Source organism: Dyadobacter sp., from assembly GCF_039919315.1.
Lineage (GTDB): Bacteria > Bacteroidota > Bacteroidia > Cytophagales > Spirosomataceae > Dyadobacter.
The window spans coordinates 1-57,671 of the sequence record NZ_JBDSFX010000097.1 but is presented as its reverse complement, the minus strand read 5'-3'; the positions used below and the strand labels follow the sequence as shown (position 1 = coordinate 57,671).

The window sequence follows — 57,671 nt, the reverse complement described above, 5'->3', positions numbered from 1 at the left end:
GCATTTGATGCTAAAAAAGCAGAGCGTCACGCCGTTCTTTCCTGGAATACCAGCACTGAAATCAATAGCAATTTCTTCGAAATCCAGCACAGTCGGGACGGCAAGGAATGGACTTTTATTGGCCGGGTTCTTGCAAACGGTGAAAGCAGCACATTAAAAAATTACACTTTCAAAGACATGTTCCCTGCCCCAGGCGAAAATCTCTACCGGCTCCGAATGGTCGATAAAGACGATACTTTCGCTTTTAGCAAAATCATCAGCCTCCATTTTGCAGCCCTTCCGACGATCAGCGTTTACCCTAATCCGGTAGCCGATCATGTAAATATTGAGATGGAAGACTGGACGAAGGTCACGGGTATCGCTTTTTATAACGCGTCAGGGGAGCTCGCGTTGCCGGAGAGCATCCCCTCAAAAAATCCATCATTCAGGATTTACAACTTAAAGACCCTTCAAAGTGGTATCTATTTCGTTAAAACTACCTATACCGACGGCGCAGCTAAAACCTTAAAAATCATTAAAGAGTAGACTGTAACGACCGGTCATTGTCTGACAAACTTTCTAATCTCCGCTTTCCCGCCAGCGACGCTAATGTGTATGTTATACAAGCCCGCTGGCAACTGTGCGGTGTCCAGCTTGTGGGTGGTCGCAACAGAATTTCCTTTTGAAAACTTTTTAGAAATAACCAGCTGACCCAAAATATTGTAAACCTGAATCGTGCCCGGCTCATCCGTATCATTCATTCGGATGAGCAAATTTTCAACAACCGGATTAGGATAAATTTCAAAGCCCTCCAAATCCGTAAACGTTACATTCTGAACACGGCTGTATGCATAACTTCCATCCTCATCCACCATTTTGAGACGGTACAAATTGTCGCCATTCACCGGAAAACAATGTGTGAAACGATAGTTGACAACTGAGCTGCTCTCGCCGCGTGCAGCTACTTTACCAGCCGTTTGCCAGTTTGCTCCCGCATTGAAACTATGTTGGACTTCGAAATAAGAACTCTTCATCTCACTGCTCGTTGACCATGAAAGTAGTGTACCCTGGCCCTCTTTCGTTGCTGAAAAACTAACCAGCGTCACCGGTAGCGTCACACAGGCCTGTACCACTTCTTCCCGCGTTTCGCAGCCCGTTTTATTCCCCGTAATCTCAACCATATCCGGGCCCGCATTATTAACAATCGTACAAATCGGGCTAATCGCGCAGGTTTCCAATTCAAGATTGTCCACGATCGTCAGCGTTCCACCTATTGAACTTAACCCGCTCATGCCCGCCAGTGATACGAGTGCAGCATTTTCCCAGATCATCAAACCACCGCCGATCGTACCTAAACTACTCAACCCGTCCAGATCCGGGAGTATCAGGTTATGCGTGATCGCCACGGTATCGGTGACGGCCGTGAGATTAGTAAGTCCGTTCAGGCTTTCCAGCGCATCATTGCCCTCGATAAAAAGACCTGCAACGGTCTGTATTTTAGTCAAACCATTGAGGTTAACCAGAGATGGATTGATGACGATTACCAAATATCCTTCGGTACCGATTGCTTCGAGATTTTCTAACCCTGACAAACTGGTCAACAACGGGTTATATGAGATTTGCAAATCTCCATCAATGCTTTCGAGGGCGGACAACGCGGTAATGTCCGTTAAAGCGAAGTTTGCAGAAATTAGTAGACCCAGGTCCCCAACGAATGTGACGTTGTTCATTCCTTCCAGGTTTTCCAGCGAAGAATTGAATGAAATGATTACCTCGTTGCCATAAGAAGTAACACCCTGGAGACCGTCGAGATTAGGAAGTACGTTGTTAAAAAAAACATTAAGCCCTCCTCCAACGGATGTCAGACTGCTCAATGCCGATATGCTGAGAAGATTATCATGCTCCGCAATCGTGACATAGTCCCCTACCGATGTCAGTTTCTCTAATCCAGCCAGGCTCAGCAAATTTTCATTCAAATCAAGATACAGCTCGTCTCCTATCGTTTCCAGATTATCCAGCCCGGTCAGATCAGCCAGATTATCATTGACATCAATGAATACTGACCTGCCCACAGCCGTGACACCTTCCAGGCCTACCAAGTTTAAAAGCGCCAGATTCGCCGATATTTCGAGATCACCAGGAACGCTTGTGATATTAGCCAGCCCTGTTAAGTCTGTGAGCAAATCATTGTTTACGACGCTGAGTGATCCCCCGACGCTGTTAACCGTCAATGCACTCAGGCTCGTCAAAAAATTATTTCCGGCTATATCGAGGCTTTTTCCAACGGTCGTTATCTGATGAAGACCATTCAAATTGGGCAGCCGGTTGTTGTTACGGATAATCAGGTTTCCTCCAACTGTGGTAAGATTTGTAAACTCAACGAGGCTGAGCAATTTTTTATTCCTGGTTATTTTCAGGTTCCCATTAACGGTCAGGAGATTATGAAGACCATTCAAACTTACAAGAAGTGCATTGTCATTAATAAATACATGGCCGAGTGCAGTGATGCTCCCGAGCTTTTGCAAATTGGCCAGTTTCGGATTCGAAATAAGGTTCAAATGGCCAATGCTCGTAATACTTTCCAATCCGGTCAAACTAAGCAATTCGCTATTGTCCGCTATCTCCAGTGAATCGGTGACGGTATCCAGATTTTGAAGTCCCGTTAAATCAACCAGCAACGGGTTACTGTAAATAAATACACTGGCACTGACGGATGTAATATTATCCAGACCCGTTAAAACTGGCAGTAATGCGTTGTTTGTGACCGAAAGACTTCCGTCTATGGTCACAAGAGCGCTCAGGGATGTCAAGTCCACTATATCCGGGCCGTCAATAGTCAAGCTTACCGGAAGATTCGGACACCCTGCATAATCTGTTGGAAAGGCGGTTACTTGCGCTTGACTGGATAGTACCAGGTCGGTTGCAGGACATTGGGCATGAGAAACAAAAGGCAAAAGAAATGCCACAAAGCAGTAAAGTTTTTTCACGAAGAGTAGGGTTTAAATTGTTCAGGAACAGCAAATATAGTCCTAAAAATTCCTGTTAAATGTCAAACTCTAATCTTCGTAGTATTAGTTCCGCTGTTTTTCAGTCCCCTACCCAAAAATTGGAACCGAAAAGGATATATCTACTACTTCTTTTTCTCAGAAATCACTGCCTTGATGGCCTCACACATGCTTTTCACTCGCAGGTAAGAAGCCTGATTGTGGCCGTTTTTATCCATTTTGATCATCACATTACCTGGCGACGATTCAATGTCCAGCTCAGTTCGGTCGTCCAGCGTGGTCGTAAAATCCAGCCCATTGTCCGATTCCACGTGCGTTGGGGCGATAAATTTGTTGATTACGCGTTCCACATAAGGAGTCCTGTTCCGGTTGAAGCTGGCGGAAAATTTGTAGATATCCTTACTATCCTCGACTTTGATATGTATATCGTGTGAGTTCCAGCAGGATGTCAATACCGACATCAGCATTGCAGTGATCATTAATTTTAGTTTCATGGCTGTATATGTTTTGCAAGGTACTATGCAATATACAGTACTCAATCAGTTTCGGTCAACTCAATTACATGAACGGATCTAAAAAAGGATAAGCGAAATGTGCTCTGATGCAACTTTGCAAGCGGAATATGTGTCTGCCTTTGTAAAAGTAATTCTTTTACCAACCCCTTCACTTTATGATTTCGTTAGTGCTCCGTGAGATCCGGATTTATCAATGGATTAAAAATCTGCTCATTTTTGCCCCGTTAATTTTTTCCCGCAAACTGTTTGATCAAACAGCTTTTGTGGATGCGTCGCTTGCCTTCTTTGCTTATTGCATGGCGGCGTCGGCCATTTATGTGATCAACGACCTGAAAGACGTTGAATCTGACCGCCTTCACCCGGTCAAAAAACATCGCCCACTAGCATCCGGGCGGCTCTCCCGACCGGTAGGGATAGCACTCGTAGTGGCTTGCACAGCATTATGCAGCGTTTTGCTCGCCGTACTGAATGATGGTATCCTGATGATGATATTGCTGGCATATTGTGTCATCAATGTTCTGTATTCCCTCTATTTCAAAAACATTAGCATTATCGATTGCTTCTTTATTGCATTCGGTTTTGAGCTTCGCATTATTGCCGGTTGCAAGGCAATCAATGTACTTCCGTCAGATTTTATTCTGGTAGTAACTTTTTTTCTGGCGCTAATGCTGGGCTTTGTGAAAAGAAAAGGCGAGCTGAAAGTATTGTCTCAGAATGCCGAAAGTCATCGCAAAGTGCTGGCAGACTACTCGATTGGCATGATGGACAAATTCATTTATTCCTGCTCCACGATGACATTGATCAGCTATATGTTTTATACGATCGATAAAAACGTGATCAATCTCGTAGGACATGACTACCTCAAATATTCGCTGATCTTCGTGGTATATGGACTGTTCCGGTTTGTGCAGCTCGCTGACATTGACAAATTCCAGGGTGAAGGCGACCCTACCACACTGATATACAAGGACAAACCAGTGCAACTGACACTAGCGCTGTACCTGGTATTCGTATTATTCTGCTTTTACGGACACTGGATTTGATTACCAGGATTAAGTAAAAATCCGTTTGTCGTGATTCGGGTGGGTAGCGATCTGCATCATTTCCAGATCGCCCCGCGAATCACCGTAGACGTATATATTACGATATTCGGAAGGATCGAGATACGCTTTGATGCGGTTGAGCTTTTCAATGCCATAACAATTTTTACTGCCAAAATTCCCTGTCAGTAACCCGGATTCTACTTCTACACCGGTGGCAATGAGTTCGATGTTTTCTTTTTTACACCAATGGATCAAAATGTTGTCGAAGCCAGCGGAGACTACCAGCACCCGGTGGCCTTGCTGCCGGTGCCAGTTGATCTTTTCCAGGGCTTTGCTTTTAACAAATGACTCGATCTGGTTTACAAAACTGCCGGCCTGCGCATTGAAATGATCGGCAGCCATTCCTTTGTAAAAAGAACTAAAAAGATGCCTTTTAGCTGTCTCATTGGAAATGAGGCCCAAACCGTAGGCGACCAGGTGCGGCGTCACGCGAAGGATGTTGACCACTCCCTGTAACCCGGGATGTGTGTATTTGAGAAAATAAAGGAAGGTATCTTTGGAAGTAATGGTCCCGTCGAAATCAAATATTGCCAGATCTTTGTCCATTCAGGTAAGATTTTTCAATTTCGTATAGGACTACCGGTAGCATAGCCAGCGAAAAAGGTACTAAAAAATAACGCGATTCGAGGACTGCAAATGACCAGTAATGAACAGCAAACCAGATCGGTATGATTGCCAGCCAGATCGTTCTCAAAATGATATCGGTCCGTTTTAAAAACATCATGCTTAGGAACGGAAAGATCAGCATAATGGCAAACTCTCCGCTGATCACCGAATAGTTGGTAAAGTTCTCAACCACCCTGAACCATCCCGACGGTACAATGTAAGGCTCATAGCCGAAATATTGCCGCAGACCGAAAAATATCCCGACGGCCAGCATACCTAGCCCTGCCGTCCATGAAGTCATTTGAATGTTGAGCCTGTTCCCGTTTCTGACAAAGTTGATGACCAGATACAACATTGGAATGAGTATGGCCGTTTCCCGGTTCAACATCCCGATAGCGACGATAGGAACCAGAAAAGCCGGGGAATATCGCTTGATAATGATGACGATCGCCGTCAGAAAAAGCAGAAGATCAACGTAGGTATCAAACCCAAATGCCGTATCCCTAAATGCATTGTTCATCCCATTGTCCAGAAAAACCAGTCCTAGCAGGATCATCCATTGATTTGAAATAAAGATCCGGAAGAAACAGAACGCCGCCGCCAGTATGAGCAAGCCTATCACAGATCTGACTAGAATAAAAACAACGAAGTACCTATGGAATTCTTTTGTTACCTCCCACGAGGATGCGCCAGCGCTGGCTTTTCGCACAAAATATTCCGGTGTTGTGATCGCCTGACCATTTTCACTGAAACGCTTCAAATCCGCAGTAACAGCAAAATGTTTGCTACTATTCACATCCAGGATTCTTATGATGCCATCGATCGGGATCACCTTATCGACTGTGTGCAGATAAACCTGATAAGATTGCTCTACCATCCAGGTAGAAAAAATCCGGTACTTCCAGGGATTAGGGAACCAAAAGTCGCCCGCCAGCGCGGCCTTGTGTGATGCGTATTGGTGCAGGCCAAGTCCGGTATCGATGGAGCGCACGACCGGCATCGTGGTCATTAAAAAAACCATGATCACCCAAAGAGCCCTTTTTACTAAAAACTTCAAACTAAACTCTGTTTATTTTTTCAGGTATTTCAGCCCAACCGAAAGACCGATCTGATAGGGCTGAACACGGAATTGGTTCTTCTCGTTACGCAATTTCATCAAACTGTATTCAACGTATGGCCCAAAGGTAATCCGCATATTTCTATCTACAAACAGCTCTCGTCCGAAACCGGCATTGATCCAAACCATGTTGGTGCGCGATGTGAGGTCGCGGTTCACTTCCAGGCCCAAGTCCCCGAAATAGTTTTTCAGAAAGGTACTTTTCCTTACCAGATGTTTTTTCAAGCTCATCCCTACCAGATCGGAAACCGAGTTTTCTTCCACCGGCGTCCCCTTACGGACTACCTTATACTCTCCCGATTTATCAGGCTGCAACAGATATTCATCCCGTGCGATCTCGTATCTGAATGATTGTCTGAACTTTCCGTAGTTCAGCAGTAACTGAAAGCCATTTTTTTCGATCCCGGCGCTGAACTTGTACCCCAATGTTTGAGCGGAAATGCTGGTAGGGAATTGGAAATTCTGGTAAATAACGCCATTGGTATGGCCGATCGTCAATGTCTGAAACGTGCGCAATGGTGCTGCACTCACAATGAAAGCCCAGTCATTTTTGTTTTCATCGACAATTCGTTCTTTCGACTCGGAAACTGAGATAATGCTGTCTGTATTCCAGGCGTGTTGCGGCAAGTTCAGCGGCTGGTTTGCAAGCAGGTCAACGTCCATTTTGGCGGGACTATCAGCGGTACTACTCACAAAATCTTCTACATTACTACCTGTCACATCACTGCCAGCATTTTCAATCTGGCGAATTTCGGCTGTATTAATTTCGATTAATTTTGGGGTTATCAATGTATGGGTAGCCTGTGCTTTCCATTCTTTTTCAAAAGATACTTTTGGTTTACGAATGATATGATTTTTTGCCAGAATCACCTGAGCGGTTTTACGTTTCGCCGCTGGGACTGATACCCCTTCTTGCATGTCATCTGGTTCGTCAACCTCAGCCGGATACTCGTTTGTTTTAGCTAAAAACGAGTTGTTTGGTTTGGCTCCAATTGATCTGTTCGTTTTTCCTGCAAATACTTTGTTTTTCTTCGCAAAACTGTCGTGCTCATTCCCGGCAACAGAGCTGAATAGCAATGTACCGGTGACCATGATCAGAAACAAAAGCCCCAGAATAATGGATTGCTGAATGATCCCCGGGTTGTCCGAAATGTTGAGCGCACGCCATACCTTCTCCGACAATGAGGGGTCGGGGACGCTTTCAAAGTTATCAAACTTGCGTTTCAGGGCTTCTCGCAATGCCTCGTCGATTTTCTCTTCAGGAGATTTCATATTGCGTAATACCTTTTTCCTGTAATTTCTTCATCAGTAAATTTCTCCCTCTTAAATACTGCGATCGCGACGTACCATCCGAAATGGACAGCATTTGCGCGATCTCACTATGTGTATAGCCATCAATGAGATGTAAATTGATGATCATCCGGTACCCATCCGGTAACTGGCTGATCAAATCCAGCAAAACCGCTACGTTCAGCTGGTCAATTATCCTTCCGTAATCGTCTGATTCTTGTTCATACTGCATATTATCCAGGGACGAATGCAGCTGTTGTTCCTTAGTTGTGCGGTTATAGTAATTGATCGCAGTCCTGATCACCACTGATTTTACCCAGCTATCGATCGCACCCGGGTCCCGCACTTCGTTGAGGCTTTTGAAAACTTTGATAAAACCTTCCTGAAAAATATCCTCCGCCTCTGCCTTGGTCTTCGCGTAGCGCACGCATACCCCCAGCAGTTTTGATTTGTACCGGTCATAAAAAGCAGTTTGCGCACTGGGTTCCTGCCTTTGACAAGCCAGGACCAGATCGGGTAGCGAACTGTATTTTTTACTGCGGAAAAGGTTCATTAACAGGGGCTGAGTATTGTATCGTACTGAATACTAATTTAATATATATCCAATCATTAATCGTATGCTAAGCAAAAAAGCCATTTAAAACCGCCGTCCTTATCAAATATGACCCTGTAAAAGGTCGAAAAACGGGCTGGGTCTGCTGACATGACGGACAGGTCGAGACTATATGCGACTTTGCCGTCCTGCTCATATTTTGAGGCTGCCTGAAAAAACCCTCGTTGCAAAAATATAGGCGATGTATTAACGAAATTTTGAATTGCGACGGGCAGTTCGGCAAGACTCATATATCTGGTCCTGTTTGTAAAATCACTGTACTCTAGTGTGCCGTCCGTATCGAAGCTAAAAAAATACAAAGACGTCCCATCGCTGGCGTGTAAATCGTATCGGGCAGTGTTATCGTCCTTCACGTATACCCATGCCTGGGAAAAAGTCAGCTTGTTCTGTTGAAGAAACTGAATGATCTTATCGGGCATTCTGTTCACGTCGGCAGCATTCAGCTGATAGTGTAACTTGAACTGAAATGCCAGGTCGAGCCTTAACTTTACGCCCGGTGCTCCCCGCCAGTTTGCCGTATAATCCTTGCCATCCAGCTTGTATCTTGAAACCATCACTGTGTCTTCTGTTCCATTGAGCGGCACCCTGAAATCCGACATCACCCCACCCGGAGGAGGCAATTCGGCTACTTTTTTTCTTAAAGAATCGGGAACATCATCGAGCAGCCTGAATGATTTCAGAATGTTCCTGGTGTTCAGTACGGAATAAAATTTGTCCGGGCCAATATGATAATTTACCTCATAGAACTTCTCTTTCTCGAATTCAAGTTTTTTAAAAACAGCGTCCGTAGCAGTTGGATACGCTTGCTTGAACACTGTAATAATCGAATCCGGGAGGTCACTTTTCACAATGGGTTCATCCTTTACATTACTGCACCCATTGAGATACACCATACACAACCCTATCCCAAAAATCAAAAATGATGTAAATCTCGAGGTCATCTGCCTAGTCTTCATGTCGTTAATAAAAATCCACTCAAATTACGTGACGAAAGAAGCAAAATACCAGGGCATTTCATACTACGAAAAAATTCTTTTCATGGCTAATAGTTTTCCCCAACGTCGCATGGTTACTGCCATAACAAAATGGCATTCACCAACCCATTCATCAGGTAAGACACCCTACCGCCGAAAAACGCTGCACCGAATCGAAAAAAAAATTACTTTACATACCGGGAAGCTTTAAGCCGGACATTTTCAGGCCCTGCATCATTTTCTCCTGGATCTCCATTTTGGTGTCCACATATCCATGCGAATCCAGCCACACATTCACCATTACCTTATAGCCGTCGGGCTCGATACTAGAAATACCAATACGCCTTTCGGGCAATTTAAGGGCATTTTGGGCATGATCCAGTACATTGTCGATCGTTTTCTTCACGGTATCAAATTCAATGGCATTACTGAATTTCAGCTCCACATCCAGCCGCCGGTTGCCCGATCCGCTGATGTTAATGATGACTTCATTGGAGAGTTTACTATTGGGGATAACCACCGTGCGATTATCATAGGTCGTTACAATCGTATAAAAAATCTTGATCGCCGTCACGGTACCTTCCTGTCCCTGCGCAATAATGTTGTCGCCAACGTGGAATGGTTTGAGGATCAGAATCAGGATTCCGCTGGTGAAATTCTGCAATGTACCCGACAACGCCAGGCCGGCTGCTACACCAATAGCGCCGATCAAAGCGGCAAAAACGGTCATTTGTATACCGATGATCTGCATCGCCGACACGATCAGCAATACACGCAGCGTGGTAACGCTCAGACTCAGCAGGAAGGGTGTTAATGAAGGATCAATGTTGTTTTTGTGCATGTGGGTGTTGAGCCACCGCGACAGTATTTTGATGAGCCAGAAGCCCACCACCAGTACCGCAATTCCGAACAATAAAGAGGGTCCGGTGTTCAGGATCCATGCATATGCTTTGTTATAAAATTGATTAAGTCTCATTCTTTTAAACGTATTTGAAAAAAATAGGAGCAAAAAAATCTGTTCCAGCGATTAGGACTACACCTCGCCCCAAGCTTCGCAAAAGCCGTTATGGCATATTTTTTGTTGACGTTTATGGAAATAAAAAATCAACTACACCGGACACACCGGGGTCAAACTTATTTACAATGGAAACCACATACGTGAAAAAGCGCGGTATAGGCAAGTACGTCGTATACGTACTACTGGCAGCAGTAGCAGCAGGCATCGCCTTTTATTTTTACGCTCCCAAGCCTGTTAATAATGCTGCGATTGATAGCATGAACATGTTTATTCAGAACAAAATAACCGACATTGACCAGAACCTGGCACAGGGAAACAGCAAGGCCGACATTGCTACCCGCCTTTCGTGGCATAAGTCCAACACTGCCCTGTATGAGGAAGTCAAAACGAGTAAGGACGACAAGGTAAAAGCACAACGAGCGGTTTTGAAAACCAAAATGATCCAAATCCAGTCGCGCGAATTTCCAGTGTTAAGAACTGCCTACGTTGAATCCAAGAAAGAAGTACTAGGACCCCAGAATATTAAAATAGCGGTTTCAGGACAGAAAAAGGATATTTTGACATTTACAGGCGCTATTTTCCAGCCTGAGAAAACACAAAAAGGCTTCATGAAAAACATTCATGAAATCATTACTGATCTGCGTTTCAAGCAAGTGGTTTACAAATGGTCAGATCATGTGGAGGATGTTGCTGACTACAAGATTGATTCCAAAACCGACGATGAAATTTAAGCGCGTATTACTTGTCGATAAATTCGCTTTTGTAAATTTTGATCAGTAAGAGCAGATAGCTGATCAACAGCGGGCCGAATATGAAGCCCCAGAAACCAAATAGTTTCAACCCGGCGATCAAGCCGAGAATGGTGATCACTGGATGCACATTACCTACTTTTTTGAGGAAACTAATGCGAACCAAATAGTCAATGTTGCCAATTACGACAGCGCTATAAATGATCAGTCCAATGGCTTTGCCGTTCTCGCCGGAAGAAAACAGGTAAATGACCAATGGTATCCATATCAATGCCGTCCCGATCACCGGGAAAAACGCACATATACCGGTGATCAGGCCGAGCAGCACAAAGTCGTCGATACCAAACACCCAGTAACCCAGCATGGCAACCAGTCCCTGAGTGAGCGAAATGAGCGGTATGCCCAGCGCATTGGCACGAACCATCCCCATGGTTTCGTCAGCCAGCGAATCCAGGTTTTTTGGTTGCAGCGGTACGAATTGTCTGATCTTCTTCTCGGCAGCCAACCCACCGGTAAACATAAAAAATGACAGAAAAAGGATCATCAGCAGATTGCCTATCATGGTTGCCGAGCTGTTGAGGACAGCAGGAATGAGACCGGCTGCTTTTTTCCGAATATCCATCGTTGCCTCCTTGGTCAGCAGGTCCTGCCCGGTCCAATCCTTGATTTTGGCCGATATCTTGGCAATGGCGTCATTGACCTGGTGGGGTTCTTTTAAAATGTTGTCGATTTTGGAATAAACCATTTCCAGCGAAAGATATATCGGTGCCACGATACAGCACAGAAAGAGTACCATGAACAGTAAAGCAGTGGCACTTTTATTCCACTTTCGCTTGATCGTGAGATAGAAATAGTATTTGCGGGATAAAATATAGAGGGTGAGAGCGCCCAGAAATCCAGGAAAAAATGAATATAGCTGCCTGAAAATCAGGATCGCCAGCGCAGCGACGATCAGCAGAAAACATATCTGTCTTATACGATTGTTATAATCTGTGGTCATTTTGGATAGTTTAATAACCCATGCTGTGCAATTACTATACCAAAACCCGCCCCGGTTAAAAAATCTCTATACGCCAGGCAGAAATTTTTCTACAAATGGTGTTGCAGAGGGATTGTACATTTGGCCATGCCCCAACTAAGACGGCAATTTAACACACTGACTTTGAGAAAAATATTACATGTTGAAAACCATGGGATCGTCCGGCTGGCGACCCGCTACCTGATCAGCGAACTTGAAAGTTCTTTTGAATTTTATGAAGCCACTTCCTTTGGTGAAACGCTCCAATTGCTGGAAACCCATCAGCTGGACCTGCTCATTATGGATGTGCTGATCCCTCAGGGTGAAGGTTTCCGGATGATCGCTAAAATCCGTGAGATCCAGGCCAATGTCCCGATCCTGGTGCTTACCCAGCTTCCCGAGGAACTTTACGCGATCCATTATCTGAAAGCTGGTGCAAATGGTTTTATATCCAAATCTGCTTCCAATAATGACATCAGGAATGCGATCCAGGCGGTGATGAATACAGTTGGCTTTGTCAGTAACCGCATTCAAAAACAACTGATCAACAATTCGTTTGATAAAAACATGCACGCCAATCCGCTGGGAACGCTGTCTCAGCGGGAGCTGGAGGTGATGGAAATGCTGCTGGATAGTCGCTGGACGAAAGAGATTGCTCAAAAACTCAGCATTACTGAAAGCTCCGTCAGCACTTACAAGGCGAGGATCTTTGAAAAACTGAAAGTGTCTTCGATGATCGAGCTTTACATTAAAGTCGAGAGCATTAAGAACACTGGTCATTAAATTCATCTGCATTCAGGTCATTTACCCAGCCACTTTTTGAAGTCGGAAGCTTTTTCGCGGCTAATGATCACCTCGCTATCCGGCGCCGGATTGAGCATGAGTTTGATCTTGTTGTTAAAATAAGGATTGATCTGCGCCACACATTGCACCCCAATGATATACTGACGGTTAGCACGGAAAAAACTATCCGGGTCCAGCATTTTTTCAAGCTCATCCAATGTATAATCCACCGAAAACTTCTGGTTGTTCCGGGACTTGAAAAGGCTCGTGCCCTCTTCCGAATAAAAATAAGCAATATCAGTTACTTCGATCGGGATCCACTGTTGTAAATGCTTTACAAGGAACCGTTTGCGGTACTCAGTCGGCTGTATTTGCTGCCGGAGCTGCCGTACCAGCGAATCGATGGCTTCCAGATCGAGATTCCGGCTGCTTTTGTCTGCTTCGTGATCGGTACCTTTTGTCAGGCGGTTATATTTCGCCAGACTGGCTTCCAGTTCTTGTCTTTTAATCGGTTTCAATAAATAATCAATGCTGTTGACCTTAAAAGCCCGCAGCGCATATTCGTCGTAGGAAGTCGTAAATATGACCGGTGATTCTACGATTACCTGTTCAAATATTTCGAAGCTCTGCCCGTCCGCCAGTTCAATATCCATTAGAATAAGATCAGGCGCGGGATTGTTTTTCAGAAAATCCACAGACTCCTGTACACTCGCAGCCTTCCCTACGATGTCAATGCTGCCGTCAATTTCGGTGAGCAGTTTCGACAGTTTCCTCACGGCCAGATCTTCATCTTCAATCAATAATACATTCATAACAGTTTGTTAATTTCGACTACTTTTTATTCCAAAATTTAGCCTAAATCCGCAGATCCAGAACAGCATATTCATCCGGATTGAAAAAAGGGACTATGAAACGGTATTTACCCGGGATGAAGCGACAAAGACCACTTACAGGCCACCCAGCGCAAATTTAACACCCGGACTTTCCCCCACCTCATCGAAAAATCATTTTAAACATTCAGTTTAGCATTTCATACCATCCTAACTACGCTTGGAAGGAAATACAAATGGCTGACAGGCACGGCCAGGCTAATTTTGAACCATCAAATCAAAATAAAAACAGCCATGAGAATGATCTCTACTTCGCCATGTATGCTTTTGAAGAAAAAATAGCTATGAAATCCTGCATCTATCTCATCCTCATCACAGCCGCCCTTTCCTGCTGCATTCATTCTGCCCCCGTACCCGACGAAATAAAGTCCTCAGCCCCTGGTTTTGGGACTTCCAGAATGCGTCCTTCCGGTGAAACATTTACCTATCCGGCCGGGATCCAAGTGCTCGGAAAACCACATTGGGACCTGGAATGCATGGACGAAGCTAAAAAGAAAAAGCGGGTTTTCGGAAGCGGATCGGCCGTTCACTTCTGCATCCAGTTCGCCAATACCACCGACAGATTGATTGTCGTCACTTTTCCGCCGGGTACCGTTTTCATTTCTGAAAGTGTTGAATCGCAGAACGGTATACTGGTACAAGGCATTTCCATGGAGGTACCTGCACAAAGCGCGCCTGTGTTTCATATTTTCAATCATTGCATCAATGCGGACCGCGATGTCACGGACTACAATGTCACATTCGAACCGGTGCCATTAATCTCCGATCACGCCGGAATGTACGAACTGACCAGTTTGCTGGCCGATAAAAAGATCAACAGCGAAGATTACAACTATTCGGTGATCCCCACTGAAATATTCGTCCCTATCCAGATGGCAGTAGACGAAGTGGCTCATACAGGCGAACTATCTTCGGCCTCGCGGGAGGCTCTCCGAAAACTGCCGGGCAAATGATCAGGCCGTGGTGAGCAGCGGTAATTTGACCGAAAAATAGCTTTGGTCTTCCTCAATGCTGATCTCTCCCTGACCCAGCAGGCTGTACTTGGAAGCAATGTTAGCGAGCCCGATCCGGCTGGAAGGTATGGTTACGGTCTTTTTCTGCAAATTATTGGTCACGACCAGTTTGCCTTCGGGTGTTGTTTTCAGCTGAATAAAAAGTGGCTGCTGCGGCATGATCACATTATGCTTCACCACATTTTCCATTAAAAGCTGCAAGGTTAAGGGAGGAAGCATGTAATCTTTATACTCGGGGTCAATGCTTTCTTCCAGTTGCAGGTTAGGACCGTACCGGGTGCTCAGCAGGTGAAAATAGGAATTGGCAAACCGCAGTTCCGATTCCAATGTCGCCAGCTCGGACTCGTTGCTGCGAAGCAGATAGCGGTACACGTTGCTCATTTCTTCAATAAAGCGATTGGCTTGTTCGGGATCCTCTTCGATCAGTGACGAAAGCGAATTGAGACAATTGAACAAAAAATGCGGGTTGATCTGCTGTTTTAAGCTTTCAAACTGGCTTTGCAGGTTCGCTTTGCGCAGCTTTTCGGTTTCAAGCAACTTTTGCTGCCACAATTCAAACGCATACACACCTTCATGGATACACGTCACGACTATGTTCATGGATGCGCCCAGTGCCAGCGCCCACTTGTAGGAAACCACATTGAATGTATAACCGGGGAATTGGAGAAATTGATAGCCGCTGAACAATGCAGTAATGATCACCACATTCACGAGGATATGGGCGGGAATCATGAGCAGCATCCGTCGCGGGGTCTGCTTGAAGTTCGAGTACCGGTTGCGGAACCGGTCGGCAATACGGGTATGCAGAAACTGGTAAGCTAATCCAAGGACGATAAACAAAATAATCGTCGCTTTCGCAAATATCGCAAACCCCGAGAAGTAGGGCGGCCCAAGCAATAAGTAGTTCATCAGCAGAATGTAGACGGGTAGAAAGCCGATCGCAATCCATAAATCCTGTTTGGTATAGGTTACAAATTTCATAGTACCTGTTTAATAATTCATGGCGATCGGGATCTTAACGGTGAATGTCTCTCCGTCGTCAAATACCAGCGGCAATGCGAGTCCCAGGTCGCTAAACCGCCTTAATGTAGCTTCCAAGCCTTCCCTGGCGGCGGTGATGTGCTTCGGCTGAATCGAATTCTTCACTTCCAGCCATTGCCCGCTCGACACAATGGACAGCCGGAGCGGCTTTTGCTTCATCACTACATTGTACCGGATCGCATTGTCGACGAGCGCCTGTAATGTTAATGCAGGCAGAATGCCAGCGAGGCACTTTTCGTCGATGGAAACATCTGCTTCAAATGCTTCCCCATACCTTGTTTGCGTCAGAAACAGGTAGGAGGTGATGAAGTCCCGCTCACTTTTCAATGTCGCCAGCCCATTGTCATTGGTATGCAGCAGGTACCGGTACACGCTGGACAGTTCGTCCAGGAACTGGCCTGCTATCACGCGGTCTTCATCGATCAGGGCGGACAATGAATTAAGGCTATTGAACAGAAAATGGGGGTTTACCTGATTTTTAAGTCTGTCAAACTCGTTTTGCAATGCCGTTTTTTTGATCGCCTCTGCTTCCTGTAAGGTGATTCCGTACTGATTGAGCGAATATATCAGCTCATACAATGCACCCACGACCAGTATCATGATCATACACAGGAACAGGTAAGTGAGATATTCTGTCAATGTCACCACTTCCCAGTCCCAGCGGGCGGTGTCGACAAACAGGAAAAACAGTCCCTGGCTCAGCAGTTCTATCACAACATACCCGGAAAATGTCACCGCCAAACGACGCGTGGTTTGTGAAATGTGCGGATAACGTCTTTTATTCCGGTCGTTCCATTCGCTCATCACCTGCCAGGTCAGAAATGCAAACAGCATCCAGGCCGCAGAGATACTGACGCTTTTCCACAGGCTGCTGACAAATTTTTCAAGAAAAAAGAGGTACAAAAGAATCGTCAGGAGCAGTATCACGACCGGACGCGTCCATTTCCAGTTAGAAGGATCTTTCAATTTTTCTAGTCATTTGTAAGGGTTTAGTCTACGGATCGGAATCCATTCATAAAGCTAGCTTTACCTTTTTTATTTGCCAAGATTTTTAAAAAAACCTTCCAGTCAATTCCAGCGGAAATTTTCTTGATTTTTGACTCGCACAGTCATTTTTTTGACTCTCACAGCAAAGAATCGCATAAAAAATTACCGTAATTTTGATTTAAGCAACCCCCTCCTGATTCGCAACCATTTAATAACCGCAGCGATGATCAATGGATATGAATTTCTGAAATACCAGCCTGAAGTGTACAAGCAACTGGCTTGCAAGGGAATGACATTTATTTACTATGATTGTCCGCAGACGCTCAAAAGGGTCGATATTTTCACCAATCTCAATATCCTCTCGTTTGTGATCAAAGGGAGAAAACTGCTGCATCGTCCCGGCAAATCCTGGCTGCTGGAAGAAGGGAAATGCTATTTTTTCAAAAAAGGTGCATTTAATCAGGAGCTGTACCTGGATGAGGGCTGGCAATCGATGAACCTATACATTCCGGACGCTTACCTGCGGCCTCTGATCAAGGATTATTATAAATATTACAAAGGGAAATCCATCATTAGCCATCCCAGTGACTATATTTTTGAATTGGACGTAAACGATATGACCAGTGATTTTAGACAGGCCATGTTGTGTTCGTTTACACAGCAGCCTCCGGCAGACGAAGAATTGCTGGAAGAACGGTTCCGTGAGCTGGTATATTCAATACTGAGCAACAAGCATAACCACGCACTGGTTTCTTACCTGAATAACCTGGCCGACTGGCACAAAACTTCGCTGTTTGAAGTGATGGAAAGCAACTATATGTACAATCTCTCTTTACAGGAATATGCCAAAATCGCCAACAGAAGCCTGGCGACATTCAAGCGGGAATTTAAGTCCCTGTTCTACACCACACCCTCAAAATGGCTCATTAACAAGCGATTGGATTACGCACAGCTCATGCTCAACACCAGCAAGAAGACCATTAATGATATCATGATGGAATGCGGATTTGAAAACAGCTCTCATTTCAGCAGGGTATTCAAAGAGAAATTCGGAGCCTCACCACTCAACTACCGCAAAGAGCAGGTACGATCAGCAGTTTTGTAGTCAGGAAACCGGACCTTTTTTAGCATAGCATTGCCAATATTCGCCCGTCGGCGTCATGGATTTCGTATGCACTTTCATTTCACTTAAACGTCACCCCCAATTATGGAAACAAATGCTCCCGTTCAGTCCCTGCCCCAGTTTCGCGGTCGTGCCATTTTCCCCGGTGACCCCGACTATGACCAAGCCAGAAAGGTTTACAATGGCATGATCAGCAAATTTCCGGTCATGATCATTCAATGTGCCGACGACGAAGATGTCGGCAAAGCCGTAAAATATGCAGCCGCACATGGTCTTCCGTTGGCCGTACGCGGTGGCGGGCACAATGGTGCAGGCCTCGGCGTATGTGACCAAGGGTTAGTCATTGATTTCTCGGCCATGAAAAAAGTAGAGGTCAATGCCGAAGCGCGTACCGTTCGGGTAGGCGGCGGATGCACATTGGGGGACGTGGACGTAGCAACACACCCATTTTCACTGGCAGTACCTTCGGGAATTAATGCAACCACAGGCATTGGCGGACTTACATTGGGCGGAGGCCTCGGACACCTGACCCGCCAATGCGGCCTGACAATCGATAATTTACTGGAAGCAAATGTGGTACTGGCAGACGGCCGGGTAGTAACCGCGTCAGCGACCGAAAACAGCGACCTTTTCTGGGCGATTCGCGGTGGTGGTGGTAACTTTGGTGTAGTCACATCCTTCTTGTTCCGTGCCCATCCGATCGGGACGGTGTATGGCGGACCTATGTTTTACAACATGCGCGACACAACTGAAATGATGAACTGGTACCAGGATTTCATCAAAACGGCTCCTGATCACATTAACGGCTTCTTCGCATTTCACCAGATCCCTCCTGCCCCGATGTTTCCGGAGGAACACCATCTGGAAATCATGTGCGGAGTAGTATGGTGTTACACCGGTGATATGGATCAGGCCGAAAGTGTTTTCGAACCGATAAGAGCATTTAAAAAAGCCGATATCGATATGGTAGGGCCTCTGCCTATGCCGGTGATGCAAAGTCTGTTTGACGATCTTTTCACACCAGGCATGCAATGGTACTGGAAGGGCGATTTTGTGAAAGAGCTAACTCCGCAAGTCATTGACATTCATATTAGTCACGCTAATAAAATCCCTAACTTTTTCTCAGGCATGCACCTTTACCCCGTTAATGGGGCCGCCTCCCGTGTTCCCAAAAATGACACGGCCTGGAACTACCGGGATGCGACCTGGGCAATGGTTATTTTTGGAGTGGACCCGGAAGCGGCAAATAAGGATACGATCAGCAATTTCGCGCGAAACTATTGGGAGGAATTGCACCCGTTTTCCGCAGGCGGTTCTTACATTAATTTTATGATGGAAGAAGGGGCCGAACGCGTAAAAGCGACCTATGGTGATCACTACGAGCGGTTGTCGAAAATCAAAGGCAAATACGATCCAAATAACTTGTTTTGTACCAATCAGAACATTAAACCGACCTGAACAAAACCTCAGATAATGAGCTTGTAACCAATACCTCGGATGTTAATGATTTGAATTTTAGCATCTTCCCGGAGATACCTGCGTAGCCGTGTGATAAAAACATCGAGGCTTCTCCCATTGAAAAATGAGTCGTCGCCCCATAGTTCCGTCAGCACGCTGCTGCGTCCCAGTACCTGATTGCGCTGTTCGTAAAGCCGCCTGAGCAACTCCGCCTCCCGGTGCGACAGCAACACCTCTTGTCCGTCCAGCATCAGTTTTTGTCTGGACGGATCAAACCGGTACCGGCCAATGTTCACTAATGTCGGCAATTCGTTCTGAACCTCTGGTTTAGAGCGCAGTAATGCATTGATTCGCACGATCAGTTCGTCGAGACTGAATGGTTTTTTCAGATAATCATTGCCACCCAGTTCAAAGCCCCGCACCACATCAGCCGTTTGCGAACGGGCAGTAAGGAACATAATGGGAATGTGCGGGTTTTCCTTTCTGATGAGTTCGGCCATGGTGAATCCATCCATTTCGGGCATCATTACATCTGCCACCACGATGTCGGGCTGATGCTCACGGAACATGTTAAGTCCCTCAGCGCCATTCAAAGCATTAATGACCTTGAAACCGCGCACACCCAGGCTATCGCTCACGATCATCCCGAGCGCAGGTTCATCTTCTATCAGTAAGACCGTCGGCATCATTCAGAATTTTAAAATAAACTCACTTCCTTTTCCCGGCTCGCTGGTGACGCGAATGTTCCCGCCATGCCGCTCTACAACCTGTCGTACATAGGCCAGCCCGAGCCCAAAACCTTTCACAACATGCAGGTCGCCGGTCGGTACCCTGAAAAACCGGTCGAAAATGGCGTTATGATATGCTTTTGGAATGCCGATACCATTGTCGGCTACCGCCAATTGCCAGCCATCCGGCTCCTTGCGGTAGTTCATTCTCACTACCACCTGCTCCGCTGAGTAATTGATCGCATTGTCGATCAGATTGTTAAGTACATTGCTAAAATGAACCCTATCCACCGAAACCGTGGTTGCTTCCGGAATGTCCAGTTTAAAATTAACCTGCTTCACCGCCCTGACGCGATGATCGGCGACAAGTGTTGCGACCAGCTCCGACAGATTGATCGGTTCAGGACGCAATTCTAGTTCCTGTCTCTCATCCACAGCCAGGTTCAGCACCTTCTCCACCAGGTCCGACAGCCGGTGCATATTATTTTGTGAGATCGTGAGGTAATCGTTTGTTTTGGCAGGATCTTTCAGTGCACCGAAATGTAGCAATGCCTCAATGGCCGCGGTAACCGTCGAAATCGGCGTTTTGAGCTCATGTGTCATGTTATTGATGAAATCGTTTTTGATTTCTGATAACTTTTTCTGTCTTAAAATCGTGTTGAGCATCAACAGAAAACAGCCGGTTGTCAGGATCAGCAACAGTACAGAGCTGCCCAGCAGCCAGCCCATTCTCTGCAATAAATACGATACCGGTTTCGGAAAGCTGGCCTGCATAAACAAATGTCGCACAGGATTGACCGGCAATGGAATAGTCCTCAAAACGCCGTCGTCAGGGGTTTTGTAAGACTCGCTGTCAAAAACCACGAGATACCCATCCTTTTCCTCCGGCGTAATCAGGAGTGTATCCAGCCTGAATGCGACATCCACACCATGACGTTTCAGCTCGGCCCGGTAGATCTTTTCAAACTTTTTGAGATCAATCTGACGATTTTGTTCCCAACCGCCGACGATCCTTTTCGAGAGCCGAAGCGCCAGCGTGTCTGCTGGTAAGACGGCGGGTGGCGAGCTGGGAGCGAGTAATTTGGAACCTCGTAAGTTTGAGCCTGATGACCTCGAAACAGGTGGGCTGTCGGGTACGCGGCTATTCGTTTCTAAATGATAAAAATATTTGTTCTTCTCGATTTCGGGCGACTTGTATCGGATCAGCAGCCGTGGATTTCGTCCTGGCATCGCAAGGTCATTGTCTTCTTTCTCATCAAAAAGCTTCCTCGCTGACGCCACCTGCTGGCCTTCCATGGTTTGAAACCAGGCATCCTGAACTGTCATTAAAAACTGCTGCCGGTTCAAAAGATACGTCGTCCAGAGCCAGTAACCCTGAAAAGCATTGATCGCAACGATGCACGAAGTCATCAACCAAAAAATCGACCGTATCCTTTTGTTCATGTGACAAAGCTACAAGTCAGGAATCAGGTTTTTGGGGGTTTAACACTATTTAACACAGGCTAAGATTTTCAAACAGAGACTGCTAGCAAAGTTTCTTTCAACCAAAAAAATGTAAAACAATGGTCAATGGCTTACTATCAATAGTCAAACACAGCCACATTGATATGAGCCAGCAGTCTTTCCAGTGCTTATGATTTAAGTTTGTTAAATGGCATACCATTTTCGGATTTAATATGATTTCCCCTCACATATGTGATCAAATGGCACCTTACCTGTGAATTTACCTTATTACCTGGCTTGACGAGCATCGTATCATTCAAATGAAAACTAAATAAGTCATTCGAGTTATTCGAAGTCATCATCGCACAGACATAACATTTATCTTGCCGATAAACATTAATACACGACACAATTACACCGGAGTGTGTCACGAAGCTCCCCGTGTCTGGCATTTCAAAATCCAGAGCAATGATATCTCCCTTATTAAATGGCATTGGAGACTACAATTGTGTAGGAAGAGATTCAAGACCCAAATCGGTAATACCACTTTTTAAGTACTCCGGTGTTTCAATGATATCGGAGTCTGCATTGATAACCTGGTGCAGTTTGGCTTCCAGTTTGAATAGAGCTTTCTTTTGTAATTTGAAGCTTTGGGAAATATTGGGATGATTGAATTTTGTGATTGCGGCGTCGAGTTTTTCCATTGAGGGCAGGATTTTCCTTAACATCGCTATTCGCTGTTCCGCATCACTCACTGACATATCAGGAATTAAATTTAATTGAGATTCAAAAAACGCAGTGCGATCGTTAATGTCGGTCAGTATATGTGCCGATATCTTGTCCGAGACTGATTTTGCGAAGCTTTTAAGAAAATCTGCGATCCGTACCGACCAGGAGATTCTGGTGGAGATTGCCGTGTCAAAAGCTGTGAGGGAATGCGTCATAGTGTTTATTAAATAATTGATGTTTATTACTATACGCTATGATCTGCAATTGGTCACTGACAATCAAACAAATTTAATTCAATCGCATTACAGTACCAAGCTTTGCCAACCGGATGCTTTTGTTCCCGGCATTGATTCCCTGAATTTGCCCTCTGCATTCTCATAAAAACCAAGTTAACACTATTTAACACTATTTACCAGTGACTTACAAAGCATCGCCGGACATTTGATCCGTTCAACTAAACACGATGTTTTTATGAAAAAGTATGTCATTGTATGCTTGCTAATGTTCTTCATGGCTGCACTTCCCGCCCGTTCACAATCGTCAGGACAGGTTACCTATGAGGTGACGCGTAAGCTGGAAATTCATCCTGGGGGTTTGAAATTCATCATCAATGGGGAAGTGGTGAAACCCGGCGACGCCAATTTCCCAACAGATATTCCTGACACCCGTACTTATGGTCAGAAGGTATTGTTTGCAGGAAATTTTGCAAAAGAAAACCGTGACGAGCAAAACATGGTACGCCGCACACTGGCCCACGACCCGCTTTTGGGAGGTGGCGCACCACAAACAAAGAATATGGGCCGCCCGTTTGAAGAGCAAACCTACGTGGACCTCGCTGCACGTAAGGTCGTCACCATGCTCACCATTGGTAAAGAAAAAGAGGCCAAAATGTACAGGTCAGAAAAACCCTTCCAACCCGTTACTGGCTGGCAAATCACGGATCAGACTAAAAAAATTGCCGGGTACCTATGCAAAAAAGCAACCGTACCATTTAACAAAGAAATCTACACGGTTTGGTACACAACCGAACTGCCCGTTACGTACTCCCCGGTTTACGATCTCACACCAGAAGCCGGAGTGGTGCTGCTGATCGAAGGAAGCAAGGAACAGTACCGCGCGACGAAAGTCAATACCGATGCCGTGGATATGAAGGAATTGCAACCATCCGCGGATGCTCAAAAAGTCTCTCCCGAGCAGCTTAAAGACCTCCGCGAAAAAGCAATGGCTGATTTTCAACAAGAAATGGGTATAGGTGGAGGCGGAGGTAACTAAGATTTTTCTGAAAACACATTTGAAATGAAAGTACTGAAATTGCTAGTGCTCTGCCTGTGCTTCTGCATCGGCGCAAAGGCTCAAAAACCGGCTGCCAAAACCGAGATCAGCGGAACTGCGACAGATTCCCTGACCGGGAAACCGTTACGCACTGCCTCCGTTTCCCTGCTCACCGAACGTGATTCAGCATATGTGACGGCCACTATCACTGACGGCGACGGGCATTTCCGTGTCAAAAACGTATCCCCGGGCTCGTATAGATTGCTCGTGACGTTTCTGGGCTACCGTAATGCGTCGCGCACGGTTGTCGTGCAGGCCTCTGCTCCCGTACATGTAGGTACGATACTCATGAGGGAACAAGCCGGAATGTTGGATGAAGTAGTCGTCAAACAGGAACGTCCGCCGGTTACTATTAAGCATGATACGCTCGAATTCAACGCCGGGTCGTTCAAAACGGAGCCTAATGCGCAGGTGGAGGAACTGCTGCGAAAGTTGCCGGGCCTGGAAGTCGCTCGTGACGGGACCATTCGTGCCAACGGGCAGACGGTGAGCAAGGTAATGGTGGACGGGAAACCGTTTTTTGGCAATGATCCAAAAATGGCTACCCGTAACCTGCCAGCTGACATTGTCGACAAAGTGCAACTTTACGACCAGTCCTCGGATCAGTCGCAGTTTTCGGGTGTGGACGATGGTAACCGCGAACGCACCATTAACCTGACCATTAAAAAGGACAAGGGGAAAGGCTATTTTGGTCAAAATGCACTGGGTGCCGGCAAAAGTCCGGGTGAGGGAGACATTCGGTACCAGGGCAGGTTGAATGTAAACCGTTTCAATAACCGCAATGGCGGCCCGGGCAAGCAGATTTCGGTGATCGGGCAGGCTAATAACCTGAACCAGCAAAACTTTTCATTGCAAGACGGCGGACCGATGTTTGTTGGTGAGCCAGGCGGTGGTGGAAATGGTAACCCGCAGACACCTTCCAATATCACCGAAGTCCGGGCGGCCGGCATCAATTACCGGAATGAAAGTGCCAAAGTGAAATGGGGCAAAAGGGCGGAAATGTCGGCCAGCTACTTTGCAAACCAGGCCATTACCACCACCGATCAGAACAGCAAAAGGGAAAACATTCTTCCAGAAAAGCCATTTACAACCGATCAGACCAATTTCTCAAAAAACAGTGTGACCACGCATCGTTTCAATGGCCGCTTTGATTTCCAGCTCGATTCGCTGACCAGCCTGCGTATCAATCCAAACATTTCCTTGCAATCGACCCAATACAACAGCCTCGGCAACAGTTCTTCTTACCTGGCAGCAGGGCTGCCGCTCAACGGCGGCGACACACATTACCATTCAGACGGCGACAATTACAATGGCTCGAATAACCTCCTGCTGATGCGTAAATTCCTGAAAGAAGGTCGGTCGTTTTCTGCCAATGTGAATACGGTGCTGGGGAATGAGCATGTGAAGGCTACGAACCAGTCCACCCAGCAGTTTTATGATTCAGTGTGTCAAAATCCGGTGGAGAGCAAGGTGCAGCAGCGCAACAAACAAAATGGCGGAAACCTGCAAAATACGTTGACACTGTCCTATACAGAGCCATTATCACTCAACAAGAAAATAGAATTCCGATATGCTTACGGCAATAATCGGAACCGGCAGCGGCGAAATGTCTTTGATTTTGACGAAGAAACCGGATCGTTTAATATGCCTAATATCGAACTTAGCAATCATTTTGCGAGCATTTTTGCAACTCACAAGGTCGGGAGTACCTTCCAGACGAAGCGGTTGCGGTACAGTTATGCACTCGGTTTTGATCTGCAAAATGCGGGACTGAAAGTAGAAAACCGTTCCGTGGACACCAGCGCGAGCAGGTCTTATACTCAGTTTTTGCCGAGTGCATTGTTCAGCTACACGTTTTCAGGGAATCGAAATCTGAGACTGCAGTACCGTAGCCGGGTCACGCCGCCGACCATTACGCAATTACAACCGGTGGCTGATAATTCTAATCCACTCAGTGTCCGGCTTGGAAACCCTTTGCTCAAACCCGAATACTATAACAATGTGACCCTTACTTTTAATGGCTCCGAAGGCTCCGGTGAGAAAAGCCTGTTTATGCTTGCCAGCCTGAACCAGAGTAACAACCGGATCAGTTCAGCGACCCGTATCAGCGATTTGGGTGCACAGACGACCCAGCCTATCAATACCGAAGGTTACCTGGCAGCGAATGGTTTTTTGTCTTTGGGAAACAGGATCAATTTCCTAAAATTGGCTGGTACCCTCACCAGTCATGTGAATTTCACCAAAAGTACCAGCCTGATCAACGATCAAAACAATTTGTCTAGAAACATGACATTGGGACAAGGGCTTCGCATTCAGTCCAATTACAATGACAAGATCGAGTACGGTGTTAGCGGGAGAGTAAGCTACCAGCGAGCAAAGTATTCCATTTCATCCCAACAAAACACGGCTTACTGGTCACAATATGCCACTGCTGACCTGTTTTGGCAGCTTCCATTCAACTGGGTACTCACGAGCGACCTCACTTACACCGCCACTACCGGCCGCGCTGCGGGATACAACCAACAGTTTACACTCTGGAATGCCGCATTGGCCAAACGATTGCTCAAAGGCAAGCAGGGGGAGGTACGTTTGCAGGTTTTTGACTTGTTGAACCAAAATCGCAGTCTCGTGAGAAATACGTCGGATTCGTATGTGGAAGATGTTCAGAGCAAGGTACTGAAACGCTACTTTTTGGTGAGCTTTATTTACAACCTCCGCAAGTTTGGCATCTGATAGTGAAGTAGATGCTCATTTGTAAAGTACCAATAGTTTCAGGTTGGCATTCGTGTGTTATCTTTGGGCAACACTGAGTTTCAAGCGCATAGCCACCATGAAAAACGAATTAATGCACGTTACAGGCTCCAAGGCATTGGGGCTCACAGTTGACGCGGGCATTTCCCTGATGCCATTCATCAAATGCCTCGAAAAGCGCCTGCATGAAGAAAAAACACTGAAAGCATCTTTTTACCATAGCATTCTGGAATATTTCAGGACGCGCGACCTGCCCCAGGGAGACATTCCACTGGACGAGGTAAATCAATACGGTGATTTTTTTGAATACGTATATGCCAGTCTTTCGCCGGCTTTGCTATCGGAAAAGAATGAAGCCTGGGGACTGAGTTTTCCGCTTGTACCGAGGGTTTTTTACGGTACCGATTTGCTTTACGAATTGCTGGAATCCAAACCGAGCAATTCGGAAGACAATGAGGTCAGCAGGGCGATTGAAGACTACAAGACAGAACGGGTGCAATTTGTTTACAAACTGATCCTGCAAAGGCATTATAATTTTGAAATACCGGTCAAAATCAAACAGGTCCATTCCTGGATGCACGAGAAATCGGGTTTGCTTCGATATTACGAAGTAGCTGTAAATACTGATTTTGTGGAAGTTACGGTTAAAGGTAAACTCCCGGAGTTAAATTTCGTAGAGCTTTACAATCATTTTACCCAGGACAATGGCCACCTGCTGCTGGAAGAAGTCCTGCCGCTCGACCTGTTCCAGTTCCGGGGCTTCGCGGTGCTGAGCGTCACGGATGTGACGGCCAAGATGGCGGTTGAAAACATCGCCCGATTACGGCTCAACCGCACTCCCGGCCATTCGGCAGAGCGGTACCGGCAAGTTTTGCTCTCTCTGAAGACGCTGGTTCAGAACAGCCACATTGAGTTTGATCTTTTTCCTTTTGTGCGGGTCAATAATGAGGCTGTTTACGGCTACGAGCAAGCAGGTACCGGCATATTGTTTTCGATTTGGGGAGAACAAAGGCTTTCGCCGGAAGCGTTCCGCAAACAGGCAGAAGGCTATGCTTCCAATCCCAACTCGTTTTTCTCTCCCGACATTTACGGGGAGGATGAGATGGCGATGGCTTTTCTGACACCATTCAGGGATGCCAATGTTGAGTCGCTGGCGCTGATCCCACTGTTTTTCGACCAAACGCTCGTGGGTGTACTGGGTATGCATACGTGGCGCGGGGAAAGTTTTGACGAAAAAACGCTGGCACTGCTCGACCCGGCCTTCGCTCCTATTGCGCAGCTTTTACAAATCTACATCGACGAATTCAATCTGGAACTGGGCGGCATTATCCGCGAAAAATATACATCCATTCAGCCGTCTGTTCAGTGGAAGTTTAATGAAGCGGCCTGGCATTCGTTGCACCGGAAAAAGAAAAACCTACCGGAGGTGACTGAAAACATTCATTTCGACGATGTGTACCCACTTTATGGCGCGATTGATATCCGAAATTCCACACTGGAAAGGAACCTGGCCATCCACGCCGACCTGGATCACCACATTAGCCTGCTCGACGACACCCTTACCACATTGCAGGTCCACGACAATTCTTCGCTCATGATGGAATTGCGGTTCAATTGTAGTAAATGGCGGCAGCTACTCGCGCAGGGTGAACTGAATAGCACCGGCGAGGGCAATCTCAACGCATTTCTGACAGAGGATACCCGCGAGTACCTGGTACATCTTTCCCGCGAGAATCCGGCCACTGAGCCTGTCATTGCCGGTTTTCTGGAAGCCGTGCATCCCGCAAGCGGCCACGTCAACAGGCACCGGCATGAGCTGGAAGAAACCATGCTGATGATCAATACGGCGGTAAACAATTATTTTGAATCCGAAAAAGACACCTTGCAGGAATCTTATCCCTGCTATTTTGAAAAATTCCGGACCGACGGCATTGAGTATGACATTTACATCGGACAGTCGATCAGCCCGAAAAAACCATTCAATCATTTTCACCTGAAAAACCTCCGGCTCTGGCAGCTTTCCTCTATGATCGCGGTGGCGCGGCTTACCCAGCAATTGCAGGACACAACACCGAAGAAGTTGAAGACTACCCAGCTCATTTTTGTGCATAATCACATGATCGACATCAGCTTTCGTGCCGATGAGCGAAAATTCGATGTCGAAGGAGCCTACAACATCAGGTACCAGATGATCAAAAAGCGGATTGATAAAGTACATATCCGTGACACCGACGAGCGCCTCACCCAGCCCGACACCATTGCACTGATTTATTTTCACGAACGTGACCTGGACGATTACCTGCCCTTTATCCGGTTTTTGCAGGAAACGAATTCACTGGACTCCAAAATAGAACGCCTCGAACTCGAAGATTTGCAGGGACTTAGCGGATTACGCGCCCTGCGTTTGGGAGTGATATATCCCGAGCCGGCTTAAAGCTTATCGATTTGCTTTTGAATGGTTTGCCGGTCAGTTTGTGTTTTTGCGAGCGCCAGTGCCCGGCGGAAATTCATTTTGGATTTGAAATTGTCAATGTCTTTATACAGTTCGCCCAGTAATGCGAAATAAAAACGATTCTCTTTCAAATTCAGCTTTTCTGCTTCTTCAATAGCTGCCGCTTTTCCATACACTTTGGAGTAGGCATAGGTGCGGTTGAGTGCTGCTACCGGTGCATACTCAATGGATAGTAATTGATTAAAAAGCTGTAAAATACGCTCCCACTTTTCGGGCGTATCCGCCTTAATTGTATGCCAGTAGGCAATGCTGGCTTCCATGTGGTACTTTGAAATCCGGTCGCCGGTAGATGCCTTATGCAGGAAATGTATTCCCCTGGAAATCAATTCGTCATTCCAGAGATTTTCGTCCTGATCCTGATACAGGATCATCTCTCCATTTTCATTTTTTCTGGCGTCAAATCTTGACGAATAAAAGCACATTAATGCCATCAATGCATGGATAGACGGCTGGCTGGTTTGTTCATTTTCGAGGAGCAGATAAGTAAGCCGCATTGCTTCCAGGCACAGATCTTTGCGGACTAGCGCGTCTTTACTTTCGGAATAATATCCTTCATTAAAAAGTAAATAAAGGGTAGTAGCCACGTTTTGCAGCCGATTATCAATTTCGGTTACACCCGGAAATTCGATCGGTATTTTTTCAAGGCGCAGCTTTTCTTTTGCCCTGAAAAGTCGTTTGTTAATGAGGTCTTTATTGGTTAAAAATGCGTCCGCAATCTCATCTATCCCGAACCCGCAAAGAATTCGTAGTGCAAGCCCAATTTGAGATTCAGGAGAAATAACCGGGTGGCAAATTGCGAACAACATTTGCAGCTGGCTATCAGTGATGTTATGCTCCGACCAATCAATTTCGATCTCGGAAACCAGGCTATCAGCTCCGGCGATCTTGCCGGCAACCTTATCATTAAAAATAGAATGATGGGTCAAATGATTCTTCGCTTTATTTTTGGCAACGGCGTATAACCAGGCTGTGGGATTGGGTGGTAAACCCTTATAGCTCCACGTTTCAACGGCTGCCAGAAAAGTCTCACTCGCAATATCTTCTGCGATTTCAATGTGCTCAATACCAAAAAGTTTACAGAGTACAGACGTTATTTTTCTGTACTCTGTTCTAAACAAATGCGGTATTAATTGCTGGTGCTCCATGGCAGAAATTCTGCGAAGACAAATATCTGTTAATTAATGGGTTCCGTCGCCCCTGGCAATTTTTCTTACCTCTACGCTATTGCCGTCGCCCTGCAAAACTGGACATCCTTTCGCAAATTCCACAGCTTCCTCGACTGACTCAGCTTTGACGATAATGTAGCCGCCAATCGTTTCCTTAATGTCGCCAAAAGGACCGTTGGTCACCACATTATTGTGCCATACCACGCGGCTGTCATCGAACGGCAGGCCGTTTCCAACCGTGAATTTATTCTGGGCAGCGATACCGCCGATCCAGTCCATCGTTTGCTTCATCCAGATCTGCATCTGCTCTGGTGAGGCAATTTTACCACCGTCTTCGTGTCTGAAAATTAACATGAATTCTTCCATTTTGCTGCTGTTTTAAATTGTGAATATTTGATTAGTGTAATGCGTACTTCACACTTATATCAAATGGTTTTTTCAAAATAGGACATCAACAGAAAAATATTTCTATTTTTTCCTGTAACCGGAAACTCCGGGAGCCGCAGCTTCGTGCAAGTGTAGGGTACGAATGCTATTTCTTACAGCACGCAGGAATGCGCAGATGGAGGGGGCATGAGAGATTGTAATGATTCAACAAAAAAGAAGTCCCATTGCTGAGACTTCCCTGTGTTTTTATTCTGCAATGACGTCTGCTTTTTTCTTACGGCCTCTTGGCTTTCCAGTGTATTCTGGTTTAGGTTCCGAGTTGGAAAGTGCCAGCTCATACCCTACTACACCTTCCTCGTAATTAAAAGGAGTTACCGTAAATTTAAATTTGTTATTCTCGAAATCCACTCCGCCTTTTTTCAAAATCACTTCCAGAGGAATCGTGAAACCACGGCCGCTTTTCACCAACGCGAAAGTGCCATTAGCATCAGAGGAAGGAATAAGGTAAAGGAATTTCAATGTTCTTTTCCCTTCCTGCGAACCGATTTTGAAGCTCGTTGATGTTGCGTCAATTCCTAATTCTTCGAGTGTTTTGGAAGGAAGAACAATTTTGCCGGTGCCTGAAATGTAACCGGTAAGTTCTACTTTGGGCTGTACTTTCTTGGTGATAGTGCTATTCTCTTCTGGCGAAAAGAATTTAATCGCTTTTGCTTTCATAAGATAATTGATGTAAATCAAGTGGATTATTTTTGTAAAAGTAATCATTATGATCCAGTATCAAAATAGTAATTCCACTACACCATTTATTCAGGAATAGCTTTAATGTATGTTCATTTTTTTAATTTCAATTTAATACAACAGTTATAAATAAACAAACGGTTAATTAATTGCATTTTCAAAATATTGAAATTTATTTGACGAAAATGCGTTGTACCCGGCTATAATTAAAGTAGCGGTATTTTCCCAGCAGTGACATATCAGCAATTAGCTTGTAAGTGCCCCAATCGTATTTAATTTCAGCAGTCACCATTTCCTTTTTTAACTTACCAGCGGATGCGGCAGGTTTTTTCAGGAACTCGGACATCACCCTTCCATCCATTCCCGATGATGGCAACATACCGTATAAGTGCAGGATAGTTGGCACAATATCGACATTGGAAGTCGGTAATTCTCCGGTAAATGTTTTCTTAAAATCAGGGCCGCTTGCCAACAATGCAATGTTAATTTCATACGGGCTGGAACCGCCATGTCCGGCTACACCACCCGAATAATCCGTACCGGCATAACCCTTATTATTTTTGTCATCATTCCAATTCATCGCCACCAGGATATCGCCTGATCTTTGCGGATGATCGTAATGAATTGCGTCAAATGAAATGGTACCATCGACCCAGCCTTTCATTTCACCCTTATTTTTAGCTTTGGTAAAAACAGCGCCTACCCATTCCTGTTGATGAAGCGCAGCCACTATTTTTTTGATCTCTTTTTCATCATGATCCTTTACATAAACAGCCCCTTCCGCAATGACCACATCTTCCGATTCTTTACTTTTTTTCAAACCATTCTGAATTAGAAAATCAGTCAGACTTTGCTTGCCAATGTGGGTTACAAATCCGTGATCGGTCGAGAAAATAATATTATATTTTTCGTGCAGCCCTTTTGCTTCTAATGCTTCCAGTATTCTGCCAAACTGCCCGTCCACAAACCGGATCGCACGCACAGCTTCCGGCGAACCGATACCGTGCTCGTGCGCCGCGCCGTCGGGATCAGAAAACCATATTGCACTGACCAGCGGCCCGTTATCAGCGAGACCGTATTGCAACAATGCGTCCGTGATCCACTTGTGGCGTTCACTATCCTCAGTGCCATCAGCCGGAGTGGGCCCTACTTCGGCAAGGACCTGCGATTTGAAAGATTCGGGTAAAATAAGGTCCGGGTTCACCACGGCCCCGCGTCCTACCTTGTGGTTTTGCAGAAAAGCCTGGCCCGTCGTACCCGAGCTGAACACCATCATCCTTTCTCCGGCGGCATCCAGCACTTCTCCAAGCGAAGTGGCAGTGAGTAACGGACCGGAAATCGCCTGGCTGATTTTGGTGAGGTCGCTGTACGAAGTTCCTACGCTCTTGACCTTATTAACCGCCGGAAAATAGACGCTATTGCCCAATATCCCGTGCGTTCCAGGGTAGGAACCCGTGGCGTAGGAAGCAGAATTGACCCGGGTAACGGTCGGAAACACGCTGTGATGATGCTTTCCAAAAGAGGCCTTTTGCTTGAATGCAAACAAATTGGGCATTTGTTCCTGCGTAATGTAGTCAGGCCGTAATCCATCGAAAAATACGATCAAGGTCTTGTTTTTGCTGGTACCCGATTGGTTTTGCGCCATTGCGTGCGGACACACCACCGAAACGAGCAGGAGCGCGAGAATGCCTGCAATGCCAATGTTTGTTTTCATAAATTTCCGTGATTACCTGATCTCCGACAAAGTGACTGTGTTCGCAGCCCGATTAATTCCATATAATAATACCCGGCTTTTGACTGAATGGTCCATTGCAATGCCCTGCCCGTGGATGGGCGCGGCGAGTGTGCGTACGTGATCGAGCGTGTAACCATGCCGGGGTAGCCGCATCACATACACCTCTTCCCGATCGTGACCGGTGCAGTATAGCAGCCCGTCATTGCCCCAGGCTCCACCGGAATTGCTTTTGGGAGTGAAAAGTGCAACCAGATTGGCCGGAAACACCCACGATTCGGTCTCCCGCCATTCAGCGTCGTATTTCACCAGCGAAGTCCATCGCACGTCCCGGCCTTCACTCGATTCCTTGCCGCCATAATGGGCAAAGCCAATCCACCAGTAGCCATCCTTTTGGTCAATCCAGGTAAGCGAACCGTGCGGTGCAATGCCAAAACTATGCGTACCAATGTGTTGCATTGTTTGCACATCAAAAATCTCGACCGAGCTGGTCATCGGGATATCGGGATAATTGGAGTTGGCGCAGTACAACTTGCCTTTAATCACCACACCGCTGTTCAAATGTTTAATACCCTCCTTTTCGCCGTCCCATTCACCCGTCAGTTTTCCATTTACCTTATCATACCGACGAATGGTACTGTTATTGATCACATAAAATGACTTTTCATCAACTGCCACAGCCTGTTTGGCCTCCGCTACCTCAAATGTTTTGAGTTCGGTAACCGTCTGCGCCATTGATTTTAATAACAAGCCATTGACAAGAAATAAAATTGAAAATGCAACTGATTTAAAAAGGGCCATGGTTGGAAAGAAGGATTACCCGCATTCAAAAGTAGATAGCGTTTAATCCCCGAATTTTACGTGAATGTTATGATTAAAGACTTTCAGTATATTTTTTAAAACTATCCATAATGGCTTGCCAGCCACTTCTCTGCATTTCAACAGGATTGGTACCTTCCGCATCGAAGCTTTCGGTCACCAATGTCTTGCCGCCGAGGTCCTTAAAATGGATCTCCACCTTTCTTTCGTCGCCCAGGGTATAGGTGATCAGTTCGTGCTCTTTCACTTCATCATATACACCTCCGAAATCAAAACCGAAACTGCCGTCTTTAGCTTCCATGCGCGAGGAAAAAGCACCGCCGGTTCGCAGGTCATTTTCTGCTTTGGTGGTATGCCAGTCGTCCGATGCGCTGTTCCATTTCACAATATGTTCCGGGCTTGACCAGGCTTCCCATACTTTTTCGACAGGCGCATTTACAGTAGCTTCTACGGTGATGATCGTTTTGTCAGAAGTAGCCATTATCTTTTGGTTTTAATGTGATTGTTGAATAATAAAATCATTGGATAAAGAAACCGGCGCCCTAAGTTTACCTGTCTTTATGGACAACTCATTGCATAACAATAATGAATAGCAATATGAAATGGCGCATCTTTCTGGCCCTTGTTTCGTTCGTCATTCCTTTGTCCAGGTTGAGCGCGCAAACCTGTAACCCGACTACATTAATGTCCACGCCTGGTCAATGGAAACCCGGCCCGGGCGGCTCAACCAGCAATACAGCGGCAGCAGACCTCGCAAGAGAAAAGGCAACTATCGGGCTCATTCACAAAATGTTGCAGGAAAATTATAAACCATTGGGCGCAGATATTAGCTACTCCGGAGTTTATTATGGCAACTATGGCCCTACATCCAAATACCCCAACTCATTTGCATACAGTGTGTTTGTGCTGCCCTACTTTTGTGAAAATGGCGGCTTGCAGAAAGCACGTGAAACCAACACCACTCTTTATGTCAATGCAAATGAAATGGGTGTGAATATTTACGAGCCAGACTTACGCGAAGAAGTTTCAATCGACGGCTTTTTCTCCATTGATGGCTTTCCGGAATTGAAGGACGGCATGTACCAATGGACCAGGAATGTGAACCTTGGAATGGGAATGGAAGGACCGCAAACCACTTTCCTGATCACTTACGACGGTCAGCTTCCTTATTTGCAAGTTTCCAGAAAGGAGTTTTTGGAAAAGAAAAAAATGCTGGTCCAGAAATTCAAAAGAGAGAATGGTGCCAGGATATCCCAGGACTTTCCGATTGAAAAGGATAAACAAAAGCACGAAGATGCCATGAAACGCGGAAATGCGGACTATAACGCAACGCTCGAAAAAATCGCAAAAGAACTGGAAAAGCCGGCAGCTGAATTAAACCAGCCTGCAATTGTCGCCATGGACCCGGCCAACTACCTGCTCCCGGTTTTCACGACACCCGATCACCGGTACGCCCGGACGCTGATCAAACCTAACCCAGCCTACTTCAACAAAAAACTTCCCCGTTCATCCCCACAGTTTTTCTCCGTCGTCATCAAAGGCAATGACGAAAATCTGGTACTAGGCAAAGCCATCACCGACCTGCCCAAGGCTATTGATTTCGCAAAACTGAAAAGCATGCTAGGGAAATAAAAACTCATTCACTCATCCACTCATCCACTCATCCACTCATTCAAAATTGAAAAAAAGTACCACCCTTAGCGATATTGCCACTGAACTGAATATGACCGCTGCGACCGTTTCCAGGGCGCTGAGCGACCATCCTGAGATCAGTAAAAGCACCAAGGAAAAAGTAAAGGAAATCGCCAAAAAACTGAATTACAATCCCAACCGCATTGCTTCTTCGCTGCGATCGGGCAAAACGAATGTCATCGGCGTGCTCATTCCTACCGCTGAAAACGCATTCTTCGGCTCGGTGATCCACGGCATCACCAAGCTCGCCAGCAAGCAAGGGTACTCGGTGCTGATCCATGAATGTGACGAAGACTATGAGCTGGAAGTAAAAGGTATTCAGACATTTATCGGTGCGCGGGTAGATGGCATCATTGTTTCATTGTCGAGAAATACATTGAACTATGACCATTTCCTGGAAGTGCAAAAACGCAATATCCCGCTCGTGTTTTTTGACCGTGTACCTGACGATCTTTCGTTCCCGACGGTGGTATTGGACGCTTACCGCGGTGCCTTTATGGCTACCCAGCACCTGATAGACCAGGGTTACAAGCGAATTGCTCATATCTCAGGCCCATTGTTTATCAAGACATTCAATGATCGCTACAAGGGTTATGTTGCCGCCTTACAGGCTAACAAAATCCCGCTCGATCATACGCTGATGCACATTGGCGACCTTTCCATCGAGTCAGGCAGAGCGGCTACCAGGCAATTCTTACAGCTCCCCAATCCTCCCGATGCTATTTTTGCAACCGAAGATTTCACCGCATTAGGCGTGCTGAAAGAATTGAAAGTCAACAAAATACAGATACCCGAACATTTCGGGATACTGGGTTTCTGCAATGATGTTTTCAGTGAACATACTACTCCCTCCATTTCGACCATTGACCAACAAACTTACCTGATGGGCCGTGAGTCATTTATCATGCTCAACGATATGATTGAAAACGGTCCGGTAAGTACTTCCGAAATCGTTAAGACCGTCATTGACCCTGTGCTGATCGTCCGAGAATCGTCGATGAAATCTACTAACGAATTGTAAAAGTTTCGCTCTGGATTCAGTTTCCGTAATCGTTTACGTACATTTGGTGCGATCATTTTATTCAACAAGTGCATAACCATTGTATTTCAAAAAAGACGTCTTCAATTATGCTCAGAAAGTTTGTAAGTCCCATTCTGATTGCGTTTTTATACGCAGCCGCCACACCTTCCTTTGCTCAGGTGAAGACACCTGAGATCAAGTTACAGCTCATTACGGATGAGCTGACATTACCCACCGCTTTTGCTTCCACGAAGAGCTTGCCCACAACCCTGTTTGTTTGTGAGCAGGAAGGAAGGATCAGGATCATTCAAAATGGCAAACTCGCTGCTGCCCCGTTTCTGGACATTGCGAGCGAGGTTTTGAAAAGACAGGGCTATGACGAGCGCGGCTTGCTAGGTCTTGCATTTCATCCTGATTATGCTTCAAATGGCAAGTTTTATATCTATATCAGTGTCAAATCGGAGGGCAAGAAAGGTGTAGACCATGAGACAGAAGTTCGTGAATACACAGTGAACAAAGCGAATCCTCAGCTAGCAGAAAAGTCCTCCATGCGCAAAGTACTGGTATTCGATCAGCCGGAGTCAAACCATAATGGCGGCGATCTTAAATTCGGGGCTGACGGGTTTCTGTACATTTCCAGCGGCGATGGCGGCGGAGGTGGCGACAAACACGCAGAGCACGGCAACGGCCAGAACCTGAACACATTACTTGGCAAAATTCTCCGGATTGATGTGAACAAAGCGCCTTACGCCATCCCGGCCGACAATCCGTTTAAAAACACAGCGAACGCGCGTCCGGAAATTTATGCTTATGGATTAAGAAACCCCTGGCGGATCAGTTTTGACAGACAAACGCAGCAACTTTTTGCGGGTGAAGTGGGACAGAACAAATACGAAGAAGTGGATATCATTACCAAAGGGGGAAACTACGGTTGGCGATCTATTGAAGGGTTACATGCATTTAATGCAGATGATCCCAAACCTGAGAAGCCGATCAGCCCTATTTTTGAATATGCTCATCCCGAGGGGCTTAGCATTACCGGTGGCTTTGTTTATCGTGGCAAAGCAATCCCCGGTCTGGTGGGAAAATATGTTTTTGGCGATATGATGGGCCCTGTATGGCTGCTTGCAAAAGGAGCCGACAATGCCTGGAACCGTGAAAAGCTATCGATTTCGAGAGATCCGGGTTACTGGCATGTTTATAGTTTTGGCGAGGATGCTCCTGGTGAACTATACATTCTGACCAGGCTGCTGGAACAGGAAAAAGGCGCTGTTTACAAGCTAGTACCTTAAAAAAACACCGGCTCTCCTGAAACAAAACATCAGGCGAGCCGGCTTGTAGCGTTTAGGAATAACCAGTAAATTTTTTGGTTAAATATTTAGCGGACACTTACGGGGAGCCAATGTCGTAAACGTTTACGAGATCACAAAGCCCGGGTTATTAAGTTTTTTTATCAGGTTTTAAGAACTGCCAGATTAGGGTGTAGCCATAGTTGATTATATTTGGTACTGAAATGATTAGTGCTGAAATGACTCACACCGCTCTCAGCCTCGCGGCTGACATTGAAAAAATCCAAAAAATAGAAATCGTCCCCACATTGCTGGACGTTATTTGTCATTCCACCGGAATGGGTTTTGCTGCCATTGCGAGGGTTACTGCCGACAAATGGATTGCCTGTAGCGTTCGGGACGACATTCAGTTTGGTCTTCAACCAGGTGATGAATTAGAGATTAAAACTACTATCTGTGATGAGATCCAGAAGTCGCATTGTATGGTAGTTATCGACCATGTGGCAGAGGATGAGTACTTCGTCAATCATCATACACCGCGTATGTATGGTTTCCAGAGTTACATTTCATTTCCGATCATCCTAAAAACAGGTGAGTTTTTCGGAACGCTTTGCGCCATTGATCCGCGCCCTGCATTGCTCAACAATGAGAAGACGATCGGGATGTTCAGACTATTTGCAGACCTCATTTCCTTTCATTTGCAGAGCCTCGATCTGATGGAGCAGAGCAAGCTGGCCGTCAAAGACCTGAACCGGCAACTCAGTAATTCCATGGATGAAAACCGCCAGTACCACTTTATTTCCAACCATAATTTACAGGAGCCGCTTCGAAAAATCAGATTGTTCAGCGATATGCTGGTAACAAGCTCCGAGAACAATAACCTGGAAAAGACGAAAGAATTCGCATTAAAAGTGAATTCCGGTGCCCAGAAATTTTCGATGATGATCAAAGACCTTTCGGATTTTTCTGAACTGAACCAGCCTTCCGCATTTATCCATGTGGACTTGAACAAGGTGGTTGCGGACGTATGCACGCAATTGAACCTGGACCGAACGGCTGGCGGCGAGATCATCGTGGAACCACTCCCGGCCGTACACGCGATACCGGTGCAAATGGAGCAGTTATTTTACCATCTGATCCACAATGCAGTCCAGTTTACGAAGCCTGCCCAGCGACCGAAAATCCGGATTTACACCGTCGAATCAGATGATCAGCTGCAACGCAATGGCAGCACGTCTGGATTAACAGAGATCAGGATCGAGGACGAAGGTATCGGGATTGAAAAATCACAGCTTGAAAAGATATTTGACATTTTTTCTCGCCTGTCGTACGGGCATCCTGTGCAGGGTGCCGGCATAGGACTTGCTTATTGTCGGAAAATCCTCCGCAATCACCATGGGGAGATCAAAGCTATTTCCGAAGTTGGAAAAGGAACTACGATTTCTCTGTTAATGCCAAAAGCCTGAAATCCCGCCATTAGATTAGCTTTCAGCCGATAGCTAAGTTTATTTGTAGATGTCTTCCTGATCTCTACAAATTTGTATCATTATTTCCATTCAGAAAAACACCAATCATGCTAAAACCGTCCACCCTCGCCATGCTGCTCTGCCTTGCCGGAACAGTTTATGCCAAACCGTTTAGTTCGGGTAATGCCATCCCGGCTGCTCACGTAGTTTCCGCCCCGGACAAGGATCTCTCCTATTCCGAAATTGTCGATTGTGGTAGTGTAACGCAGATCGAGCTGTTCAGACGTGCACGTTTGTATCTCGCTCAGACCGCTTATTACAACAAAACATCAGTCGCCGACAAAGAAACTGGTGATCTTGTGAGTGGAGGGAGCTTTACCATCACTGTTCCGCGCTCAGAAAATTCCGGGGGAGGCGTTTACACCTTACAATACGTTCTCTCAGTAGAATGTGTGAATAGAAAATACAGGGCCACTATATCTGGCCGGCTACAAGGGTATTCGAAAGCATTTAGCTCTAAATCAGAAAAAGACTCGGACCCCATAAAGGCAGAACTCGAAAGCAGACTGAAAGGCTTGTTACAAGAGTTGCAACTGGCTGTCAAAGACTACAAGCCATTCTGATCCGTACCGGCCACTCATGGACCACACACAAAAAGTCCTGTTCTATCTGTTTGCCAGCATTAATACCCTTATAGGCATCGTGTACGTGCTGGTACCGGTTTCAGAACTGCTCTCCCCCCGGCGGGGTTTTGACACGAAAATGGAAAGCCTCGCTATCCTCGCCGGAAGCTGTACGGTGCTCGGGCTGATCTTCTGGTCATATCATCTGGTGATCGTTCAGCAAAAAACTTCGGCTGGTTTTACAGTCGTCGGCATTTCATACCTGGTCTGGATCGCTGTTTTTGTTCTTGGCCTTCATTTTTTCAAAGGCAGCTGGCAGTAAAACGGAACTCGTCATGAATAAGAAAATTCCTTTTGGAGACCTCTTTGTTCTACTCTTTTTTCTGATCGGAGCGCTTTTTGCGGGTATCTCTTACTACATCTATCAGGGTAATCAGAACCTTGTCAGGCATGGCGTGGCTACCAAAGGGATTGTCATCAGCATGCACCGGATTGATCGTAAAAAATATCCGGTAGCGCCGTCGATCCGGTACTTTACGCTTGATGGAAAGGAACATGTATTTCACAGTTCGGAGGGCCGAAACCCGCCCGAATACCAGATTGGGGAAGAGATAAAGCTTTACTATAACCCCAAGAATCCCGAAGATGTCTATCTGGATGGCAACTATCTGCTAGTATATGTCTTCGCCGGAATGGCTAGCGTTTTCTGGCTGATTTCAATTTGGGGCGTGCCAGCCGCGCTCTACGCTATTTGGTTCTGGATCCGGAATTAGATATCTTATTTCCCCATCCAAACCTTAAAGTCCCCAACCTTCTCCCTGCTCACCAATGCTTCTTTTGAATGCACCGGGCGCAGGCTGAGGGCCAGCCGGTTTCCGAAATAAGGGTCTATTTTGTCAATGGATTTGTGCGTTACCATCATCCCGCGGTTGATCCTGAAAAAACGCTGCGGGTCCAGTACTTCCGCCAGCTCGTCCATGGTGAAATCGACAATCAGCTTCTGTCCTGATTCGGTCATAAAAAAACTATATCGGTCGTCGGTGAAAAAGTAAGCGATCTCCCCTACTTCAACGGACAGCAATTTCTGTCCTTGTTTTACCAAAAAACGCTGTCTGTACTCGACAGCTGACTTTTTCTGAAAATCTTCCAGTAATTTCCTGATACCCGAAAGTGAATCCGCGGGCTGCTGGGGTTTCATGTTCTCGTATTTTTGCAAACTCCGCAGCAGGTCATCACGATGCACCGGTTTGAGCAAATAATCAATACTATTGAGTTTGAAAGCCTGCAATGCGTATTCGTCGTACGATGTTGTGAAAATGATCGTACTGCTCACACGGGTGCGGTTGAAAATCTCAAAGCTTTGTCCGTCCGAAAGTTCAATATCCAGAAAGATCAGGTCCGGATCTGGCTTTCTGGCCATTCGGTTAGTTTCAACCCATTCCACTGTGCCTTCAATACTGTCCGTCACGCCGGCAATTTCAAGGTCTGGCGCAACTTCACCCAGTAGTTTTTTAAGCCTGCGCACCGATAAATCTTCATCTTCAACTATTAAGGCATTCATACTATGTACGGTATCAGGATATCAATGGTAAGGTAACGGTAAAAAACTCATGATTGCTTTCAATCCGCGGCTGCGGCAACCCTGGCTTGTATTCGGCCAGCAACTGATATTTTGAAATAATATTAGCCAACCCAACCTGCGTGGATTCCAGGTTTTCGACACCGGCGGTAAAGCTTTTCTTTTGCAAATTATTACGAACCATCAATTGTCCGTCGTAAGTGCTCAATATAAAAATGGTAAGCGGCCGACTGACCCGTATCACATTGTGCTTGACCGCGTTTTCAACCAGCAGCTGCAAAGTAAGGGGCGGAATGCGCCGATGTAAGAAATGGTCCTCCACGTGAATGTGTAGCTTCATTCCCTCGCCGTACCTCGTTTTTAAAAGATGACTATAAGATTCAATGAATGAAAGTTCCTTTTTCAATGTCGTGAGCTGACTAAAATCGCCCTGGTCGACCGACGAATGATTGGTTTGCAAAAGATAGCGGTATACCCGGGCCATTTCATCCACAAACTGCTCCGCTTTGTCGGGATCTTCCGTAATGAGCGCTGAGAGTGAATTTAATGTGTTGAACAAAAAGTGCGGGCTAATCTGGGATTTGAGACTTTCAAGCTGGCCGTTGATATTTTCTTTGAGAAGCCTTTCCTTATTAACCTCATGCATTTTCCAGCGACCAATCGCATAGTAAGTTTCTTCGAGGCCTGTCGTGATCAGTATAACCGCCAAACTGATCAGAAACATCGTTACCACCGTGCCTCCGTTCAGTTTCGATCCCAAAAAATCCATCCTTACATACAACACGGTGATGAGTACCCAGAAAAACGCGGCGATAATGGTATGGCAGCACACCGACACCGCTGCTCGTTTCAGGGTATGGTCCAGGCCGTCGTATCGTTTTGAGATCTCCTGGTTTGTATGATTAATTCCAAAAAAGACTCCCGCAAATAATGCCCCATTCAACAAAGTGACCACTCCAAAAACCTCCCAGTTTGTCAAGTAAGCCGACCCGCTCACCATATAGTTGAAAATCAGCAGAAAAACCGGCAATATCAGCACGTACCGACGACGCCTTTGCGGATTTATTGTTACTGAAAAATTTTCAACTGATACCTTTTCCATAGTCGGCCGGTGCGCGGTATATACTACCGAGACTTAAAAATACAGTGAAAACCAAATCAGGTCAATTGGCAAGACAGGATAGTTGTATCAACTGCAAAAATAAGCTGGTGAACTGTCATTCGTTCATTCCGTAGCATAAGGAGCAGGTCCGCGGTCGGACAGCAAGGGAAGTGTAACCGTGAAATCCGCATCAGTTTCTTCAACAACTATCTGTCTGCTGCTCAATGCACGGTATTTGGAATGAAGCCCGGCCAACCCGACAGTACTGCTACCGATTGTGCGGATTTTGCTCTGAATGTTATTATGTACCCGGAGGTTTTGTTGATCAAGTACTTCAATGTAGATTGTCAGTATTTTATTTGCCGACATGACATTGTGTTTGATGGCATAATCAACCAATATTTGTAAAACCAGGGGTGGAATGTACATGTCCGCCGAATGATGATGAACAGGCTGAATAACTTGAAGATTGTCCCCGTGCCTGACTTGCAGCAACCGGGTGTAAGTTTGTAAAAAGGCAAGCTCCATATTTAGGGAAACCAGATCGGTTTTTGCGGCTTGTAACATGTACCGATAAATTTTGGCAAGGTCCTCTACAAAATGTTCAGCCCGCTCCGGATCTTCCCCGATAAGCGACGAAAGTGTATTGAGACTGTTAAAAAGAAAATGTGGGTTAACCTGGCCTTTCAGCAGGTCCAGCTGTTGCTCCGATGCAATCCTTTCCAGCTTTTCGCTTTCAGCCTGGTTCTTTTTCCATTGATCCAATGTATAAATCAGCCCGAGCAATGCGCAAAGAGGGAAATTGGCAAACTCACAAAAAATAATGGCCGGCCACAGCCATGGCCAGGTAAAAGTAACTGTCAGGCCCGGGACGATACTGTAAATCCAAACACAGACAATGGTCAAAAACAATGTGAGGCTACCAATGAGCCAAACCATGGTGCGGATTCTCCCCGGTGTTTGGTCGACGCCGGGGTACCAGCTGATGATCCGGCGAATGGCAGTGGTTAAAATAATGACGGACAACCAGTAGAGAACTAGGATCATTCCGGTACCAATCAGGAAACTGCGTGCATTGATGAAGTAATCCGGACCGATGAAGTAGTAATTGCCTGCCGCCATGATCACCGGCATCATGGCCAGGTGGTAGCGCCATTCATACTTCGAAAAAAAGTCAGGCTTCATTAAATGCAATGCGTGAGGAGTTTTCAGGATGAGTTTTCAAAATTAAGAAAATACCCCGAACAACCCCTCACTGCACTTTTAGCGCATTACTCAATCTTAGTGAGCGGCGCAATGTTCTTATCCGCACCATCATATCCCACATTCTGGTTGATCACCCCTTTGGTATTGGCCGTAATGATCGACGAAGGAATGGGCCACAGCACGTGGAATGGCGCCATATTAGCCGTATTGCCCAGTAATTGGATCTTTTTCGCATAGGTCGTATTGTATTTGGTAATCCTGTCAAAGTAGAAATTTTTCTGACTGAAATTCGTCAAACTGTAACCACCTGTGCCGGATTTTGCAAGTATATAGGATACTCTCACCAGTTCTGAGTGCCTCGGTTCCTCTGCGAAAAGCTCTCTGCCACGTTCGTTCATGATAAAATCAATGGTGACGTCCCCTGCCGTTACCGGCAATGCTTTCGCACGCTGCCTTACTTTATTGAGATCATCTGCTGCCAATGCGAGCTGGTTTTTCCAGTAGTAGGCCTCAGCCCTCAACAAATAAGTATCCGCCAGCCTGAAAATGTACCAGTCGCCGTTTCCGCCCATCGGTACTGCCTTCGGATCGTCCTGCGGGTTGTACATAATGTAATGCGGCATCGCATACACGTGCTTGAACGTATCCACCTGCGCTGCGAGATTGGCGATTTTCAATGGTTTGCCAAAATCCACCGAACTCGGGTTGTTGTATTTCAGCTCATAAATGTCAACCCAGTTGATGTCACTTCTTCTCAAATCAGGCGTGGTACGCCAGGTATCACCTTTGTACGACCAGATATCGTATTGGTAAAACCCGGTGAGACGTACATTGGCATTTCCCCTTCCCAGCGAGTCGTACATAGGGCCGCTTGCCACCATGCCCGGCTTGCCCTGGCTGTCGAGTACCTGCGGCTGAAACCACTGGCAATTGTACATCCGCATCGTGTAAAGTCCCGCCGAACGTGCCCCGGGAGGTGCCTCGAAGCGATCGATCGCATTCAATATGGTTTCGGTATTTTGTGCATTGCTGAAATTTTTAGCACGGTGCAAATCCCAGATCACATTGCGGTAACCTTTGGCCGCATCGATCCCGAAACGCTGGGTGATCAGCGAATAGGGTCCGTTGATCACTTTGGTAGCAGCTTCAATGGCCTTGTCATACTGCGTGTTGGCCAGGTAGATCTTGGTCAGCAGGTGGTTGGCGGCGCCTTTGGAAATCCCTCCCGCTTTCGCTGTCACAGGTAACCATTCGGCCGCAAACTCTGTGTCCGCTTGTATTTTATCCAAAATCGCCCAGCGGCTGTGCGTTTGAAAATCAAGCTTCGCACCCTGAATTTCCTCCTGGATAAAAGGTACGTCGCCATAGGAATTCACCAGCCGGTAGTACCAGTACGAACGGTGCCAATAAGCTTCCGCCAGGATCGCATTCTTTTCGGCCTCCGACGCCCATTCCACATCATCGATCCTCGAAATAAGCACATTGGTGTTTTTAATGGAAGAATAAATGACCGTGAACATGGCCAGGAAACGATAGTACTGGTCGGTATTGGGCGTTAAATTGTAAAAATCCAGCTGCGACCAAGGTGCCGCCAGGTCCGACGCGGCGAACTCCATCACCAGGTTGGGCATCGTTCCGGTGCATTCGTTTTTCAGGTCTTTACGCATCGTGATCACCAGTGATTCCAGTCCGGCTTTGTCGGTATAGACATTCTCGGGGCTGTAAAACGAAAGCGGCTCGGGTTTGAGCCAGTCCTTATTACAGGACGACTGGGTCAGGATCAGGACAAAGAGTACGGCGAATATTTGAATCAGACTTTTCATAAATCTCTTGTTTTTTCTTGATTACAATGACAGGTTCAGACCAACAGTAAATGTTTTGGGCATTGGAATGTTGTTCCCGCCTGAGTCCCAGGATTCTGGGTCCCAGCCCGGCCATTTGGTGATGGTGTAGAGGTTTCGCGCAGCAGCGAAGATCCGTACATTGCTTACCTTGATCTTTTCTGCAAAAGTCGCAGGCAGCGAATACGCCAGGTTCACGTCCTGCACACGCAGGTAGGATACTTTTTTGTAAACTTTTATCCCTCCGCCGAAAACATTGGTATTGTTGTTCAATCTTGCGTAGTCATTCGTCGGATTGTCGGGCGTCCAATAAGCAAAATCGTTGGTATTCCTTCTGTCGTAAGTATCCGAGCCACCCGTGCGCAAGCCTTCTGCGAATGGCGCAATGTTGCCCAGCTCGCTGCGAAGGAAGACGGACGCCGAGAAGTTTTTGAAGAAAGTAAACTCATTCCTGAAACCGATCCGCATTCTTGGCTGGCGGTAGCCGATGAACATTTTGTCCGCCAGGGCCTCGTACTTGCCATTACCATCCGCATCAGTAGCCTTGAAATCACCCGGTTGCAACTTGTAAACTGCCGCTGCGTCCTTTTCATTGCCCTGCCAGATACCGGTCACGTCATAATTCCAAACGCGATCGAGCGCCTGGCCGGGAAACCATTCATTGGAATAATCCGGCAGCTCAGTTCGCACCGTTTTGCCATCGACCGTCACTTCTTTGTAGTCTCCAAACAGCCTCTTGATCTTATTACGGTTGAATGAAATGACCAGTCTGCTGCGCCATGAAAAATTACGTTTCTCGGTATTAATGGTATTGATCGTCATTTCAAAACCTTTGTTACCCAGTTGACCGAGGTTCGATGTAATGTTTTTGAAACCTGTAATTTCAGGAAGCAAACGGTTCATGAGCAGGTCGGTCGTCGTCATATCATAATATTCCATGCTCATATCGATCCGGTTTTTCATCAGGCTCAGATCGACACCGATGTTGATGGATTTGGTTTTTTCCCAGACCAGGTTCGGGTTCGCGAGTGATGTGTTGTACACCCCTACCTGCACATTGGTACCATCATAATACATAGCCGAAAGCAGCTGGGCCAGCGCCGAATACGGCCCGATATCCCTATTTCCGTTCACCCCCCAGGATAAGCGCAGTTTCATCTGGCTCACAAAATCCACATTGAAAAACTTCTCTTCGGAAATCTTCCACGCAATAGCTGCGGCCGGGAAGGTCGCCCTTGGTTTTTTGGTACCAAAAGCCGAGAATCCGTCGCGCCGCACCGAAGCCGTGATCAGGTATTTGTCCGCAAGCGTGTAGTTCAGCCTGGCCATGGCAGCATCGCCGGTGATCTGCGTGTCGTTGGAATTCACGGCCGGGTTGGTTCCGTATTGCAAGCCGTGAAAGCCGAGGTTTTGATTAGGAACAAATGTCTGGTTGCTCGCCGTGGAGGCCCATTCTCTTTTCCTTTCAGAGCTGTAAAGCAATGTTACGTCAAACTGGTGGATGCCCACTTTCTTATTCCAGTGAAGCAAATTGTCCAATATCCATTCATAAGTAGAGGCATCGTCCCTTGTACCGTAGCCACCCGAGCGCGTCGCCCCACCTTCCAGCGTTTTGGAATTCCAGAAATTATAATCCTTTAATGTCTCGTAGCGCGGCTGAAATGATAATTTGTAATCAAAGCCAAAAGGCAGTTTCAATTTGGCATACATGGAGGCGAAAAGCGTATTGATCTTCCTCAACCTATCCTGCCCATAGTAGTTGATCATCGGGTTAGAAGTCGCCGCAAAGCTGTTGGGGTACCACGATACGTCGCCATTTTTTTCAAACATGGAGCCATAGGGACTCATCAGGTACATTTGGCCCAGGTTCGCAGTGACCGTACTTTCATCCCGGTCCGCAAACTGTGAGTTGACACCTACATTCAGCCAGTCAGTTACTTTGAAATCTACATTCAGCCGCGATCGGATCGTCCCGAATTTATCTCCGCGGATCAACCCCTCATTCTTCTGGTAGCCCAGAGACCAGTAATACGTCACATTCTTCGCACCGCCGCCAATGCTGACATCGTAATTCTGGCGCTTTCCAGTACGGATCGCCTCTTTATACCAGTCCACCGTTTTACCCGCCAGGTAGTTTTCAGTTTCAATGGGGAAAAAGCGCAGCCTGCCCAGCCATTCCTGGGTATTGTCCGTCTGCGGATTATTACTCGCCGAGCGCCATTGTTCCAGCGTCACGCCAGAAGGAAGCGATGTGGGGTTATCATAGTAGTAAGCAGGATTGTTAGGGTTCGTCGCCCGCAGCACATCTCTTCTGAATGTCAGGTACCCGTCTTTGTCAAAAGGCTTGAAATCATTGGTCGTTTCAGTAATACCCACATTGGCCGACACATTGATCACAGGCTTCCCGGTCACCCCTTTTTTGGTGGTGATCAGGATTACACCGCCTGCCGCACGCGCTCCGAACACTGCCGCCGAGCTCGCGTCTTTCAGGATATCCATCGTTTCAATATCCGCCGGGTTAATGTCCGAAATGCTCCCGTTGAAAATCACACCGTCCATCACCACCATCGGGCTCGACGATGCGTTCAATGATTTGGGGCCGCGTATCTGCAATGAACTGCCACCCGCAGCCGTAGTCGCCTGGTTCGCATTGAAACCCGCGACCGTGCCCGTGAGCATGTCGGTCAGCTGGGTCATAGGCTGATTTTTAAAGGTCTTGGAATCGATCCGGATCACGGCTCCCGTCAGATCGCTCTTCTTCATCGTTCCGTAACCCACCACCACCAGCTCGTCCAATGCATTGGTACTGGGCTGCATACTGATCGTGATTACCGACTGGTTACCCACCGGAACATCCTTTAAAACATATCCGACAAAACTGAATGAAATCACATCAGAAGGAGCTGCCTGAATCGAATATTGGCCTTCCGCATTCGTAGTAGTACCGCGCTGGGTACCTTTCACAATCACCGTTACACCGGGTAATCCCTGGTTCGTCAAACTGTCGGTTACACTCCCGGTAACGTCTTTCAGGCTCTGGGCACGGAGGTCCCACGGCACCATCAGCATCGACAACAGCGTGAAGATCCCGGACATTCGCATAAGTAGTCGTTTTAATCGCATATAAGTTGGGTTAAGGTGTTTTTGGGCACAAAGAATCTCCTTCACAAATGCGGTTTGTGAAAATTTTAAATCGACAAGCTGCGGCTTTACAGTATTATATTTCGAACAGGAGCAATGTTACAAGGAAACTTAGATGGTTCAATGATATTTGTCAAAAATAATAGCGAGAACGTTACCGTAAATGCTGATAGCGAACTGATACTTTAAATACCAAATTTAATTCTGGAATGAAGTCCGCAGTTGGGCGTAGTCTCTGACTACGTGCGGGCGATGATAGGTCTCCGACCGAATCCCGTACTCGTACCGGTCAGAGACCGGCATTCGCTCGGACATAGTCGGAGACTATGCCCAACTTTTGACCGTCGACCGTCGAGTAGCGCCGTTCAATTCGAATGACATCAAGCCGAATACTCAGGTTTCCAAACCTGCACGGATTCCGTGTCAGCAGCAGCGTTACCCATATGGATCGCTATCGAACCGTCGCGGCCGGTTTCGACGTTGGAAATGGGTTTTTTCTTTGTTTTAATACAGTTTACAAAATCCTGCAATGCGTACACAGTCGGTTCCAGGCTCTCTTCGCCAGGTTTTCCAAAAGCTAGCTCCACACCCTTGCCCTGGGTGGTTAGCGCCAATGTAGCCCCGCTCACTCCGTCCACCACGCCTTTGGCATTATTCGTCGTTTCGGGATAGATGTACGCCTTGTCCCGAAGGATTTCAACAGTAGCTTTATCACCCAAAATGCGTATACTATAACCGTTATACGCATTGGAAAGAACCGACGTCACGCTGGCCTTCACACCGTTCGGATAGTCGTACACGGTGCGTATATTATCGTACGTATCTCGGCCATCCTTCCAGTAATTAATGCCACCCAAACCGACCACTTTCAGCGGGTGACTGTCGAGCAGGTAGTTCACCACGTCAATTTCGTGGGCACATAGCTCGGACAATGGGCCGCCGCAATACTCACGGTACATGCGCCAGTTGACCGCCCGCTCTTGTTTTGGATCATTCACCGGAAACCGCCAGTTGGAATTACGGTTGTACTGACATTCAAAATGCGTGATCTTGCCCAGCCAATTCTGATTAATGATCTCTTTGACCCTGTGATACAAACCATAGTAGCGATACTGGTAACCGATCTGAAATACCAGCCCGGAACTGCGTACTTTCTTGACCAGATCTATGGCTTGCGGAATGTCATAGGTCATGGATTTTTCTAAATAAATGTGCTTCCCAGCTTTCAGAGCATCCACCGCCATGGGATAATGCAAATAAAGAGGTGTCGCAATGATCACCGCGTCGAGGCTTTTGTCTTCCAGCAGCTTGCGATAATCGGTATAGGCCCTGGCCCCTTTTTCGGCCAGGCTCATTCCCTTTTGCAGATTTTCAGGAATAACATCGCAGCAGGCTACCAATGCCAGTTCGGGTATATCCTTGATCAAAGTGGCCAGTCCCGATCCTCTCGAACCCGTCCCGATCAACCCGATCCTGATTTTATCCGCCGCTCCCGGTTTTCGGGCAAAAACAGAATCCGGAACAGAGAGTCCGGCCATGGCAGCCAGGCCTGTCGTAACAAATTGTCGGCGTGAAGTTGTGAAACTTGACATATTTTGAAAAGGTTAAAGATTCAATGCGTCATCCCCGACTCTTCAATCAGCTGTCCAAATGCAAAATGGTTGAAAACGGGCACGTGCCCGTAAATATAGAAAAAGATTGTTAAACAACTAGTAATCCAAATAAATAATAGCTTAACTGATCATTTTCAAACAAGTAATTGGTGAAAGTTGTTTTCGTCAATTACTTGTTCTGAATATTCAATATGAGAGATATTACTTCCCGTCCCGCAGATATCGGCCGGTTAGTGAATCTCTCGCTTTCAGCAGATCTGCGGGAGTTCCTTCAAACAAAACCTGCCCGCCTTTCGCCCCGCCTTCCGGGCCAAGGTCAATGATCCAGTCTGCGTTTTTGATCACTTCCGTGTTATGCTCGATCACGATCACCGAGTTTCCCTGGTCTACCAAATGATCAATAATTTCGAGCAAATGGCCCGTATCGGACATGTGCAGCCCGGTGGTAGGCTCGTCCATTACATAAATGCTGCCGTCTTTGTGCAGTTCTCCCGCCAGCTTGATCCGCTGACATTCCCCTCCCGACAATGTACTCAGCGGCTGGCCGAGTGTGAGGTAATTTAGTCCGACCTCATGCATCGCTTTCAGTTTATGCAAAATGTCCTTTTTGGTAAAAAAATCAAGCGACTGCGCCACCGTCATTTCTAGAACGTCGGTAATGGATTTACCATTCACTTTATAATCAAGTACTTCCGGCTTGAACCGCTTTCCCTCACAAGTTTCACATTCCGTGCGGACCGGTTCCAGAAACGCCAGGTCCGTCAGGATAAATCCCAGTCCATGACATTCCGGGCAGGCACCGTCCGAATTAAAGCTAAAAAGTGACGGGCTTACGTGGTTCGTTTTACCAAAAAGCTTCCTAATGTCGTCCATAATCCCCGTGTAGGTCGCTGGATTGGATCGAATAGAAGTACCGACTGCGGACTGATCTATGACGATCGCTTCGGGATGTTGCGAAAGGAAAACCCTATTGATCAACGAACTCTTACCGGAACCCGCCACACCGGTTACCACTGTAAAAACACCGGTAGGGATGTCCACAGACACATTTTTGAGGTTATGCACCTTCGCATGGCGGATCTGCATGGAACCCGTCGCCGCCCTCACCGATTCTTTGACCGGAATATCCCGGTTGATAAACTTCCCGGTCAGCGTGTCCGCTTTTAACAAACCATTAAAATCACCTTCATAAACGATCTGGCCGCCTGCGCTGCCTGCTTTCGGGCCTACATCCACAATGTAATCCGCGATACGGATCACGTCCGGGTCATGTTCTACCACGAGGATCGTATTCCCTTTGTCGCGCAACTTTTGCAGCAGCTCATTCAGCCGGTGAACGTCACGCGGATGCAAACCAATGCTGGGTTCGTCGAATATATAGGTAATGTCAATGAGGCTACTGTTAAGGTGCTTCACCATTTTGATCCGCTGCGACTCGCCGCCTGATAATGTCGCAGTTTCACGGTCCAGGCTCAAATATCCCAAGCCTATGTCGATCAAATGCTGCAAACGCGACGAAAGTGTTTCGATCATCGGCGCGGACACGGGATCATGGATTTTGCCAATCACTTTCGCTAGTTCCGTCACTTCCAGGGCCGACATTTCCGCAATATTCAACCCGTCAATCTTGCTACTTAATGTTTTCTGACTCAGTCTCGCACCTTTACAAAGCGGGCACGGGCCAAACCTTAGAAACCGTTCGGCCTTTTTAACCGTTTTTTCTGAGATTTCGCTGCTGTCTTTCTGAATGTAAAGCCGATTGAATTTGTCCACCAAACCTTCAAATTTGGCATTGACCGGAATGTTGTTATCAAGCTTCACTTCGAACTTTCCTTTGCCGTAAAGCAGCTCCTGCCATTCCTGCTCGGTATAATCTTCCAGTTTCTTGTCATTGTCCAGCCTACCCGAGAACACGTAACTTTTCCAGTACCAGGTACCGACGGCAAACACCGGAAACAGTATCGCACCTTCATTCAGGGATTTTGATTTGTCCAAAAACTTGTCGAGATCAATCTCCATTTTACGCCCCAATCCATTGCATTCCGGGCACATGCCGGAAGGATCATTGAACGAAAAAGCATTGGAATAACCTGCAAACGGCTTCCCTAATCTTGAAAACAACAACCGCAGTACCGCCGAAATATCGGTAACCGTCCCCATCGTCGAGCGCGAATTTCCGCCCAGGCGTTTCTGGTCAATGATAATGGAGGTGGAGAGATTTTCGATGGCATCGGCGTCGGGCTGGCTGATCCTGGGCAACCTGTTTCGGATAAACATGCTGAATGTTTCATTCAGTTGCCGCTGGGCCTCAGCGCCGATCGTGTCAAAAACAATGGATGATTTTCCCGAACCCGAGACGCCTGTGAAGATGGTAATTTTCCGCTTGGGAACATTCAGCGTAACATTTTTCAGATTGTTTTCTCTCGCTCCCTTGATGCGGATGTATTCCTGTTTGGTCATAAAAAATGGTTATGTTGGCTAATAGTTACTTTTTACTGGAAAGGTTTAACAAAAGAATGCCCCGGATGTTTCCATTAATTGTGTCTTTTTTGTTTAAAAAGTTACTTTTTCGAGATATCTCAAATTTTTTTTAAATTTTTTCTACCGGAATATTGCATTGGGTTCAGGCGGGGTTGCGGCTCAAAATCCTGGTTACTAGCATTTAACCTATGATCCGTTTATCTTTCTGCATCGTTCGGTTTTCCTGCCAAACCTGCATAAAATAAACGAAATGCACATGAAACAACCCTACCTTTTGACCATTATACTGACGGTAATTTGCTTGGTTTCAGAGGCAGCCACTGTCAGGGAAATAAGTTCGCCAGATCGGGCCATTCGTTTGTCTGTTGATGTTGGCAAGAAGATTACTTACAGCATTTACTACAAAAATATATTGCTCCTTTCCCCGTCAGAAATTGATATGGAGGTATCTGGTGGGAAAAAGCTTTCGGACGGTTTGGCAAAACCGAAGTTTGCGCAGCGATTGGTCAATGAAACGATTATTTCGCCGGTCCCCGAAAAACGAACGCATATTCCGGACCATTACCAGGAATTGAAAGTAACGCTACCGAACTCATTTGCAGTGATTTTCAGGGTTTACAATGATGGCGTCGCCTACCGGATCAGTACATCATTCAAAGAAGACATTCAGGTAAAAACAGAAACCGCCCGCTTTCAATTCCCTACTAACCCGACCGTGTACTACCCGGAGGTGGCACCGCCAGGCAATATCGACAAGTATCACTCTAGTTTTGAGGAACTGTACACAGTCAAATCGCTGGACAGCATTGCGAGCAAAAACCTGGTTTTTACGCCGATTTTAGTCGCACAGGCGCAATCTCCCAAAGTGGTAATAACCGAGTCCGATCTGGAAGATTATCCTGGTATGTTCCTCACAGGCAGTTCTGGCAATGAATTAATCGGAGATTTCGCGCCCTACCCGCTCAAAGAAGAACAAAATAACGAGCTCTATTCCCTGAAATTCGTGACGAAACGGGCTGATTTTTTGGCCCGGACCAAAGGCAGCCGCAATTTTCCCTGGCGGGTCCTGATCATCGCCCCCGAAGATAAAGATTTGCCGGGGAATGACCTGGTTTACAGGCTCGCATCACCTTCCCGCGTCGCGGATGTGTCGTGGGTGAAGCCTGGCAAAGCGACGGATGAATGGGTGATTTCTTCCAATGTATATAATGTCCCGTTCAAAAGTGGGATCAATACGGCGACTTACAAGTACTACATTGATTTCGCCAAAAGGTTTGGTTTTGAACGCATTATGATGGATGCCGGATGGAGCGACAATAATGATTTGTTCAAAATCAATCCGGAGATCAATATGGATACCATTGTTGCTTATGCTAAAAGTAAGCATGTGAAAATCAGCATGTGGACGCTGGCACTAACATTGGAAAAACAGTTGGAACCCGCATTGGATCAGTTCAATAGATGGGGCGTGGACTTCATTATGACTGATTTTATCAACCGGGATGATCAGAAAGCCGTGCAGCTTTTTTATAGGATCGCAGAAGCCTGCGGTCGGCATAAGTTAATGCTGATGTTTCACGGCGCGTTCAAACCGGCTGGCTTTAACCGGACTTTTCCGCATGCAGTAGCCAGAGAGGCCGTTTTGGGTTCCGAATACAATATGTGGAGCGACAAGCCTTCTCCGGAACACAACCTGCGGCTGCCTTTTATCAGAATGCTCAGCGGGCCGCTCGACTATGAGCCGGGATTGCTCAACAATGCTACGCCGAAAGGTTTCCGGGCGATACCCGAAAGTGTGATGTCCATGACCACCCGCACGCAGCAGCTCGCGATGTACATTGTATACGAGAGCCCGATCCAGTTTTTCACAGGAAATCCGTCCCAGGGCTTTGCCGAGCCTGCTTTTATGGAGTTGCTAGGCAGCATTCCGACCACCTGGGACACCACCCGAATCGTGGATGCAAAGCTGGGCGACTACATTATTACAGCCAGAAAAAAGGGAAATGACTGGTACATTGGCGCCATGACCGATTCCTCCGCACGCGACCTGCATGTGCCGCTGGACTTTCTTGGCAACGGAAATTATACCGCCACGATCTGCGAGGACGGGATTAACGCAGACCGGTATGCGGCGGATTACAAGATTTCTTCCAAGAGATTAACCAGGAAATCTGCATTAACCATTCACCTGGCCCCGGGAGGGGGGTATTTGGTGAAGTTGGTGAAGAAGAATGAATGATTAACAGGATTGATTTTTATTTCGATACCGTGGTTATTGGCTCTCCTACCGGGTGGTTTGCTGTGAATTTGAAGCCTAGTAGTTGCGCGGCGGTTTGGGCGATTTGATCTTGGTAAACTTGTGTTTGGGTTTTCATTTCGCCGCTGGCTGGCGTGTCGGGGCCGATTACGGTCATCCAGGTTTCGTTGGATCGGGGCGCTGAGCTGCCGTGGCTTATCCAAAGGTCATCAATACCGCGACCGTGATCGGGATAGATGATGAATGTGGTGTTGCCTTTGTAGAAATCATCCGCCTGCATGGTTTTCCACAGATTTCCGATCATTGCATCCAGGTAATGCGCTGCGTCCAGGTAGGAGTCGTACTCACCTGCGTGACCGAAACTGTCCGGGTCGGCAAAATCGATATGGAGCACTTTGGGATGATGAACTTTAATGTACGATTGGGTCATCGCGTAGGTACTGACGTCGAAACGCACTTCTTTGCCGAAGTATTCGGGCATATAATATTGCAGTTCATTGGAAAGCGCCTGTGCCTCGGTCAGTTTGGGATCTTTAATGTCTTCGCCGGGGATGTTGACGAGCATTTTATTACGATTGCGGTTTAAAATCCGCGATAATGCATCCCATGAAGCGAATGTGACCACTTTGCCGGCGTAATCTTTTTGCTTATTAATGAATTCCAAAACATTCTCATTTGGATTGTCCGGGTACTCGTTGCTGTTGATTTGAGGATCGTAAAATCCGCACAATGTTTCGCTGCGGCCCGGGTATGAAAACCAGTATTTGTTCCTGACATTCACCTGGTTACCAAGTTGTCGGTTGCCGTAAAGTTGCCCCTGAGTGGCGATCATATTCCAGAAAAACGGCATCAGCTTTTTCTTTCTCTCGTCTTTTGTTTTGGCCCAATATTTAGCCGAAAATGCTGCTGAATCCTGCTTGTGATACTTTTTATTAAAGAAAATAGCCGAATCGGCACCATTGAAAATCTCCTGCCAGCGGTAGCCATCAATGGAGATCATGACGATATTTTTGGTTTTGTTTTTTTGCCCAAAGCTGTAAAAATTGATTACGAGCATAGTCAAAAGTAGTACCCTTGTTTTCATAGTTTACTTGTTGCGATAATGGATTGGGAAAGGTAATAAATCCCTTTTTCCCGATTTCGCAGCGTAGCAAATGTTCACTATAATTTAACAAAGCTTTAAACCTCCAAAAACCGGTTTCTGACCAGCAAACATGCGCCTAGCAGGCCCGCTTCCTCGCCCAGTTTAGAGGTTTTCAGTTGGGTATCATTATTGACCAGGCTGAGCGAATATTTGTTGATCGCTGTCTTGATCGGCAGCCAGATGTATTCGCCGGTTTGCATTAAACTTCCGCCCAATATCACCAGCTCGGGGTTAAATACATTGATCAATGAAGCAATACCGCGGCCAAGGTTTTCGCCCAGCTGGGCAACGAGCTCGATTGCGAGTACGTCGTCGGCGATGGCGGCTTCGATGATATCTTCCATTGCAATTTTCTCAGGATCAGCAATTTTGGAACTGATCACTGAGGAAGAACCATCCCGCAATTTATCCCTGAACATTCTCACAAGCGCCCAGCCGGAAGCCTGGGTTTCGAGGCAGCCTTTTTTCCCGCAGCGGCATATATATTCGTTGTTAAAAATAGGCATATGCCCAAATTCGCCTGCATAGCCCGATTTTCCATAATAAAGCTTCCCGTCCATGAAAATGCCGACTGCGATTCCGTAGTCAAGATTCAGGAATAGTACATCCTTTTCATGCTCTACCACGCCCATACTAAACTCACCGTACGCCATGGCGCGTGAGTCATTTTCAAGAAAAACCGGGTACCCTACTTTCTCCTCAACAATCTGCGTGAGTGGACGTTCGTCAAAATAAAAATAGCTGTAACTGTGCCCGGTCTGGTAATTAATGCGGCCGGAAAGGTTGATCCCAATGCCCTGAATCTTGCCTTTTGGTATGGAAAGACCGTCAATAAATGTGTGGATATGATGACAAAGTGCCTCCAATGATTCCATCGTATTGTCCAGAAAATAAGGTACTTTACCCGATTTTCTAACCAGATTTTTACCCAGATCCGCAAGCCCCATGCTGATGTGATTTTGCTTCACATCCACGCCGATAAAGTAGGCGGCATCGGGAGCTACCCCATACATATTTGGACGGCGACCACCAGAGGATTCTATTTTGCCGTAGTCCTTCACTAACCCATTACTTTTCAACGCATTGACGAGTACAGTCACTTTGGGCACGCTCACATTCAACCGCTTGCCGAGCTCAGGTAAGGTTGTACCGCCATGATTGGCCAGATAGCCCAGAATGACCCTGCCGGGATCTTTGGCTTTGTGGTTAACGGCAACATTGAGAGGTCTGCTCATAAAAATCGGATGTGTGAATGCGTCAAAATTACAGATTGATCAGGAATCTGCGGCCTGTTTGTAACCATTTAAGCCAAAAAAGAGAATAAAGAAATAGCAGACCATTGGCAGCGTAAATGCAATGGCCCAGCTGTAATGATCGATCAGCCAGCCTTGTAAAAATGATACGATAGCCCCGCCGACAATGGCCGTGGAAAGCCAGCCGGAGGCTTTGGTTGCATACTTTTCCAGCCCGGCTACCGACAACGAAAAGATGGTAGCGAACATAATGGAATTGAACAGTCCAACGCCTATCATACTCCAAACCGCCACGGTACCCGAGGTATTGACCGAAAGAATGATCAGCAAAACCGAAGCTGCCG

48 protein-coding genes and 1 pseudogene (1 of these 49 running past the window's edge) are annotated in these 57,671 nt (G+C 46.5%); 18 read left to right on the top strand and 31 right to left on the bottom strand.

Features of this window, described 5'->3' with window-relative positions; genetic code table 11:
• Positions 1–525, top strand: partial view of a T9SS type A sorting domain-containing protein gene (locus ABIO93_RS28520; protein WP_348073422.1) — the 3' portion only. The gene continues 468 nt to the left of window position 1, outside the view; the window shows 525 of its 993 coding nt (coding positions 469–993); its start codon lies off the left edge, out of view; its stop codon occupies positions 523–525.
• A 14-nt stretch (positions 526–539) separates the two neighbouring features.
• On the opposite strand, the gene ABIO93_RS28515 is transcribed toward ABIO93_RS28520, so the two are convergent.
• Both ABIO93_RS28515 and ABIO93_RS28510 read right to left on the bottom strand, forming a co-directional pair.
• Complete coding sequence (locus ABIO93_RS28515; RefSeq protein ID WP_348073421.1) at positions 540–2,966, bottom strand: T9SS type A sorting domain-containing protein; 2,427 nt, start codon at positions 2,964–2,966, stop codon at positions 540–542.
• 143 nt (positions 2,967–3,109) lie between these two features.
• Positions 3,110–3,478 carry a hypothetical protein gene (locus ABIO93_RS28510; RefSeq protein WP_348073420.1) on the bottom strand — a complete coding sequence of 123 codons (369 nt, stop codon included), beginning with the start codon at positions 3,476–3,478 and terminating at the stop codon, positions 3,110–3,112.
• A 176-nt stretch (positions 3,479–3,654) separates the two neighbouring features.
• Between ABIO93_RS28510 and ABIO93_RS28505 the strand changes: the two genes are divergently transcribed.
• Positions 3,655–4,542 (top strand): decaprenyl-phosphate phosphoribosyltransferase, encoded by an 888-nt coding sequence (locus ABIO93_RS28505; RefSeq protein ID WP_348073419.1) that lies wholly within the window; start codon positions 3,655–3,657, stop codon positions 4,540–4,542.
• A gap of 9 nt (positions 4,543–4,551) precedes the next feature.
• Here ABIO93_RS28505 and ABIO93_RS28500 read toward each other — a convergent pair whose 3' ends face one another.
• From ABIO93_RS28500 to ABIO93_RS28475, 6 genes are all read right to left on the bottom strand, one after another.
• Positions 4,552–5,148: an HAD family hydrolase gene (locus ABIO93_RS28500; RefSeq protein ID WP_348073418.1), complete on the bottom strand. Its 597-nt coding sequence runs from the start codon at positions 5,146–5,148 to the stop codon at positions 4,552–4,554.
• The gene (locus ABIO93_RS28495; RefSeq protein WP_348073417.1) at positions 5,123–6,265 is read right to left on the bottom strand and encodes a hypothetical protein; all 1,143 of its coding nucleotides are present in this window, start codon (positions 6,263–6,265) and stop codon (positions 5,123–5,125) included. Before ABIO93_RS28495 ends, ABIO93_RS28500 begins: the two co-directional genes overlap by 26 nt.
• Positions 6,266–6,277: 12 nt before the next feature.
• Positions 6,278–7,597, bottom strand: coding sequence for a hypothetical protein (locus ABIO93_RS28490; RefSeq protein WP_348073416.1), 1,320 nt, complete (start codon positions 7,595–7,597; stop codon positions 6,278–6,280).
• Complete coding sequence (locus tag ABIO93_RS28485; protein ID WP_348073415.1) at positions 7,584–8,168, bottom strand: RNA polymerase sigma factor; 585 nt, start codon at positions 8,166–8,168, stop codon at positions 7,584–7,586. Before ABIO93_RS28485 ends, ABIO93_RS28490 begins: the two co-directional genes overlap by 14 nt.
• Positions 8,169–8,224: 56 nt before the next feature.
• On the bottom strand, positions 8,225–9,169 hold the full coding sequence (locus tag ABIO93_RS28480; RefSeq protein WP_348073414.1) for a hypothetical protein: 945 nt from the start codon (positions 9,167–9,169) through the stop codon (positions 8,225–8,227).
• Positions 9,170–9,392: 223 nt separating this feature from the next.
• A complete protein-coding gene (locus ABIO93_RS28475) occupies positions 9,393–10,178 on the bottom strand; it encodes a mechanosensitive ion channel family protein (RefSeq protein WP_348073413.1) in 786 nt (261 codons plus the stop codon).
• A gap of 167 nt (positions 10,179–10,345) precedes the next feature.
• Here ABIO93_RS28475 and ABIO93_RS28470 point away from each other — a divergent pair, with 167 nt between their 5' ends.
• Entirely contained in the window at positions 10,346–10,951 is a 606-nt protein-coding gene (locus ABIO93_RS28470; protein ID WP_348073412.1) for a hypothetical protein, read from the top strand.
• 7 nt (positions 10,952–10,958) lie between these two features.
• On the opposite strand, the gene ABIO93_RS28465 is transcribed toward ABIO93_RS28470, so the two are convergent.
• Entirely contained in the window at positions 10,959–11,969 is a 1,011-nt protein-coding gene (locus tag ABIO93_RS28465; protein WP_348073411.1) for an AI-2E family transporter, read from the bottom strand.
• A gap of 162 nt (positions 11,970–12,131) precedes the next feature.
• On the opposite strand from ABIO93_RS28465, the gene ABIO93_RS28460 reads away from it, so the two are divergent.
• Positions 12,132–12,770, top strand: coding sequence for a response regulator transcription factor (locus ABIO93_RS28460; RefSeq protein WP_348073410.1), 639 nt, complete (start codon positions 12,132–12,134; stop codon positions 12,768–12,770).
• 17 nt (positions 12,771–12,787) lie between these two features.
• Here the strand turns inward: ABIO93_RS28460 and ABIO93_RS28455 are convergent, their stop codons facing one another.
• Complete coding sequence (locus ABIO93_RS28455) at positions 12,788–13,582, bottom strand: LytTR family DNA-binding domain-containing protein (protein WP_348073409.1); 795 nt, start codon at positions 13,580–13,582, stop codon at positions 12,788–12,790.
• Between the two features lie 254 nt (positions 13,583–13,836).
• Here ABIO93_RS28455 and ABIO93_RS28450 point away from each other — a divergent pair, with 254 nt between their 5' ends.
• Positions 13,837–14,613, top strand: coding sequence for a hypothetical protein (locus ABIO93_RS28450; protein WP_348073408.1), 777 nt, complete (start codon positions 13,837–13,839; stop codon positions 14,611–14,613).
• Here the strand turns inward: ABIO93_RS28450 and ABIO93_RS28445 are convergent, their stop codons facing one another.
• On the bottom strand, positions 14,614–15,654 hold the full coding sequence (locus ABIO93_RS28445) for a histidine kinase (RefSeq protein WP_348073407.1): 1,041 nt from the start codon (positions 15,652–15,654) through the stop codon (positions 14,614–14,616). It abuts the gene before it with no gap.
• A gap of 9 nt (positions 15,655–15,663) precedes the next feature.
• The gene (locus tag ABIO93_RS28440) at positions 15,664–16,680 is read right to left on the bottom strand and encodes a histidine kinase (protein WP_348073406.1); all 1,017 of its coding nucleotides are present in this window, start codon (positions 16,678–16,680) and stop codon (positions 15,664–15,666) included.
• A gap of 244 nt (positions 16,681–16,924) precedes the next feature.
• Here ABIO93_RS28440 and ABIO93_RS28435 point away from each other — a divergent pair, with 244 nt between their 5' ends.
• Together ABIO93_RS28435 and ABIO93_RS28430 are read left to right on the top strand one after the other, a co-directional pair.
• A complete protein-coding gene (locus tag ABIO93_RS28435; RefSeq protein WP_348073405.1) occupies positions 16,925–17,806 on the top strand; it encodes an AraC family transcriptional regulator in 882 nt (293 codons plus the stop codon).
• A 102-nt stretch (positions 17,807–17,908) separates the two neighbouring features.
• Positions 17,909–19,282 carry an FAD-binding oxidoreductase gene (locus ABIO93_RS28430; RefSeq protein ID WP_348073404.1) on the top strand — a complete coding sequence of 458 codons (1,374 nt, stop codon included), beginning with the start codon at positions 17,909–17,911 and terminating at the stop codon, positions 19,280–19,282.
• An 8-nt stretch (positions 19,283–19,290) separates the two neighbouring features.
• On the opposite strand, the gene ABIO93_RS28425 is transcribed toward ABIO93_RS28430, so the two are convergent.
• From ABIO93_RS28425 to ABIO93_RS28415, 3 genes are all read right to left on the bottom strand, one after another.
• Positions 19,291–19,968 carry a response regulator transcription factor gene (locus tag ABIO93_RS28425; protein ID WP_348073425.1) on the bottom strand — a complete coding sequence of 226 codons (678 nt, stop codon included), beginning with the start codon at positions 19,966–19,968 and terminating at the stop codon, positions 19,291–19,293.
• Positions 19,969–19,971: 3 nt separating this feature from the next.
• Entirely contained in the window at positions 19,972–21,420 is a 1,449-nt protein-coding gene (locus ABIO93_RS28420) for a HAMP domain-containing sensor histidine kinase (protein WP_348073403.1), read from the bottom strand.
• A gap of 533 nt (positions 21,421–21,953) precedes the next feature.
• A complete protein-coding gene (locus ABIO93_RS28415) occupies positions 21,954–22,397 on the bottom strand; it encodes a hypothetical protein (RefSeq protein WP_348073402.1) in 444 nt (147 codons plus the stop codon).
• 256 nt (positions 22,398–22,653) lie between these two features.
• On the opposite strand from ABIO93_RS28415, the gene ABIO93_RS28410 reads away from it, so the two are divergent.
• From ABIO93_RS28410 to ABIO93_RS28400, 3 genes are all read left to right on the top strand, one after another.
• Positions 22,654–23,454, top strand: coding sequence for a GLPGLI family protein (locus ABIO93_RS28410; RefSeq protein WP_348073401.1), 801 nt, complete (start codon positions 22,654–22,656; stop codon positions 23,452–23,454).
• A 24-nt stretch (positions 23,455–23,478) separates the two neighbouring features.
• Positions 23,479–26,247 (top strand): TonB-dependent receptor, encoded by a 2,769-nt coding sequence (locus ABIO93_RS28405; protein WP_348073400.1) that lies wholly within the window; start codon positions 23,479–23,481, stop codon positions 26,245–26,247.
• A gap of 97 nt (positions 26,248–26,344) precedes the next feature.
• Positions 26,345–28,699, top strand: a complete 2,355-nt coding sequence (locus tag ABIO93_RS28400; RefSeq protein ID WP_348073399.1) for a GAF domain-containing protein — start codon at positions 26,345–26,347, stop codon at positions 28,697–28,699.
• Here the strand turns inward: ABIO93_RS28400 and ABIO93_RS28395 are convergent.
• The 6 genes from ABIO93_RS28395 to ABIO93_RS28370 form a co-directional block, all read right to left on the bottom strand.
• Entirely contained in the window at positions 28,696–29,922 is a 1,227-nt protein-coding gene (locus ABIO93_RS28395) for a DUF6596 domain-containing protein (RefSeq protein WP_348073398.1), read from the bottom strand. The two genes, ABIO93_RS28400 and ABIO93_RS28395, sit on opposite strands and share 4 nt — an antisense overlap.
• 33 nt (positions 29,923–29,955) lie before the next feature.
• Positions 29,956–30,309, bottom strand: a complete 354-nt coding sequence (locus ABIO93_RS28390) for a YciI family protein (protein ID WP_244819938.1) — start codon at positions 30,307–30,309, stop codon at positions 29,956–29,958.
• 267 nt (positions 30,310–30,576) lie between these two features.
• A complete protein-coding gene (locus ABIO93_RS28385; RefSeq protein WP_348073397.1) occupies positions 30,577–31,047 on the bottom strand; it encodes a hypothetical protein in 471 nt (156 codons plus the stop codon).
• Between the two features lie 193 nt (positions 31,048–31,240).
• Positions 31,241–32,782, bottom strand: coding sequence for an alkaline phosphatase family protein (locus ABIO93_RS28380; RefSeq protein ID WP_348073396.1), 1,542 nt, complete (start codon positions 32,780–32,782; stop codon positions 31,241–31,243).
• 12 nt (positions 32,783–32,794) lie between these two features.
• Positions 32,795–33,601, bottom strand: coding sequence for a hypothetical protein (locus ABIO93_RS28375; RefSeq protein ID WP_348073395.1), 807 nt, complete (start codon positions 33,599–33,601; stop codon positions 32,795–32,797).
• A gap of 73 nt (positions 33,602–33,674) precedes the next feature.
• On the bottom strand, positions 33,675–34,100 hold the full coding sequence (locus ABIO93_RS28370) for an SRPBCC family protein (RefSeq protein WP_348073394.1): 426 nt from the start codon (positions 34,098–34,100) through the stop codon (positions 33,675–33,677).
• Between the two features lie 116 nt (positions 34,101–34,216).
• Between ABIO93_RS28370 and ABIO93_RS28365 the strand changes: the two genes are divergently transcribed.
• From ABIO93_RS28365 to ABIO93_RS28335, 7 genes are all read left to right on the top strand, one after another.
• A complete protein-coding gene (locus ABIO93_RS28365; RefSeq protein ID WP_348073393.1) occupies positions 34,217–35,251 on the top strand; it encodes a hypothetical protein in 1,035 nt (344 codons plus the stop codon).
• 46 nt (positions 35,252–35,297) lie between these two features.
• Positions 35,298–36,332, top strand: coding sequence for a LacI family DNA-binding transcriptional regulator (locus tag ABIO93_RS28360; RefSeq protein ID WP_348073392.1), 1,035 nt, complete (start codon positions 35,298–35,300; stop codon positions 36,330–36,332).
• Positions 36,333–36,439: 107 nt separating this feature from the next.
• The gene (locus tag ABIO93_RS28355; protein WP_348073391.1) at positions 36,440–37,624 is read left to right on the top strand and encodes a PQQ-dependent sugar dehydrogenase; all 1,185 of its coding nucleotides are present in this window, start codon (positions 36,440–36,442) and stop codon (positions 37,622–37,624) included.
• 236 nt (positions 37,625–37,860) lie between these two features.
• Positions 37,861–39,087 carry an ATP-binding protein gene (locus ABIO93_RS28350; RefSeq protein WP_348073390.1) on the top strand — a complete coding sequence of 409 codons (1,227 nt, stop codon included), beginning with the start codon at positions 37,861–37,863 and terminating at the stop codon, positions 39,085–39,087.
• A gap of 107 nt (positions 39,088–39,194) precedes the next feature.
• Positions 39,195–39,710 carry a DUF4468 domain-containing protein gene (locus ABIO93_RS28345; protein ID WP_348073389.1) on the top strand — a complete coding sequence of 172 codons (516 nt, stop codon included), beginning with the start codon at positions 39,195–39,197 and terminating at the stop codon, positions 39,708–39,710.
• Positions 39,711–39,726: 16 nt separating this feature from the next.
• A complete protein-coding gene (locus ABIO93_RS28340) occupies positions 39,727–40,032 on the top strand; it encodes a hypothetical protein (RefSeq protein WP_348073388.1) in 306 nt (101 codons plus the stop codon).
• A gap of 13 nt (positions 40,033–40,045) precedes the next feature.
• Positions 40,046–40,483 (top strand): DUF3592 domain-containing protein, encoded by a 438-nt coding sequence (locus ABIO93_RS28335; RefSeq protein WP_348073387.1) that lies wholly within the window; start codon positions 40,046–40,048, stop codon positions 40,481–40,483.
• A gap of 5 nt (positions 40,484–40,488) precedes the next feature.
• Here the strand turns inward: ABIO93_RS28335 and ABIO93_RS28330 are convergent, their stop codons facing one another.
• From ABIO93_RS28330 to ABIO93_RS28300, 7 genes are all read right to left on the bottom strand, one after another.
• The gene (locus ABIO93_RS28330; protein ID WP_348073386.1) at positions 40,489–41,271 is read right to left on the bottom strand and encodes a LytTR family DNA-binding domain-containing protein; all 783 of its coding nucleotides are present in this window, start codon (positions 41,269–41,271) and stop codon (positions 40,489–40,491) included.
• Positions 41,272–41,284: 13 nt separating this feature from the next.
• The gene (locus ABIO93_RS28325; RefSeq protein WP_348073385.1) at positions 41,285–42,391 is read right to left on the bottom strand and encodes a sensor histidine kinase; all 1,107 of its coding nucleotides are present in this window, start codon (positions 42,389–42,391) and stop codon (positions 41,285–41,287) included.
• 123 nt (positions 42,392–42,514) lie between these two features.
• Positions 42,515–43,576, bottom strand: a complete 1,062-nt coding sequence (locus ABIO93_RS28320; protein WP_348073384.1) for a histidine kinase — start codon at positions 43,574–43,576, stop codon at positions 42,515–42,517.
• Between the two features lie 86 nt (positions 43,577–43,662).
• Positions 43,663–45,420, bottom strand: coding sequence for a RagB/SusD family nutrient uptake outer membrane protein (locus ABIO93_RS28315; RefSeq protein WP_348073383.1), 1,758 nt, complete (start codon positions 45,418–45,420; stop codon positions 43,663–43,665).
• Between the two features lie 21 nt (positions 45,421–45,441).
• Entirely contained in the window at positions 45,442–48,540 is a 3,099-nt protein-coding gene (locus tag ABIO93_RS28310; RefSeq protein ID WP_348073382.1) for a SusC/RagA family TonB-linked outer membrane protein, read from the bottom strand.
• Between the two features lie 419 nt (positions 48,541–48,959).
• Positions 48,960–50,171, bottom strand: a complete 1,212-nt coding sequence (locus tag ABIO93_RS28305) for a Gfo/Idh/MocA family oxidoreductase (protein WP_348073381.1) — start codon at positions 50,169–50,171, stop codon at positions 48,960–48,962.
• Between the two features lie 222 nt (positions 50,172–50,393).
• A complete protein-coding gene (locus tag ABIO93_RS28300) occupies positions 50,394–52,652 on the bottom strand; it encodes an excinuclease ABC subunit UvrA (protein WP_348073380.1) in 2,259 nt (752 codons plus the stop codon).
• Positions 52,653–52,929: 277 nt separating this feature from the next.
• Between ABIO93_RS28300 and ABIO93_RS28295 the strand changes: the two genes are divergently transcribed.
• Positions 52,930–54,912, top strand: a complete 1,983-nt coding sequence (locus tag ABIO93_RS28295) for a glycoside hydrolase family 97 protein (protein WP_348073379.1) — start codon at positions 52,930–52,932, stop codon at positions 54,910–54,912.
• A gap of 16 nt (positions 54,913–54,928) precedes the next feature.
• Here the strand turns inward: ABIO93_RS28295 and ABIO93_RS28290 are convergent, their stop codons facing one another.
• The 3 genes and pseudogenes from ABIO93_RS28290 to ABIO93_RS28280 all read right to left on the bottom strand — a co-directional run.
• Positions 54,929–56,014, bottom strand: a complete 1,086-nt coding sequence (locus ABIO93_RS28290) for an alkaline phosphatase family protein (RefSeq protein ID WP_348073378.1) — start codon at positions 56,012–56,014, stop codon at positions 54,929–54,931.
• A 95-nt stretch (positions 56,015–56,109) separates the two neighbouring features.
• Complete coding sequence (locus ABIO93_RS28285; protein ID WP_348073377.1) at positions 56,110–57,309, bottom strand: ROK family transcriptional regulator; 1,200 nt, start codon at positions 57,307–57,309, stop codon at positions 56,110–56,112.
• A gap of 39 nt (positions 57,310–57,348) precedes the next feature.
• Positions 57,349–57,671: pseudogene (locus ABIO93_RS28280) on the bottom strand (glucose/galactose MFS transporter); the annotation flags it as partial.

Bases quoted from the DNA above. Each gene is read 5' to 3' on its own strand.
- ABIO93_RS28510 (WP_348073420.1), bottom strand. From the start codon at position 3,478: ATGAAACTAAAATTAATGATCACTGCAATGCTGATGTCGGTATTGACA.
- ABIO93_RS28505 (WP_348073419.1), top strand. From the start codon at position 3,655: ATGATTTCGTTAGTGCTCCGTGAGATCCGGATTTATCAATGGATTAAA.
- ABIO93_RS28500 (WP_348073418.1), bottom strand. From the start codon at position 5,148: ATGGACAAAGATCTGGCAATATTTGATTTCGACGGGACCATTACTTCC.
- ABIO93_RS28490 (WP_348073416.1), bottom strand. From the start codon at position 7,597: ATGAAATCTCCTGAAGAGAAAATCGACGAGGCATTGCGAGAAGCCCTG.
- ABIO93_RS28485 (WP_348073415.1), bottom strand. From the start codon at position 8,168: ATGAACCTTTTCCGCAGTAAAAAATACAGTTCGCTACCCGATCTGGTC.
- ABIO93_RS28480 (WP_348073414.1), bottom strand. From the start codon at position 9,169: ATGACCTCGAGATTTACATCATTTTTGATTTTTGGGATAGGGTTGTGT.
- ABIO93_RS28475 (WP_348073413.1), bottom strand. From the start codon at position 10,178: ATGAGACTTAATCAATTTTATAACAAAGCATATGCATGGATCCTGAAC.
- ABIO93_RS28470 (WP_348073412.1), top strand. From the start codon at position 10,346: ATGGAAACCACATACGTGAAAAAGCGCGGTATAGGCAAGTACGTCGTA.
- ABIO93_RS28465 (WP_348073411.1), bottom strand. From the start codon at position 11,969: ATGACCACAGATTATAACAATCGTATAAGACAGATATGTTTTCTGCTG.
- ABIO93_RS28455 (WP_348073409.1), bottom strand. From the start codon at position 13,582: ATGAATGTATTATTGATTGAAGATGAAGATCTGGCCGTGAGGAAACTG.
- ABIO93_RS28450 (WP_348073408.1), top strand. From the start codon at position 13,837: ATGGCTGACAGGCACGGCCAGGCTAATTTTGAACCATCAAATCAAAAT.
- ABIO93_RS28445 (WP_348073407.1), bottom strand. From the start codon at position 15,654: ATGAAATTTGTAACCTATACCAAACAGGATTTATGGATTGCGATCGGC.
- ABIO93_RS28435 (WP_348073405.1), top strand. From the start codon at position 16,925: ATGATCAATGGATATGAATTTCTGAAATACCAGCCTGAAGTGTACAAG.
- ABIO93_RS28430 (WP_348073404.1), top strand. From the start codon at position 17,909: ATGGAAACAAATGCTCCCGTTCAGTCCCTGCCCCAGTTTCGCGGTCGT.
- ABIO93_RS28425 (WP_348073425.1), bottom strand. From the start codon at position 19,968: ATGCCGACGGTCTTACTGATAGAAGATGAACCTGCGCTCGGGATGATC.
- ABIO93_RS28420 (WP_348073403.1), bottom strand. From the start codon at position 21,420: ATGACTTCGTGCATCGTTGCGATCAATGCTTTTCAGGGTTACTGGCTC.
- ABIO93_RS28415 (WP_348073402.1), bottom strand. From the start codon at position 22,397: ATGACGCATTCCCTCACAGCTTTTGACACGGCAATCTCCACCAGAATC.
- ABIO93_RS28410 (WP_348073401.1), top strand. From the start codon at position 22,654: ATGAAAAAGTATGTCATTGTATGCTTGCTAATGTTCTTCATGGCTGCA.
- ABIO93_RS28405 (WP_348073400.1), top strand. From the start codon at position 23,479: ATGAAAGTACTGAAATTGCTAGTGCTCTGCCTGTGCTTCTGCATCGGC.
- ABIO93_RS28400 (WP_348073399.1), top strand. From the start codon at position 26,345: ATGAAAAACGAATTAATGCACGTTACAGGCTCCAAGGCATTGGGGCTC.
- ABIO93_RS28395 (WP_348073398.1), bottom strand. From the start codon at position 29,922: ATGGAGCACCAGCAATTAATACCGCATTTGTTTAGAACAGAGTACAGA.
- ABIO93_RS28390 (WP_244819938.1), bottom strand. From the start codon at position 30,309: ATGGAAGAATTCATGTTAATTTTCAGACACGAAGACGGTGGTAAAATT.
- ABIO93_RS28385 (WP_348073397.1), bottom strand. From the start codon at position 31,047: ATGAAAGCAAAAGCGATTAAATTCTTTTCGCCAGAAGAGAATAGCACT.
- ABIO93_RS28380 (WP_348073396.1), bottom strand. From the start codon at position 32,782: ATGAAAACAAACATTGGCATTGCAGGCATTCTCGCGCTCCTGCTCGTT.
- ABIO93_RS28375 (WP_348073395.1), bottom strand. From the start codon at position 33,601: ATGGCCCTTTTTAAATCAGTTGCATTTTCAATTTTATTTCTTGTCAAT.
- ABIO93_RS28370 (WP_348073394.1), bottom strand. From the start codon at position 34,100: ATGGCTACTTCTGACAAAACGATCATCACCGTAGAAGCTACTGTAAAT.
- ABIO93_RS28365 (WP_348073393.1), top strand. From the start codon at position 34,217: ATGAAATGGCGCATCTTTCTGGCCCTTGTTTCGTTCGTCATTCCTTTG.
- ABIO93_RS28355 (WP_348073391.1), top strand. From the start codon at position 36,440: ATGCTCAGAAAGTTTGTAAGTCCCATTCTGATTGCGTTTTTATACGCA.
- ABIO93_RS28350 (WP_348073390.1), top strand. From the start codon at position 37,861: ATGACTCACACCGCTCTCAGCCTCGCGGCTGACATTGAAAAAATCCAA.
- ABIO93_RS28345 (WP_348073389.1), top strand. From the start codon at position 39,195: ATGCTAAAACCGTCCACCCTCGCCATGCTGCTCTGCCTTGCCGGAACA.
- ABIO93_RS28340 (WP_348073388.1), top strand. From the start codon at position 39,727: ATGGACCACACACAAAAAGTCCTGTTCTATCTGTTTGCCAGCATTAAT.
- ABIO93_RS28335 (WP_348073387.1), top strand. From the start codon at position 40,046: ATGAATAAGAAAATTCCTTTTGGAGACCTCTTTGTTCTACTCTTTTTT.
- ABIO93_RS28330 (WP_348073386.1), bottom strand. From the start codon at position 41,271: ATGAATGCCTTAATAGTTGAAGATGAAGATTTATCGGTGCGCAGGCTT.
- ABIO93_RS28325 (WP_348073385.1), bottom strand. From the start codon at position 42,391: ATGGAAAAGGTATCAGTTGAAAATTTTTCAGTAACAATAAATCCGCAA.
- ABIO93_RS28320 (WP_348073384.1), bottom strand. From the start codon at position 43,576: ATGAAGCCTGACTTTTTTTCGAAGTATGAATGGCGCTACCACCTGGCC.
- ABIO93_RS28315 (WP_348073383.1), bottom strand. From the start codon at position 45,420: ATGAAAAGTCTGATTCAAATATTCGCCGTACTCTTTGTCCTGATCCTG.
- ABIO93_RS28310 (WP_348073382.1), bottom strand. From the start codon at position 48,540: ATGCGAATGTCCGGGATCTTCACGCTGTTGTCGATGCTGATGGTGCCG.
- ABIO93_RS28305 (WP_348073381.1), bottom strand. From the start codon at position 50,171: ATGTCAAGTTTCACAACTTCACGCCGACAATTTGTTACGACAGGCCTG.
- ABIO93_RS28300 (WP_348073380.1), bottom strand. From the start codon at position 52,652: ATGACCAAACAGGAATACATCCGCATCAAGGGAGCGAGAGAAAACAAT.
- ABIO93_RS28295 (WP_348073379.1), top strand. From the start codon at position 52,930: ATGAAACAACCCTACCTTTTGACCATTATACTGACGGTAATTTGCTTG.
- ABIO93_RS28290 (WP_348073378.1), bottom strand. From the start codon at position 56,014: ATGAAAACAAGGGTACTACTTTTGACTATGCTCGTAATCAATTTTTAC.
- ABIO93_RS28285 (WP_348073377.1), bottom strand. From the start codon at position 57,309: ATGAGCAGACCTCTCAATGTTGCCGTTAACCACAAAGCCAAAGATCCC.